This window comes from Rugamonas sp. FW305-51 (genome assembly GCF_058786935.1).
Genome location: NZ_JBYSZG010000021.1, coordinates 18740 through 74886, shown reverse-complemented (window position 1 = coordinate 74886; position 56147 = coordinate 18740). Strand labels below are relative to the sequence as shown.

The following is a 56147-nucleotide window of genomic DNA, read 5'->3' as shown; positions in this document are numbered from 1 at the left end:
TGGCCGGCAGCGGCGGCCTGGCCAGCCTGCTGGGGCGCCTGCCCGGTATCGGCGAGCGGGTGCGCATCTACGAGCTGTCGCGCCTGTACCTGACGCTGGGCATGCTGAGCGAAGGGGGCATTACCATCGTCCACGCCATCGAGACGGTGCAGGGCATGGTGTCGCCGTCCGTACGCACCGGCCTGCAGGGCGCGCGGGCCGCCATCGAGGCCGGCCTGCCGCTGTCGACGGCGTTCGAACGTAACGCCCTGACCACGCCGATCTCGCTGCGCATGCTGCGGGTGGGCGAGCGCACCGGCGACATGGGGCCCATGCTGACCCAGTCGGCCGCCTTCTACGACGGTGAGATCAGCCGCTGGATCGACCGCTTCACGCGCGCCTTCGAGCCGCTGCTGATGGCCGCCATCGGCCTGGTGGTGGGTGCCATCGTGGTGCTGCTGTACATGCCCATCTTCGATTTGGCGGGAGACATGTCGTGAGCGCGCTGCACCTGCCGGCCATCGACGCGGCCATGCTCACGCGCGCCCGCGCGCTGGCGCTGCAATCGAAACGCACCCTGGTCGAGGAACTGGAAGCGCTGTCGGGCATGGAGCCGCGGCTGGTGGTGCAGGCACTGGCCCAGCCGTTCGGACTGGAGGTGCTGGAGACGGCCGACATGCTGGCCATGACGCCGGCCTTCGACCTGCTGCCGCTGTCGCAGGCGCTGGCGCGCCACTGCGTGCTGCTGCGCGCGGCCGGCGGCGCCGTGACGGGCGTGATCGACAATCCGTTCGACCTGGACCTGCAGACCTGGCTGGGCACCCAGGCGCGCGCCACGCCCCATGCGCCGCTGGCCGTGCGGCTGGCGCTGCGGGCCGACATCGCGGCCTATCTGTCCAAGCAGGAGGAGTCGGCGCGCGCCACCGACACGCTGCTGCCGGGCGCCAGCGAAGGCCGGCGCGATGGCAAGACGGCCGCCGTGCTGTCGTTCGCCTCCGTCTCGGAAGGGGCCAGCCCCGCCGTGCGGCTGGTCAACTCCACGCTGTACGACGCGCTCAAGGCGGGCGCCTCCGACATCCACCTGGAGAGCACGGCCGGCGGGCTGGCCGTCAAGTACCGGGTGGACGGCGTGCTCGATCACGCCACCTCGGTCAACGGCATCGAAGTGGCCGAGCAGATCATCTCGCGCCTGAAGGTGCTGGCCGAACTCGATATCGCCGAGCGCCGCGTGCCGCAGGACGGCAGCTTCCGGGTCGAGGCGGGCGGACGCGAGATCGACCTGCGCGTCTCCATCATGCCCAGCATCCACGGCGAGGATGCCGTGATCCGTATTCTCGACAAGCGCGCCATGATCGAAGCCTACGGCTCGCTGACGCTGGAGGCGCTGGGCTTCGACGCGCCATCGCTGGCCACGCTGCGGGTGCTGGCGCAGGAAGCCTACGGCATGCTGCTGGTGACGGGCCCCACCGGTTCCGGCAAGACCACCACGCTGTACGCGGCGCTGACGGAAATTCACAACGGGCGCGAAAAGATCATCACCATCGAAGACCCGGTCGAATACCAGCTGCCCGGCATCCTGCAGATTCCCGTCAACGAGAAGAAGGGCCTGACCTTCGCCAAGGGCCTGCGCTCGATCCTGCGCCACGACCCGGACAAGATCATGGTGGGCGAGATCCGCGACCGCGAGACGGCCGAAATCGCCGTGCAGTCGGCGCTGACGGGCCACCTGGTGCTGACCACGGTGCACGCCAATAACGTGTTCGACGTGTTCGGCCGCTTCACCCACATGGGCATCGATCCCTACGCCTTCGTGTCGGCCCTGAACGGCATCTGGGCCCAGCGCCTGGTGCGCATCAACTGCCCGCACTGCGCCGCGCCCTACACGCCGGACGAGCAGGAACTGGCCAGCGTGGGCCTGGGCCGGGCCGACGCGCAGGACTACCGCTTCATGCAGGGCAAGGGTTGCGGCGACTGCCGCGGCACCGGCTACAAGGGCCGCCGTTCGATCGCCGAGATCCTGACCCTGAACGACGAGATCCGCGAGCTGATCGTCGACAAGCGGCCTATCCGCCAGATCAAGCAGGCGGCCCACGCCAACGGCACGCGCAGCCTGCGCCAGGCGGCGCTGGAACTGGTGCGGCGCGGCGGGACCACGCTGGCCGAAATCAAACGGGTGACCCTGCATGCGTAGACTACCGGGACAGGCATTGCGCATCGGCGTGTCGGGCAGCGCCGTCAGCCTGCTGCGCACCAGCCGCTGGCGCGCGGCCGGGCCGGCACTGACGGTGCTGGCCGAACACGCCTTCTCGCCGGCCGGCGAGCATCCGTTCGACGCCATCGGCAACGCGCTGCGCGCGCTGCTGGGCGAGCAGAAGCTGGCCGGCTGGCCGGCCAGCATCGTGCTCGACGACGAGCTCACGCGCCTGTGGCAGGTCACGCCGCCGGCCGGCGCGGCCCGCCTGGCCGACATCGAAGCGGCGGCCGGCCTGCGCTTTCACACCTTGTACGGCGAGCCGCCGGCGGGGTGGCGCATCGCCGCCGACTGGGACGCCAGCCATCCCTTCTTCGCCGCCGCCGTGCCGCGCGCGCTGTTGACGGTGCTGGAACTGGTGGCGCAGGAACATAAACTGGCCATCGTCGCCGTCACGCCCCATTTCGTGGCCGCCTGGAATCGCTGGCAGCGCGCGCTGGCGCCCGGCGCCTGGTTCGGTGCGCTGCACGACGGCTTGCTGACGGTGGCGGCGGTGGAGGGCAAGCGCCTGCGCGCCGTGCGCGCGCTGCCGGTGCCGGCCGGCGCCGACCATTACTGGCTGACCCAGGCCCTGACGCGCGAAGCGCTGCTGCACCAGCTCGACGCGCCGGCCCTGCTGCAGCTGTGCGGTCCCGCGCCGGCCCTGTGGACTGGCCCCGTGAGCAATCCGGCCCACATCCGCTGCAGCGCGCTCGACCTGGCGCAGCGCGCCGGCGAGGCGGCGTGGAGCAGCGCGGCCATGCTGGCCCGTTGCGGGAGCGCCGTATGAGGCCGTTGCGCATCGATTTCGCGCCACGCAGCTGGCGCCGCACCCTGTACCACCTGCATCCGGCCGTGCTGGCGGCGGGCGTGGCGGGGCTGCTGCTGTGCGCCGGCGCGGCGCTTGGCGGCTGGCATGTGGTGGAATTGCGCCGCGCGCGCGAGCAGGCCGTGCGCCAGCTGGAAGAGCGCCAGGCCGCGCAACGCGCCCGGCCGGTGGCCGTGACGGCCGCGCCGATCCCGGAAGCGCAGGCCAGCTTTGTCAACGGCGCCGTGATGCAGCTCAACCTGCCATGGCGCGAGCTGCAGGATGCGGTGGCCGCCGCCACGCCGCCCACGGTGGCGCTGCTGGCGCTGGAGCCCGATCCCCGCAAGCAGGTGCTCAAGCTCACGGCCGAGACGAAAAACAGCGACGACATGATCGCCTATGTCGAGCAGCTCAAGGAGCAGGAATTGTTCGACGGCGTGCTGTTGACCCGTCACGAAATCAATGAGCAGGACAGCAACCATCCGTTGCGCTTCCAGCTCGAAGCACACTGGGTGGCGCGGTGAACGGCGCGCACCTGTCGGCATTGTTGCTGCGCGCGCGCCTGGCGCTGGCGCGCGCCGGCGCGCCCGCGTGCGTGGCGGCGCTGCTGTGCGTGGCCGCTGTGGCCGGGTGGGCCTGGCTGCTGCCGCAGCGGGCCGCGCAGCAGGCGCAGGCGGCGCAACCGTTGCCGGCGCCGGTGGCGCTGGTGAGCGCGCCGCCGCCGCCCACGGCCGACGAGAACCTGGCCGCGTTCTACGACGTGCTGGGCGAGCAGCGTTATGCGGAACAGCAGGTCAAGCTGCTGTTCGGGCTGGCCGCCAAGGCCAACCTGGCGCTCAGCCAGGGCGAATACAAGTCGGCCTACGACAAGGCCAGCCGCGTCCACACTTACCAGATCGTACTGCCGGTGAAGGGGCCGTACGCGGCCATCTGGCAGTTCACGCTGCAGGCCCTGCGCGCCATGCCGTTCGCCGCGCTCGACGAGGTGGGCTTCCGGCGCGACGCCATCGCCGATCCGGCCGTCGAGGCGCGCATCCGCCTGACGCTGTACCTGAAAGATGCGCAGACGGTGGTGCAGCCATGAAGCCTTATCAGATCGCGCTGGCGCTGGCCCTGGTGGGCGCGGCCGGGCTGGCCCTGTTCGGCGACAAGACGCCGTCGTCGGACGTGGCCGAGGCGGTGGTGCGCCCGCGCGCCGGCGCCGTGGCCAACGGCGCGGGCAAGGGTACGGGCAAAGACAACGACAATGGCCGCGCCACCGGCACGGCCATCGGCGCAGGCACTGGCACTGGCACGGCTGGCGGCCTCGCGCCGGCCCGCATGCAACGGGCCGGATCGGGCGCCGCCGCGGCGGGCGCCAGCGGTCCCGCCATCCTGCGCCTGATACCGCGCGCGGAACTGGTGGGCGAGGCGGGCGATGCCCGCTTTGCGGCCGGCGAGGGCGTATTCCTGGGCCAGAACTGGACCCCGCCCGCGCCGCCGCCACCGCCACCGCCGCCGCCACCGCCACCTTCGGCGCCGCCGCTGCCGTTTACCTACATCGGCAAGGCTGCCGCCGACGGCGCGTGGGAAGTCTATCTGAGCCGCGCCGACAAGGTGTACGTGGTGCGCGCCAAGAGCGTGATCGACGGCGTCTACCGGGTGGACGCGATCGCGCCGCCGCTGATGTCCCTGACCTATCTGCCTATGAACCTGGTTCAACAGCTCAACATTGGAGTGCTCGACTGATGCCTAGTCACCCACAGAAGCGCGCCGGCCGGCGCGTGCTGACGCATATGACCCGCACCCTGGCGCTGCCCGCGCTGGCGCTGGCGCTGGGCGGATGCGCCGCGCAACTGGCTTACCGCGACGGCAGCGACCTGATCGCGCACGACCAGGTCGAGGCGGGGCTGCGCAAGTACCAGGAGGCCATGGCGGCCGAACCGGGCAACGCCAAATACCGTGCGGCCTATCTGCAGGCGCGCGACCGGGCCACCGTACGCTATCTGGAGCAGGCCGACAGGGCGCTGGCGGCCGGCCAGTATCCGGCCGCCGAACAGGGCTTCCAGCACGTGCTGGCGCTCGACATGGCCAATGAACGCGGCCGCGCCGGCCTGCGCGCGGTGGACGCGGCGCAGCGCCAGGACAAGCTGCTGGCCAGCGCGCGCGAGCACGCCGGCAAGGGCGAATACGAGCTGGCGGGCCAGCAGCTGAACGCCATCCTGACCGAGACCCCGACCCACGACGCGGCGCGCCAGCTGCTGCGCGAGGTGCAGGCCAAGGCCGCGCCGCCGGCGGCCGAGACGGGGCTGGCCAAGGCCTTCCGCCAGCCGATCTCGATCGAATTCCGCGACGCGCCCCTGAAGCAGGTGTTCGAGGTGATCGCGCGCCGCTCCGGCCTGAACTTCGTGTTCGACAAGGACGTCAAGACGGACCAGAAGGCGTCCATCTTCCTCAAGAACAGCACGGTGGAATCGGCCATCTACTTCCTGCTGATGACCAACCAGCTGGAACGCCAGGTCATGGACGGCAACACCATCCTGATCTATCCGAACGTGGCGGCCAAGCTGAAGGAATACCAGGAGATGGTGGTCAAGACCTTCTACCTGGCCAACGCCGAGGCCAAGCTGGTGGCCAACACGCTGAAAACCATCCTCAAGTCGCGCGACGTGGTGGTGGACGAAAAGCTGAACCTGCTGATCGTGCGCGACACGCCCGAGGCGATCCGCCTGGCCGAACGCCTGGTGGCGCTGCAGGACACGCCGGAAGCGGAAGTGATGCTGGAAGTGGAGATCCTCGAGATCAAGCGCACCCGCCTGATGGAGCTGGGTGTGACCTGGCCGGCCGGCGTCACGCTGACGCCGCTGTCGACCTCGGGCGGCACTGGTCTGACCATCCGCGACCTGAACAACCTGAACCAGCGCACCATCGGCATCGCCGGCGTGGGCGGTTCGCTCAACGCCACCATCAACGCCAGCAAGACGGACGGCGACGCCAACCTGCTGGCCAATCCGCGCATCCGCGTGCGCAACAAGGAAAAGGCCAAGATCGTCATCGGCGACAAGGTGCCCGTCATTACCACCACCATTTCGCCGGGCGCCGGCGGCTTTGCCACGGAGTCGGTCAGCTACGTGGACGTGGGCCTGACGTTGAACGCCGAGCCGACCATCTATCTCAACAACGAGGTGGGCATCCGCGTGCAGCTGGAGGTGAGCAACCTGGTCAACCAGATCCAGACCAAGTCCGGCACCACGGCCTACCAGATCGGCACGCGCCAGGCCTCCACCATGCTGCAATTGAAGGATGGCGAGAACCAGGTGCTGGCGGGGCTGATCAACAGCGAAGAGCGCAGCACGGGCAGCCACGTGCCCGGCATCGGCGACTTGCCGCTGCTGGGCCGCCTGTTCGGCAGCAACCGCGACGACAACCAGAAGACGGAGATCGTGCTGTCGATTACGCCGCACCTGATCCGCAATGTGCAGCGGCCGGAGGCGCAGCTGTCCGAGTTCTCGGCCGGCACGGAGGCCAACTTCCGCCGCCGTCCGGACCTGGCGGCCCGTCCGCCGGCCCAGCTGCCGGCAGCGCCGGGCGCCCGTCCGGCGCTGCCGGCGCCGCCGGCCGGTGGCGCCAGCGCCGCTACGCTGCAGCCGGCGCCGCAGCCGCAGTCCCCGCCGGAAGGCGCGCCCATGGTGTCGCCGCCGCCGTCAGCGGTGCAGCCAGGGCCGTTGCCGCCGTCGGCCGTGCAGCCGGTGCCGGTGGCCGTGCCCGTGGCCGTGCCGACGCCGGAGACGGCGCCCCCGGCCGAAGCGGCGCCCGCGCAGGGACAGTGATGGCATCCATGCGGCCCCTGCGCGCCGGCGGCTTTACGCTGATCGAGCTGCTGGTCACGCTGGCCATCCTTGGCCTGCTGGGCACACTCGTGATCCCGGCCGCCCAGGTGACGGTGCAGCGCCGCCAGGAGCAGGAATTGCGCTACGCGCTGCATGAAATCCGCCAGGCCATCGACGCCTACAAGCAGGCCTACGACGACGGCCGCATCGCCAAGACGCTGGCCTCGAACGGCTATCCGAAGACGCTGGAAGTGCTGGTGGACGGGGTGCCCGACCTGCGCAGCCCCAAGCGCAGCAAGATCTTTTTCCTGCGCCGCTTGCCGCGCGACCCGTTCAACCCGGAGCCGGGCGGCAGCGAATCGCAATCCTGGGGCAAGCGCAGCTACGCCAGCGAGGCCGAGGAGCCGAAGGAGGGCGAGGATGTCTACGACGTCTACAGCACCAGCGAGCGCGTCGGCCTGAACGGCATCCCCTACCGCAAGTGGTGACCTTGATGAAACGACAGCCAGGCGCCCGTGCCGTCGCGGGCTTTACCCTGATCGAATTGCTGGTGGTGCTGGGCATCGTGGCCTTGATGCTGACGCTGGCCGTGCCGCGCTATTTCCCCAGCATCGACAAGTCCAGGGAGATCGTGCTGGCCGATAACCTGCGCAATCTGCGCGGCGTGATCGACCAGTATTACGGCGACACGGGCCGCTACCCCGACTCGCTGGAGCAGCTGGTGGAGAAGAAATACCTGCGCGCGCTGCCGGTAGACCCCATCACGGACAGCACCAGCACCTGGATCGTGCTGCCGCCGGAAGACGGCAGCAAGGGCGGGGTCTACACCATCAAGAGCGGAGCGCCCGGCAATGACCGCAGCGGCAAGCCATACAGCGACTGGTAGGGCGGCCGCGGGACAGGGCGGCTTCACCTACCTGAGTGTGATCGTGCTGGTGGCCATCATCGGCCTGGTCACGGCCACCACGCTCAAGGTGGGCAGCGTGCTGCAGCGCAGCCGGGCCGAGCAGGAGCTGCTGATTATCGGCGCCGCCTTCAGCGACGCCCTGCAAAGCTATGCCAGCGCCACGCCCTCCGGCCAGCCGCCGCAGCCGGCCTCGCTCAAGGACTTGCTGAAGGACCCGCGCTTTCCCGGCACCCGCCGCCACCTGCGCAAGCTGTTCGTCGATCCCATGACGGGCAAGGCCGAATGGGGCCTGGTGCGCCTGGGCGACGCCGACGGCAAGAACGACGGCAAGGGCGGCATCGTGGCCGTCTACAGCCTGTCGGACGCGCGGCCGGTCAAGATAGGCAACTTCCCCGTCCGCTTCCAGTCCTTCGAAGGCAAGGCCCATATTTCGGAATGGAAATTTACGCTGACGGGCAAGCCTGCCTCGGTGGCGCCTGTGGCGCCGCTGCAACCATCGATTTCGCTCAAGCGCGACAATGCGCCGGCGGACGCTCCCGGCGCCATCCCGGCACCGTCCGCCGTGCCGGCCGCCGCCCCGGCGCTGCCCGTCCGCCCGGACAGCGAGGCCACGCCGGCGCTACCGGAACCGGCGCCAGTCCCGGCCGACACGGCGCCGCCAACGGCCGACCATCAATAGCGCTCACGTAGCAAGCGGACAAAATTCACCTATTGTCACAAAAGTAGTGTGCTACGGAAATGTTTTTCTTGTCATGTAAAACGTTATCAAAAAATAATCCAAAATGGAAAATTTACAATGCTAATTAGTGCAAATATGCTACTATTGCGCTCAGCGGTACCCCTTTAACCCACATTGGTTGGCGCAAGCGCAACCAAATTCATTTTTGAAGGATTTCCCTCATGAAATTGAAATTTCTCGTTGCCGGCCTGTTGGCCGCCGCGTCGTTCGCCGCTTCGGCAGCCGATCAATCCGTCGCACTGAACCTGACCGATGTCGTGTCGTTCAAAGCCACCAATCCCGTGCTCGATGGCGGCGACGACCTGATCAGCTTCAGCGGCCTGGCCGCTGGCGTGTACGACATTTCGATCACGCTGAGCTCGCAAGGCGTGACCTGGAACCAGGCCGCCACCAACCTGAACGGTGTGGTTGGCAGCTTCTCCGGCAACAAGCTGCAGTTTGCTGACTTCGAATACAACGGCGCGACCCCGTTCTCGCTGACCCTGGTCGGTACGAAAACGGCCGGCGCCACCAAGTTCGGCTACAGCGGCGACGTGTCGGTGTCGGCTGTCCCTGAGCCAGAAACCTATGGCATGCTGCTGGGCGGCTTGGCACTGATGGGCGTCGTTGCCCGCCGCAAGGCCAAGAAGTCGGCTTAATCTGCCGCGAGTATGAAAAAACCCGCCGCGTGCACCACGTGGCGGGTTTTTTTTCGTCCGTGCCAGCGGGGCCTTGCGCCGGTCAGCGCGTCGTGCGCTTGAAGTCGCGGAAACGGAAGCCCATGGCCAGCAAGGCGCCGAAATAGACGGCGCCGCTGACGGCGATCACAAGGAACAGGGCGCCGGCCCGCAGCAGCACCTGGTGCTGCATGCCCAGCCAGTCGACCAGGCTGGCGCTGTACCAGGCGGCCGCTCCCATGGCGGCGCAGGCCAGCACTACCCGCACGAAGAACCAGCCCCAGCCGGGCAGGGGGCGGTAGATGCCCCGCTTGCGCAAGCCCGTGTACAGGAAGCCGGCATTGACGCAGGCGCCCAGGCCGATCGACAGGGCCAGGCCGGCCACGGCGATGTAGGGCACGAACAGCAGGTTCATCAGCTGGGTCGCCACCAGCACGCCCAGCGCGATCTTGACGGGGGTGCGGATGTCCTGGCGCGCATAGAAGGCCGGCGCCAGCGTCTTGACGAGGATGATGCCGATCAGGCCGGCACTGTAGGCGATCAGCGGCTGGGCCGACATGGCGGCCGCGCGGTCGGTGAATTTTCCGTAGTGAAACAGCGTCGTGATCAACGGTTCGGCCAGGGTGGCCATGCCCACGGCCGCCGGCAGGGCCAGCAGGAACGTCAGGCGCAAGCCCCAGTCGAGCAGGTTGGAGTATTCCTCGGTGTCGCCGTCGGCGTTGGCCTTGGACAGGCTGGGCAGCAAGATGGTGCCCAGCGCCACGCCCAGCATGGCGGTGGGGAATTCCATCAGGCGGTCCGCGTAGGATAGCCAGGAAATGCTGCCCTCGGCCAGCCGGGAGGCGATGCTGGTGTTGATCATCAGGCTGATCTGGGCGGCCGACACGGCGAACACGGCCGGTCCCATCTTCTTCAGCACGCGGCGCACGCCCGGGTCGCCCAGGCCGGCGGCCGGGTTGAGCGACAGCCGCGGCAGCATGCCGATGCGGATCAGGGCCGGGATCTGGATGGCCACCTGCAGCACGCCGCCCACGAATACGGCGATGGCCATGGCATAGATGGGCTGGGCCAGGTGCGACTGCAGGAACAGCGAGGCGGCGATGAACGACAGGTTCAGCAGCACCGGCGTGAAGGCGGGGATCTTGAACACGCGCCAGGTGTTGAGGATGCCCCCGGCCAGCGCCACGAAGGACATGAAGCTAATATAAGGGAACATCAGGCGCGTCATCCAGACGGCCGCGTCGAAGGCGCCCGGCTCGGCGTGCAGGCCGGTGGCGATCAGGTAGACGAACAGGGGCGCGCCGACGATGCCGGCCGCGCTCACCAGCAAGGTGGCCCACACCAGCGTGTTGGCCACGTGGTCGGCCAGGGTCTTGCTCGCTTGCTGGCCGTGCTGGGTCTTGTACTCGGACAGGATGGGCACGAACGCTTGCGAGAAGGCGCCTTCGGCAAACAGGCGCCGCAGCAGGTTGGGGATACGGAAGGCGACGATGAAGGCGTCGGTGTAGGCGCCGGCGCCGAAGGCCCGGGCGAACAGGGTTTCGCGCAACAGGCCGGTGACACGGGAGAGCAGGGTCATGCTGGAGATGCCAGCCAGGGTTTTGAGCAAGTTCATGGGCCGAGATTATAACGGTAGCAACAGTGCCCACACGCACGTGTGGCGAGAATTTCTGGCCCCGTGCGCGCAGTTGGCTCTTGAGACATTGCAATATTCTGAATTTTTGAATTGCTCCGCTTGAAAAACATCGCTATAATCGAAGGCTGTACAGAATTCTGTTACGCAGACACTAATGTTTGGCAGGCAGTAGTTTGACTGACATGGTTCGGCAGCTGCACTGAACGCACCTGTTTGGCAAACAATAATGTTTGCAAACGCACTTTGACCCTGATTTAGGAAATTCCATGGCAAATACCGCACAAGCGCGCAAACGCGCTCGTCAAGCAGTTAAGCAAAACGCACACAACTCGTCCCAGCGTTCGACCTTGCGCACCGCTATCAAAGCAGTCCGTAAGGCGATCCAGGGCGGCGACAAAGCAGCTGCAACTGCTATCTTCCAGGCTTCCGTGTCGACCATCGACAGCATCGCCGACAAGAAGATCATCCACAAAAACAAGGCCGCTCGCCACAAGAGCCGTCTGGCAGCAGCCCTGAAGGCACTGTCCGCTTAATTTCCATTGCTTGCGGCTACGGCCGCGACAGGGAATACAGCAAGAACCCGCCTGACCTTCGGTCAGTGCGGGTTTTGTCGCTTGCGCCGCGTGTGCCGGCGCCGGGGTGGGGCGTGCCAGCGTTGCCTGGGCGATGGACGTAAAAAAAGGCAGGACGCGCCTGCCTTTTTGATATTGCCGGGAAAACTTACTTGGCTGGGGCCGAAGCTTCTGCGGAAGCGGAGGCGGAGGCAGCAGCTTTCTTGGCTTTCTTGGCTTTCTTCTTAGGAGCCGAAGCTTCTGCCGAAGCGGCTGGAGCCGATGCCGAAGCCATAGGAGCGGATGCCGATGCGGATGCCGACGCGGCTGGGGCAGCGGCGAAAGCGGAAGCGGCGAACAGGGATGCAACCAGAGCAGCGATGATTTTAGACATGTCAGTTCCTTTGGCAGTTAAAGAAAACAAGGATTCAAGTGAATCTGCCCCCTTTAACGTGGGCTGGAAATTGTCGGTTGACATGATTTTTCAAAAAAAATGCAAATTGGATGAAAAACTTTTGTTGCGCCGCAGCATTCCGCCTTCATGCGCTGGCCAGCCGCCATTCATTTGCCCAGTTCGGCCGGCGTCACGGCCCGCCATTCGCCCGGCATCAGCGGGTGGCTGGCCAGCGAGATGGCGCCGATGGCGCTGCGCACCAGGCGCAGCGTGGGCAGGCCGACGGCCGCTGTCATGCGCCGCACCTGGCGGTTCTTGCCTTCCTGCAGCGTGATGGCCAGCCAGCTGGTGGGCAGCCCGGCCCGCTGGCGGATGGGCGGGTTGCGCGGCCACAGCCATGCCGGCTCGGCGATGCGCACCGCCTTGCAAGGCTGGGTGGTGAAGTCGCCCAGGTCGATCGGCGCCTGCAGCCGGGCCAGTTGGTCCGCGTCGGGCACCCCGTCCACCTGCACCAGGTAAGTCTTGGGCTGCTTGTGGTCGGGGTGGGCGATGTCGTGCTGCAGCTTGCCGTCGTCGGTCAGCAGCAGCAAGCCTTCGCTGTCGGCGTCGAGCCGGCCGGCCGGGTAGATGTCGGGGATGTGCAGGTAGTCGGCCAGGGTGGGGCGGCCCGGCTGCGGGGAAAACTGGCACAGTACCTGGAACGGCTTGTTGAATAGTATTAAAGACATATTTATCAGTGGATCGATTGTGGTGTAGGCTAGGTAGCCTGGTTTATACGGACGCCGGCACCGGCGCCCAAAAAGCCGTAGCGCCTAGTAAAATACTCGTGCATAATGTGAAACGCCTGTCTTATGTCTTATAGAAGACCTAGGGCGAACGTAGTAAATTGGCAGCAAATTCAGATTGCAGATCATGCCCTGGAAGCGCAAGGACCTTGCCGCTTGCCGAGCGTCCACTTCGGAGAACACGATGTTTCAACATATCAAAGTACCTGCTGACGGCAAACAAATCACCGTCAACGCCGATTTTTCCCTGAATGTACCAGATAACCCTATCGTTCCCTATATCGAGGGTGATGGCACGGGCGTCGATATCAGCCCGGTGATGATCAAAGTGATCGACGCGGCCGTGGCCAAGGCTTACGGCGGCCAGCGCAAGATCAGCTGGATGGAAATCTACGCCGGCGAAAAGTCGACCACCGTGTACGGCCCCGACGTGTGGCTGCCGGAAGAGACGCTGCAAGTGCTGAAGGACTACGTGGTGTCGATCAAGGGTCCGCTGACGACCCCGGTCGGCGGCGGCATCCGTTCGCTCAACGTGGCCCTGCGCCAGCAGCTGGACCTGTACGTCTGCCTGCGCCCGGTGCGCTACTTCACGGGCGTGCCTTCGCCGGTGAAAGAGCCGGAGAAGACCGACATGGTCATCTTCCGCGAAAACTCGGAAGACATCTACGCCGGCATCGAATGGGCCGAAGGGTCGGACAGCGCCAAGAAACTGATCGACTTCCTGGTCAAGGAAATGGGCGTGACCAAGATCCGCTTCCCCGAAACGTCGGGCATCGGCATCAAGCCCGTGTCGCGCCAGGGTACCCAGCGCCTGGTGCGCAAGGCGATCCAGTACGCGATCGACAATGACAAGCCATCGGTGACCATCGTTCACAAAGGCAACATCATGAAATACACGGAAGGCGGTTTCCGCGACTGGGCTTACGAGCTGGCCCAGCAGGAATTCGGCGCCGAGCTGATCGACGGCGGCCCATGGTGCAAGTTCAAGAATCCCAAGACCGGCCGCGAGATCACGATCAAGGATTCCATCGCTGACGCATTCCTGCAACAGATCCTGCTGCGTCCGGCCGAGTACAGCGTGATCGCCACCCTGAACCTGAACGGCGACTACATCTCGGACGCGCTGGCGGCCCAGGTGGGCGGCATCGGCATTGCGCCGGGCGCCAACCTGTCGGACTCGGTGGCCATGTTCGAAGCCACCCACGGCACGGCACCCAAGTACGCGGGCAAGGATTACGTGAACCCCGGTTCGCTGATCCTGTCGGCGGAAATGATGTTGCGCCACATGGGCTGGACCGAGGCGGCCGACCTGGTGATCGACTCGATGCAGAAATCGATCGCTTCCAAGCGCGTTACCTACGACTTCGCCCGCCTGATGGAAGGCGCGACCCAGGTGTCGTGCTCCGGTTTCGGCGACGTGATGATCGAAAACATGTAATCGAGCTGGCCGGCGCCGCCCCGCGCGGCGTCCGCCACGGCCCCGTTCTCGCGAGAGGGCGGGGCTTTTTATTGTCAAAAAATGGGGACGTACCCCTTTTTTCTTTCCCCGTCCGTGACTTGGCAGCAACAGTTGTTGCTTACTCGGGACGAAAAAAAACCCCGCGGAGCGGGGTTTTCGACTTCCGTAGCGGCAGCTTACGCCGACTGGATGTTGGAAGCTTGCTTGCCTTTAGGGCCTTGCGTGACTTCGAACTGAACTTTTTGACCTTCTTTGAGGGTCTTGAAACCGTTCATGTTGATCGCGGAGAAGTGAGCGAACAAATCCTCACCGCCGTCATCTGGAGTGATGAAGCCAAAACCTTTGGAATCATTGAACCACTTAACAGTACCTGTTGCCATAAAAAGAACTTTCAAATAAAAACTGATCACACGAGCCATAAAAGCAAGAAGCTTTCTTGCCCCCTCCTCACGCCTCACTTCTTATCAACGTGTACATTTCTGCACGGAGTCGATAACGCATTGTTAGCGCGTGGATTTTTAAAGTCAAGCGCTTTCGTGGGTGTTTTGCTATTTTTCAGACAATTGGCACAAAAACAACTCTTGATTTTGCCGCCCCGGGCGCCATCTGCGCGGTGTTGAGAAAGCGCGTAAGATGGAAAACAATTGGATATGCGCTGAGAAATGCGCATTGCATCAACCCCGAAAGCATTAGAATATAAGCGTATGGCAACCAAGCATGACACTGAAACCCTGCTGGAGCGGCAAACGCTGAAGCCGCCACCGCTTTACCAGGTGGCGCTGCTCAACGATGACTACACGCCGATGGAATTCGTCGTCGCCATCATCCAGGAGTATTTCAACAAGGACAGGGAAACGGCCACACAGATCATGCTCAGCGTGCATCGCTATGGCAAGGGCGTGTGTGGCGTGTTTTCCAAGGATATAGCCTGTACCAAAGTGGAGTTCGTTTTAACGCATGCGCGCAAGGCAGGCCACCCCCTGCAGTGTGTGATGGAGGAAGTATGATCGCGCAGGAATTAGAAGTAAGTTTGCACATGGCGTTTGTCGAAGCCCGACAGGCACGGCACGAATTCATCACGGTCGAGCATCTGCTGCTGGCGCTGCTGGACAATCCGTCGGCCGCCGAAGTGTTGCGCGCCTGCGCCGTCAACATCGAGGACTTGCGCAAGACGCTGACCAACTTTATCGGCGATAACACGCCCACCGTGCCCGGCACGGGCGAGGTGGACACCCAGCCCACGCTGGGCTTCCAGCGTGTGATCCAGCGCGCCATCATGCACGTGCAGTCCGCTTCCAACGGCAAGAAGGAAGTGACGGGCGCCAACGTGCTGGTGGCCATCTTCGGCGAGAAGGACTCCCATGCCGTCTACTACCTGCACCAGCAGGGCGTGACGCGGCTGGACGTGGTCAATTTCATCTCGCACGGCGTGCGCAAGGACCAGTCGTCGGAAAGCGCCAAGGCGTCCGAAGGCGTGGAGGAGGGCGCCCCGTCCGATGGCCAGCAGAAGGAAAGCCCGCTCGACCAGTTCACCCAGAACCTCAACAAGGCCGCCGCCGAAGGCAAGATCGATCCCCTGATCGGGCGCGAGGACGAAGTCGACCGCGTGATCCAGGTGCTGTGCCGCCGCCGCAAGAACAACCCGCTGCTGGTGGGCGAGGCCGGGGTGGGCAAGACCGCCATCGCCGAAGGCCTGGCCTACCGCATCACCCAGAGCGACGTGCCGGAAATCCTGCAGCACGCCGTCGTCTACTCGCTCGACATGGGCGCGCTGCTGGCCGGCACCAAGTACCGGGGCGACTTCGAGCAACGCCTCAAGGCCGTGCTCAAGCAGCTCAAGGACAATCCGAACGGCATCCTGTTCATCGATGAAATCCACACCATCATCGGTGCCGGTTCCGCCTCCGGCGGCACGCTGGACGCGTCCAACCTGCTCAAGCCGGCGCTGGCCAACGGCCAGCTCAAGTGCATCGGCGCCACCACCTACACCGAGTTCCGCGGCGTGTTCGAGAAGGACCATGCGCTGAGCCGCCGCTTCCAGAAAGTGGACGTGAACGAGCCGACCGTCGAGCAGACGGTGCAGATCCTGCGCGGCCTCAAGTCGCGCTTCGAAGAGCACCACGGCGTCAAGTACTCGTCGTCGGCCCTGTCGACGGCGGCCGAGCTGGCGGCCCGTTTCATCAACGACCGCCACCTGCCCGACAAGGCCATCGACGTGATCGACGAGGCCGGTGCGGCCCAGCGCATCCTGCCCAAGTCCAAGCAGAAGAAGACCATCGGCAAGACCGAGATCGAGGACATCATCGCCAAGATCGCCCGCATCCCGCCGCAGACGGTCAACCAGGACGACCGCAGCAAGCTGCAGACCATCGATCGCGACTTGCGCAACGTCGTGTTCGGCCAGGATCCTGCCATCGAAGCGCTGGCCTCGGCCATCAAGATGGCCCGTGCCGGCCTGGGCAAGACCGACAAGCCGATCGGCTCCTTCCTGTTCTCCGGTCCCACCGGCGTGGGCAAGACGGAAGTGGCCAAGCAGCTGGCCTTCATCCTCGGCATCGAGCTGATCCGCTTCGACATGTCCGAGTACATGGAGCGCCATGCCGTGAGCCGCCTGATCGGCGCGCCGCCCGGCTATGTGGGCTTCGACCAGGGCGGCCTGCTGACGGAGGCGATCACCAAGAAGCCGCACGCCGTGCTGCTGCTGGACGAGATCGAGAAGGCGCACCCGGACATCTTCAACATCCTGCTGCAGGTGATGGACCATGGCACGCTGACCGACAACAACGGACGCAAGGCCGACTTCCGCAACGTGATCATCATCATGACCACCAACGCGGGCGCCGAGAGCTTGCAGAAGGCGTCGATCGGCTTCACCAGCTCCAAGCAGTCGGGCGACGAGATGGCCGACATCAAGCGCATGTTCACGCCGGAGTTCCGCAACCGGATCGACGCCACCATCAGCTTCCGTGCGCTGGACGAGGAAATCATCCTGCGCGTGGTCGACAAGTTCCTGATGCAGCTGGAAGAGCAGCTGCACGAGAAGAAGGTGGAAGCGATCTTCACGGAGAAGCTGCGCAAGTTCCTCTCGAAGAAAGGCTTCGACCCGCTGATGGGCGCGCGCCCCATGGCGCGCCTGATCCAGGACATGATACGCAAGGCGCTGGCCGACGAGCTGCTGTTTGGCCGTCTGGTGACCGGTGGCCGGGTGACGGTGGACCTGGACGAGAAAGACCAGGTCAAGCTGGAGTTCCCGGAATCGGACGCCGCGCCGACGCCGCCGCCGGAGACGGTGGAAGTGGAATAAGCGGCCCGCCGGCCGACAAAAAACCCGCATCGCTTGATGCGGGTTTTTTTATAGGTGCGGAACGTCGTTCAGGCGCCGGACAGGCCGCCGCCGATGGCTTTCAACTGCACTGCCCGCCGGCGTGACACTTCCACCGTGTGCCGGCCGGTCAGCGCGAGGTCCAGCCCGCCGCCGGCGTTGCTCGTCATGCGTTCGATGCAGCCGAGGTTGACGATGTGCTTGCGGCTGGCCCGGAAGAAAAGCTCGGGCGCCAGTCCCTGCTCCAGCTGGTTGAGCGAGCGCAGCATCAACGGTTGCTCGGTGCCGAAATACACGCGCGTGTAGTTGCCTTCCGATTCGAACAGGCGGATGTCCGCCAGGCTGACGAACCAGCAGCGCTCGCCATCCTTGATGAAGAGCTTGCCGGGCCCGCCGCGGCTGCGCGCGGGACGCAGCCCCAGCCGCTGCAGGGCCGCCGCCATCCGCGCCGGCGGGATGGGCTTTTGCAGATAGTCCAGCGCGTTGACCTCGAACGCGCGCAGTGCATAGTGGTCGAAGGCGGTGGTGAAGATGACCTCGGGCGCATGCGCCAGCGCGGCCAGCACGTCGAAGCCGCTGCCGTCGGGCAGTTGCACGTCGAGGAACACCAGATCGGGCTGCAGCGCCATGATCTGCCGCACGGCGTCGGCCGCGTTGACGGCCTCGCCGACGATGTCGATCTCGGGATGGCCCGCCAGCAGGCGGTGCAATTCCGCCCGGGCCAGGCGTTCGTCGTCCACCAGCAGGGCGCGCATCAGGCCGCCTCCGGCAGCGTCAGCGTGGCGCGCACCCAGCCGTGCTGCTCGCTCAGGGTCAGCGCCGCCGCCGCGCCCAGCGCCAGCGCCAGACGCTGGCGCGTGTTGCGCAGGCCCACGCGGGTCGTGTTCTGGCGCGCGACGATGGTGCCCTGGTTGGCGATCTCGATGCGCACGGCGCCACCGTGACGCCGCGCCTCGATGCGGATCTCGCTGCCGCTGGCGCTCGACTCGACGCCGTGCTTGACGGCGTTTTCCACCAGCGTTTGCAGCGCCATGGGCGGAATCGCCACCCGCTCAAGGCCAGGCTCCATGTGCACGCTGACCCGCAGGCGCTCTTCGAAGCGGATCTTTTCTATCGCCAGGTAACAGTGCACGGCGTCCAGTTCGCTGGCCAGCGCCACGGTCTCGGTCTGCTCCGACTGCAAGGCATAGCGCATCAGACTGGCCAACTGGTCGATCATGTGCGCGGCGGCGTTCGGATCCTCGTAGATCAGCGCGCGCACGCTGTTCATGCTGTTGAAGAAGAAGTGCGGATTGACCTGGGCCTGCAAGGCGCGCAATTCGGCGTCCTTGGCCAATACTTCCAGCCGCAGCGTTTCCGCTTCGAAGCGGCTGGCGCGGCGCAATGCCATGGCGGTGGCGTAGCAAACGTTCCAGCCCAGGTGCATGCCGGCCCAGAACAACAGCGCCTGCGGCAGCCAAGCCACCCCGTGGATATCGCCGAACGGGCGGAACACCACAAAGCCCAGGGTCTGGAGGGCCGTGCTGGCGGCGGCCAGTGTCGGCACGGCCGCCGCCATGGCCCGCCACGGCAATTGTCCGGCCGGCCAGCGTCGCTTGATCTGGCGGTGCCACAGGTCCGACAGTAGCCCGCCGGCCCCCGCGCCCCACCAGCACACGGCGATGAAGCGGACGTTGGCGCCGCCGCCCACGCCATAGGACATCAGGAACAGCGGCACGCAACACCAGCCGGCCAATTGCAGGGGCCAATACCAATGGATGCGGGCGAACAAGGGTGTTGTTTTATGCATCAGTTTAATTTTTTAGAAAGTCGTCGATGCGAGCATACATCCAGTCGGGATCGTCGTACATGATGAAATGGCGCGCCGTGTCCGCCAGCGCGATGCGCACGCCCGCCAGCGCCCGGTATTGCTGGCGATAATTCTGTTCGATGGCCTCGCGCGTGGCGTAGTCCCGGTAGGCGATCCAGCTGCCCAGCACCAGCGTGGGCGCCTGGATGCGGCCGATGTCCTGGCGCAGATCGTCCTGCAGCAGCTCGGCCATGGCGTTGGCCACGCTGGCGCGGTCAGAGCGCTGGCCCCAGCCGGCGGCGCGCTCGATGTCGGCCGGTTTGCTGATCATGGTGACCAGTACTTGCCGCTGACGGGCGAGGGCGCTGGCGCCATCCTGCTGCAGCATGCGGCTGCGGGTGCTGTCGGCGATTTCCTTGAGCTGGGCCGGGGTGGCGGAGGGGAGTTGCGCGGCGCCCAGCGCCGGCAGGGCGTCGACGATGACCAGCCGGCCGACTTGTTGCGGATGGTCGGCCGCCAGCTTGAGCGCCAGATAGCCGCCCAGGCTGTGGCCGATGACGAGCGGATGGTCCATGCCGAGCGCACTGATGTAGTCGCTCAGCTGCTGCTCGACGGCCGGCAGCAAGGGGGCATCGACCGGCGGCACCCCGGCGAATCCGGCCAGCGTCAACACGTGGCACTGGTGGTTGCCGCAATAGCGCGCGACCGTGCCGTTCCACACCTCGCCCGAACTGGCCAGGCCGGGGATCAGGATGATGGGCTGGCCGGCGCCGCTCACTTCGACCTGGAACGATGGGTGGCTGGCGGCGCGCACGGGCGCCTGTATCAGCAGCAGCGCGGCGGCACAGGCCAACAACTGGCGCAAGCGTTGAAACGTCATGGCATTCTCCTGGATGGCTGAAAACACCGATGCTAGCGATGCGCCGCCGGTCCGGCCATCGCGCCGGGATGGGTGGTCGCAAACCGGGATGACTGGTCAGAAGGCAGGGTAGGGGGATGCGCGGCGCCGCTTGCGCGATAACCTGGTCAAGTCCCGTATAGCTTGCGCCGTCGGCGGGCATGCAGCGGGAAACCGAACCACCGTCCCGGTAACAACGCCAGTGTGCCGGCGGTGCCCGCGGCGCTGGCCCAATGCGCTGCCGCACAGGCCGGATTCTGAACTTCGATGCCGGCTGTGCGCCAGTGCGGGGATGTTTGATGTCACCGCATAGGGCGGACGGCGAACGCCAGGCGGCGCTAGATGCTGGGGAAAGCGGTCTGGATGTGCAGCGGCGCCCACGCCGGCGCAGGCAGCACCTTGTGACGGTCTGATGCGTTTCAAATACTACGCTTTGAAGCAAACGGCGGCGCCACATTCGATCGTGGCAGACGGCTCCCGCCGCTGTAGCACTCGTTCGACTGATACAGCATGTGCTTGTACGCGGCGCCTTGTGTCTTGTCCCTCCCATGCAGCGCTTCTAGACTGGGGCCTTCTCCACGCTGCGACTGCATACCATGACCGACCTCCTGCCCCTGATGAGCTATTGCTTTGTGATGTCCGCCACGCCCGGGCCGAACAACGTCATGCTGGCCACCACCGGCGCCAATTTCGGCTATCGAAGTGCGCTGCCGGTTATCCTCGGCATCCAGGTCGGCATCTTTGTGCAGACCATGCTCATGTGCGTGGGGCTGGGTAGCGTGTTCGTCGCGTACCCGATGGCGCAGCAGGTGCTGCGGATCGCGGGCGCGCTGTACCTGATGTTGTTGGCCTGGAAGCTTACCGGTGCCTCGGTGGCGGCAGCCAGCGCACCGAAGGCCGTGACGTTTACGGAGGCGGCGCTGTTCCAGGCGCTGAACCCCAAGAGCTGGCTCAAGGCGATCACCATGGCATCGGTCTTCATGCCTTCGCAGGGCAACATGCTCGCCAGCGCGCTGCTGGTGTCCGTGATCGGCACCGTGGTGGGCATGCCGTGCAACGCCATGTGGGCGCTGTTCGGCGTCTCGATCCGCAGCGTGCTGAAAGCGTCCCGCAACCAGCGCATATTCAATCTGGCGATGGGGGCCATCCTGCTGGTCCTCGCCGTGATGTTTTTACGCTAGACTTCCACCATGTTCCCCATCGACCGCTCCTCACCCATCGCCCTGTTCAAGCAGATTGAGACCGCATTGCGCCAGCAGATCGCGCAACGCGTCCTGCCTGGCGGGGCCAAGCTGCCGTCGATCCGCCAGCTCGCCACGCAGCTCGCGGTCAGCACCAACACCGTGGTGGTGGCTTACGACAGGCTGGTGGCCGCAGGCGTCATCGATACGCACGGCACGGCGGGCTTCTTCGTCTGCGCACCCACTGACGCCAACCGCGCCATTCCCGACGAGGTGGCGCTGGAAGCGGGCCAGGAGCAGGAGCCGGTTTGGCTGATCCAGCAAGTGAACGACCAGCGGCCGGGCGTGCTGCTGGCCAGCAGCGGCGCCTTGCCGCCCACCTGGCTGCAGGACGCGCTGCCGGCGGCCGCCGTGCAACGCGGCCTGGCGCGCAGCGCGGCTGGCATGGCCTCGCGCTGTCCGCCGCAAGGGCTGGCCGAACTGCGCGAGCAGATCGCGCTGCTGTTGCGCGGCATCGGCATCGCCGCGGACGCCAGCCACATCCTCACCACGTTCGGCGGCACCCATGCGATCGATCTGATCTGCCGCACGTTTCTACAGCCCGGCGATACGGTGCTGGTGGAAGACCCCGGATACTTCCTGATGTTCGGCCGGCTGCGCCAGGACGGCGTGCGCCTGGTGCCCATCAAGCGCCGTCCCGATGGCCTCGACCTGGACGAACTGGACGCCGCCTGCCGCGCACACCGTCCGCGCCTGCTGTTCGTGCAGACGGCGTTGCACAATCCCACCGGCTGGAGCAGCAGCGCCGCCAACCTGCACAAGGTGCTGATCATGGCGCAGCAGTATGGCTTCCTGATCGCCGAAGACGACGTCCACGGCCATTTCCAGCAGGGCCACGGCGCGCGGCTGGCATCGCTGTCCGGACTGGACGGCGTGATCTACTACTCCAGCCTGTGCAAGGCGCTGAGCCCGGCCCTGCGCATGGGCTACCTGGCCGCGGCGCCCGCCCTGCTCAAGCTGCTGATGCGCACCAAGATCCACGCCATCATGACCTTGCCTGCGCTGAACGAATACGTTCTGCTGGAAGTGCTCAAGGCCGGCAACCTGCGCAAGCACCTGGAGCGGCTGCAACGCAAGATCATGGTGGCGCGCAACGCCAGCACGCAGCAACTGAGCGCGGCCGGCGTGCTGTTCGAGCAGCCCGGCGACGCAGGCATTTTCCTGTGGGGCACCATGCCCGAAGGGCTGGACGTGGACTTGCTGGTGCAGGACGCCTACCGCAACAAAATCCTGTTGATGCGTGGCGCCGCGTTCTCGGCCAACGACACGCCGGACCAGCACATCCGCTTCAACGTCGCCTTCAGCCAGCATCCGCGCGTGAGCGCCTACCTTGAAGAACGCCTGCGCGCGGTGGCTGGCGGGCGCGCAAGCCTGGCCCGCGCCAGCGGCGCCAGATCAACTTCACAGGGTGTCGAAGGCGCGTCGGGGGCAGATTGAGGAGCGCCGGGTTCAGGCGGCGGAATCGAGGTCGCTATCCCACCCTGGAAACATCAGCACGGTCGGATGGCAGCGCAGGGCACGCGCCAACAGCCTGGCGCGCTCTGCGCTCAGCCTGATGCGGTCGCGTTCGATTGCAGAAATGGCGGATGCCGGAATGCCTGTCATTCGCGCCAGCTCCGCCTGCGTCAGCTCCTGCAGCTCCCGCACGATGCGGACGGATTCGCCTATTGTCACATTGACGCGTTGCTTAGCGGGGCGGAAGTTCTTCATGATTGCCTTCGATAGTCGTGTGCGTTCACATGCATCACCTGGATCAAAAACAGGCTCTCCTGCACATGATAGATCACGCGCCATTGAAGGCCAAGCCGGGACGACCGATAGCCTTTCCAGATGCCGGACAATGCTTCATCGTGGAAGCCTTTGATAGAACGTAGCCCACGTGGACCAGATGCTGGCGCGATCTCTTGCCATTTCTGGTAGCGTTTCAGTACTTCAAGCGGCACGGCGGTAACCAATTGCTTTTCAACTCGGTGATGTTCAACGATGTTCCACATGCGTCATTATCGTGACGCAAAAGATCATATGCTTTGTCAGCTGGGCGTAATGCTGAGATGTGTCAAATGTCCCGCTGTCCGTACGCCGACTTTCCCCCACACACTTTGCTTGCTCGGTAAGACTTGAACTTACCCCACGCACAATTACTGAACACGAGATCGTATTTCGTGCGCCGATTCTCCCGTACGCCGATGTGCGAGCAACATGCTATGGCCTGTTTCCTGACAGCTTCGAGTTTTGCGGCTCTGGCCATGGCACTGAAAAGTTCCCATGCAACCTATCCTTTCTCCTGAACTACGCGGAAAACTGCCCATTAATTCCCTTGCGTGTCAAATACATCGGCATAGCGAAGTCGGAAAAGCGTGAAGCCCAAGATCGCCTCGGCGAAGGGCACAAGAAGTTACAGAAGTTACTGGCCGAACAAGGCCGACGGCAAAGCAGACAGACTATTTCTATTGTCCTTTATCGTCCGTCAGAGCTAGATCCTCCGATTTTGAAATTCGCCGATGTCATCGAGACCATCGAAGCCACAATGATTCAGTTCTTCAAGCCGACGCCTCTCAATGTAGAGCGTCTCAATTTTCCGCATGACTCCCCAGCGCTATTCGCGAAGATCAAAGAAATTGGTGTCAACGCTATTCTTACTGAGGTTGCGGCACCCGAGGGAACCGAGCTGTTCTCTGACTCAGTGCCACAGGCCAAAAAACACATTATTCAGGTCTTGCTTTAGCAGCGCCAATCTGCAACAAACCTTTCAGGCAATACGCCCCATGCGATCGCAGCGCAGCGCAGCTCGCGAGGGGGGAGTTACCGTAACATTTGAGAATTCCTTCGCCCTTTCAGTCGCAATGCTAAGAGATTCCTACTCTGGACGGCGTTCTTCCGGTTTGGGGCGGTAGCGGGCCAACTCCGGCTTTGGCTTATCTGCCTGCGTCAGTCAGGTCAGGTCAAGGCCAAGCTACTACAACTTAGCTAGTTTCTCATCCTTCCCCGCCACCTTCGGCGCGCAGCTTGCGCCACAGCGTGGTACGGCTGATGCCCAGGTATTCGGCGGCAGCATCGCGCCGGCCGCTGAAGCGGGCCAGCACGGCCGTCACCGATTCCGCCGGGGCGGGCGGCGCCGGGATGGGGGCAGATGCAGCAAGGGGCATGCCCAACGGCGCGGCCGGGCCAGCACCGGGCGGCGTGGCGTGCGGGGCGGCGCCATGAACCGGCATCAAGGCCGGATATGTAGCCGTCGGAGGAATGGCGCCATCCAGCCCGCCGCCTGTCGCCGCGCGCGGCAGCAGTTCCGGCGCCACGTTCAGCACGAAAGTCGGCGTCAGCGCCTGCAGCGGTTCGGCCGCCAGGAACAGGGCCAACCGCTCCGTCAGGTTGCGCAGTTCGCGCACATTGCCGGGCCAGTCGTAGCGCTGCAGCAGCGGCGCGCAGGCCATGACTTCGGCGTGCAGGTTCGGATGGGGCCGCGCACCCAGCGCCGCCAGCGCGTTCTTGAGCGACCATTCGGCCAGGCCGATCACGTCGTCCTGGCGCGCCCGCAGCGGCGGCAGCGACAGCCGCAGCACGGCCAGCCGGTAGAACAGGTCGGCCCGGAAGCGGCCTTCGCGCACGCGCTGTTCCAGGTCGCAGTGGGTGGCGCTGATGATGCGCACGTTGACGGCGATGGGGCGGGTGCCGCCCACCCGCACCACTTCGCGTTCCTCCAGCACCCGCAGCAGCCGCGTTTGCAGCGTGAGCGGCATCTCGCCTATCTCGTCGAGGAACAGGGTGCCGCGGTTGGCCGCCTCGAACAGGCCCGCATGGCCGCCCCGGCGCGCGCCCGTGAAGGCGCCTTCCTCGTGGCCGAACAGTTCCGACTCCAGCAGCGATTCGGCGATGGCGCCGCAGTTGACGGCCACGAACGGCCGGTTCTGGCCCAGGATGCGCGGGCTTTCGCGGTGGATGGCTTGCGCCACCAGTTCCTTGCCGCAGCCCGTCTCGCCCTGGATCAGCACCGTGGCCGGCGACTTCGCGTACAGCACCACGGACTGGCGCAACGCTTCCATGGCGGGCGAGTCGCCGCGCAGATCGTTCAGGCCATGCTTGGCGCGCAGCGTATCGGCCACCACCACGCGCCGGCTGCGGTTAACTTCGAGCTGGGTCAGGCGCGCCATCTCCAGCGCGTCGTCGAAGGCCTGGCGGATCGAGGCGGCCGAGTAGACGAACACGCCCGTCAGCCCCGCTTCCTCGGCCAGGTCCGTGATCAGGCCGGCGCCGACGATGGCCTGGATGCCGGCCGCCTTCAGTTCATTGATCTGGGCCCGTGCATCCTCCTCGGTGGCGTAGGTGCGCTGCACGATGGAGAAGCCGAAGGTGGCGGCAAATTCGGCCAGCTCCGGCATCGGGTCCTGGTAGGTGATGACGCCAATGCGGTCCGACACCCGGCGCGCCCGCGCCAGCGCCTGCATCACGTCGAAGCCGCTGGCCTTGGCGATCACCACCGGCACCGACAGCCGGCCCTTCAGATAGGCCGCGTTGGAGCCGGCCGCGATGACGGCGTCGCAGCGCTCGGTGGCCATCCGTTCGCGGATGTGGCGCGCCGCTTCGTCGAAGCCCAGGTTGATCGGTTCGATGGTGGCCAGCTCGTCGTATTCCAGCGTGATGTCGCGGAACAGGTCGTACAGGCGCGACACCGACACGGTCCAGATCACGGGCTTGTCGGTGTTGTCCAGGGGCAGGGGAGTGGAATGGCGCATGTTTCAATTGTACGCCACTACGTTTCAATGTTCCACTGCGAAACTTCGATGCAACATCGTTGCAACCTCGTTGCAACATCGGATACTTGCATGCTCAACAATTTTTCCTGCCTGTCATGCGCCAAGTGCTTGATTTTGCTGGGTTTGTCCACCGCCGCGGCGCGCCGGCACGCGCTGGCACGTCCCTTGCAATAAGTGACGCAACGCGCTACCGCGCAACCACCCACACGCACCAACGAAAGGTCTGACATGAGCCAATACTCCGCCGGCGCCGCATTCCGCAAAGCCGTACAAGAAGAATCCCCGCTGCAGGTGGTGGGCGCCATCAATGCCAACCACGCCCTGCTGGCCAAGCGCGCCGGTTTCAAGGCCATCTACCTGTCGGGCGGCGGCGTGGCCGCCGGTTCGCTGGGCTTGCCCGACCTGGGCATCTCGAACCTGGACGACGTGCTGACCGACGTGCGCCGCATCACCGACGTGTGCGACCTGCCGCTGCTGGTCGACGTCGACACCGGCTTCGGCTCGTCCGCCTTCAACGTGGCGCGCACCGTCAAGTCCATGATCAAGTTCGGCGCCGCCGCCATCCACATCGAAGACCAGGTCGGCGCCAAGCGTTGCGGCCACCGTCCGGGCAAGGAGATCGTCTCCAAGCAGGAGATGGTCGACCGCATCAAGGCCGCCGTCGATGCCCGCACCGACGAGAACTTCGTCATCATGGCGCGCACCGATGCGCTGGCCGTGGAAGGCCTGGAATCGGCCCTGGAGCGTGCCATCGCCTGCGTGGAAGCGGGCGCCGACATGATCTTCCCGGAAGCGATCACCGACCTGCCCATGTATTCCCAGTTCGCCAAGGCCGTCAAGGTGCCGGTGCTGGCCAACATCACCGAGTTCGGCGCCACCCCGCTGTACACGGTGGACGAGCTGCGCGGCGCCGACGTGGGCCTGGTGCTGTATCCGCTGTCGGCCTTCCGCGCCATGAACAAGGCGGCCGAAAACGTCTACGGCGCGATCCGCCGCGACGGCACCCAGAAGAACGTGGTCGACACCATGCAGACCCGCATGGAACTGTACGAGCGCATCAACTACCACAGCTTCGAGCAGAAGCTCGACGCGCTGTTCCAGGCGCAGAAGAAGTAATCGCAGGAACAACAGGCAAAGCCTTACACCGCAATCGCAAAATCGCAATCCCAAACATAGAACATCTGGAGAGATCAAATGAGTGCTGAACAAGTCGCCACCTTCAAGCCGAAGAAATCCGTTGCCCTGTCGGGCGTGACCGCCGGCAATACCGCGCTGTGCTCCGTCGGCAAGACCGGCAACGATTTGCACTACCGCGGTTACGACATCCTGGACGTGGCCAACACCTGCCAATTCGAGGAAATCGCCTACCTGCTGGTGCACGGCAAGCTGCCCACCGCCGCCGAACTGAAAGGCTACAAGAGCAAGCTCAAATCGCTGCGCGGCTTGCCGCAGTCGGTCAAGTCGGCGCTCGAAGCGCTGCCGGCATCGGCCCACCCGATGGACGTGATGCGCACCGGCGTGTCCGTGCTGGGCTGCACCCTGCCGGAAAAGGACGACCACAACGTGCCCGGCGCGCGCGACATCGCCGACCGTCTGATGGCATCGTTCGGCTCCATGCTGCTGTACTGGTACCACTTCAGCCATAACGGCAAGCGCATCGAAGTGGAAACGGACGACGACTCGATCGGCGGCCACTTCCTGCACCTGCTGCATGGCGAGAAGCCGTCCGAGTCGTGGGTCAAGGCGATGCACACCTCGCTGATCCTGTACGCCGAGCACGAGTTCAACGCATCCACCTTCACCGGCCGCGTCATCGCCGGCACGGGTTCGGACATCTACTCGGCCATCACCGGCGCCATCGGCGCGCTGCGCGGCCCCAAGCACGGCGGCGCCAACGAATTCGCCTTCGAGATCCAGAAGCGCTACGAGAACGCCGATGAGGCGGAAGCGGACATCCGCAACCGCGTGGCCAACAAGGAAGTGGTGATCGGTTTCGGCCACCCTGTGTACACCATCTCGGACCCGCGCAACGTGGTGATCAAGGAAGTGGCGCACAACCTGTCCAAGGAAGCCGGTTCGACCAAGATGTTCGACATCGCCGAGCGCCTGGAATCGGTCATGTGGGAAGTGAAGAAGATGTTCCCCAACCTGGACTGGTTCTCGGCCGTGTCGTACCATATGATGGGCGTGCCGACGGCCATGTTCACGCCGCTGTTCGTCATCTCGCGTACCTCCGGCTGGGCTGCCCACATCATCGAGCAGCGTATCGACAACAAGATCATCCGTCCGAGCGCCAACTATGTCGGTCCTGACGACCTGCAGTTCGTGCCTATCTCCGACCGCAAGTAATGGAAGCGAACATGAACACTCAATTTCGCAAGAACCTGCCGGGCACCAAGCTCGATTACTTCGACGCGCGTGCCGCCGTCGACGCGATCGAGCCCGGCGCCTACGACAAGCTGCCCTACACTTCGCGCGTGCTGGCGGAGAACCTGGTGCGCCGCTGTGACCCGGCCACGTTGAACGCCTCGCTGTCGCAGCTGATCGAGCGCAAGCGCGACCTCGACTTCCCGTGGTTCCCAGCGCGCGTGGTATGCCACGACATCCTGGGCCAGACCGCGCTGGTGGACCTGGCCGGCCTGCGCGACGCCATCGCCCTGCAAGGCGGCGACCCGGCCCAGGTCAATCCGGTGGTGCCGACCCAGCTGGTGGTGGACCACTCGCTGGCGGTGGAATGCGGCGGTTTCGATCCCGACGCCTTCACCAAGAACCGCGCCATCGAGGACCGCCGCAATGAAGACCGTTTCGACTTCATCAACTGGACCAAGAAGGCGTTCAAGAACGTCGACGTGATCCCGCCCGGTAACGGCATCCTGCACCAGATCAACCTGGAACGCATGTCGCCGGTGGTGCAGGTGAGCGACGGCGTGGCCTATCCGGACACGCTGGTGGGCACCGACTCGCACACCCCGATGGTCGACGCGCTGGGCGTGATCGCCGTCGGCGTGGGCGGCCTGGAAGCGGAAAGCGTGATGCTGGGCCGCGCCTCGTGGATGCGCCTGCCCGACATCATCGGCGTGGAGCTGAGCGGCAAGCCGCAACCCGGCATCACCGCCACCGACACGGTGCTGGCGCTGACCGAATTCCTGCGCAAGGAAAAAGTGGTGTCGTCCTACCTGGAGTTCTACGGCGAAGGCGCGTCCGCGCTGACGCTGGGCGACCGCGCCACCATCGCCAACATGGCGCCTGAATTCGGCGCCACCGCGGCCATGTTCTACATCGACGAGCAGACCATCAAGTACCTCAAGCTGACCGGCCGCGACGACGAACTGGTCAAGCTGGTGGAGCTGTATGCGAAGCAGACCGGCCTGTGGGGCGACACCCTGAAGGCGGCCGAATACGAGCGCGTGCTCAAGTTCGACCTGTCTACCGTGGTGCGCAACATCGCCGGCCCGTCCAACCCGCACAAGCGCGTGCCGACCTCCGAGCTGGCAGCGCGCGGCATCAGCGGCAAGGTGGAGAACGAGCCTGGCCTGATGCCCGACGGCGCCGTCATCATCGCCGCCATCACCAGCTGCACCAACACCAACAACCCGCGCAACATGATCGCCGCCGGCCTGCTGGCCCGCAACGCCAACGCGCGCGGCCTGACCCGCAAGCCATGGGTGAAAAGCTCGCTGGCGCCCGGCTCCAAGGCCGTGACGCTGTACCTGGAAGAAGCGAAGCTGATGGACGACCTGGAAAAGCTGGGCTTTGGTGTCGTGGCCTATGCCTGCACCACCTGCAACGGCATGTCCGGCGCGCTGGACCCGGTGATCCAGAAGGAAGTGGTGGAGCGCGACCTGTACGCCACCGCCGTCCTGTCGGGCAACCGCAACTTCGACGGCCGCATCCACCCCTACGCCAAGCAGGCCTTCCTCGCTTCGCCACCGCTGGTGGTGGCCTACGCCATTGCCGGTACCATCCGCTTCGACATCGAGAAGGATGTGCTGGGCATCGATGCCGACGGCAAGCCGGTCACGTTGAAGGACATCTGGCCGTCCGACGAGGAGATCGACGCGCTGGTCGAATCGAGCGTCAAGCCTGCGCTGTTCAACAAGGTCTACATCCCGATGTTCGCCAAGCAGGCCGACGACGGCATCAAGGTCAGCCCGCTGTACGACTGGCGTCCGCAGACCACCTACATCCGCCGTCCGCCGTACTGGGAAGGCGCGCTGGCAGGCGCGCGCACGCTGACGGGCATGCGTCCGCTGGCGGTGCTGGGCGATAACATCACCACCGACCACCTGTCGCCGTCGAACGCCATCATGCTCGACAGCGCGGCCGGTGAATACCTGGCCAAAATGGGCCTGCCGGAGGAAGACTTCAATTCCTACGCCACCCACCGCGGCGACCACCTGACGGCGCAGCGCGCCACCTTCGCCAATCCGACGCTCAAGAACGAGATGGTGCTGGAAGACGGCAAGGTCAAGGCAGGCTCGCTGGCCCGCATCGAGCCGGAAGGCAAAGTGACGCGCATGTGGGAAGCCATCGAGACCTACATGGAACGCAAGCAGCCGCTGATCGTGGTGGCCGGCGCCGACTATGGCCAGGGTTCTTCGCGCGACTGGGCCGCCAAGGGCGTGCGCCTGGCCGGCGTGGAAGCGATCGTGGCCGAAGGCTTCGAGCGCATCCACCGCACCAACCTGGTGGGCATGGGCGTGCTGCCGCTGGAGTTCCAGCCCGGCGTGAACCGCAACACGCTGCATATCGACGGCACCGAGACCTACGACGTGATTGGCGAGCGCACTCCGCGCGCCACGCTGACGCTGGTGATCAACCGCCGTAACGGCGAGCGGGTGGAAGTGCCTGTGATCTGCCGCCTCGATACGGCCGAAGAGGTTTCGATCTACGAAGCGGGCGGCGTGTTGCAGCGCTTCGCGCAGGACTTCCTGGAATCGTCCAAGGCCGCGTAATGCGCGGCCAGGGCTGATCGTTCGGCACGGCAGGCGGTACGGCGACGTACCGCCTGTCTTTTTTAGGAATACATCATCATGACCCACGTACCACAGATCAAAGTCCCCGCCACCTACATCCGTGGCGGCACCAGCAAGGGCGTGTTCTTCCGCTTGCAAGACCTGCCGGCCGCGGCGCAAGTGCCGGGCGCCGCGCGCGACGCGCTGCTGCTGCGCGTGATCGGCAGCCCCGACCCCTACGGCAAGCAGATTGACGGCATGGGCGGCGCCACCTCGAGCACCAGCAAGACCGTGATCCTGTCCAGGAGCAGCAAGCCCGATCACGACGTGGACTACCTGTTCGGCCAGGTCTCGATCGACAAGGCCTTCGTGGACTGGAGCGGCAACTGCGGCAACCTGTCGGCGGCCGTGGGCGCGTTCGCCATCAGCGGCGGCCTGGTCGACCCGGAGCGCATCCCGCAGGACGGCATGGCCACCGTGCGCGTGTGGCAGGCCAACATAGGCAAGACCATCATCGCCCACGTGCCCATCACGGGCGGCGCGGTGCAGGAGACGGGCGACTTCGAACTGGATGGCGTGACCTTCCCGGCGGCCGAAGTGCAGCTCGAATTCATGGACCCGGCGGCGGACGAAGAGGGCGGCGGCGGTTCCATGTTCCCGACCGGGAACCTGGTCGACGAGCTGGAAGTGCCCGGCGTGGGCACGCTCAAGGCCACCATGATCAATGCCGGCATCCCCACCATTTTCGTCAACGCGGAAGCCGTCGGCTACACCGGCACCGAACTGCAGGAAGCCATCAACGGCGACCCCAAGGCGCTGGCCATGTTCGAAACCATCCGTGCCCACGGCGCGCTGCGCATGGGCTTGATCAAGCACCTGGACGAAGCAGCCAAGCGCCAGCACACGCCCAAGGTAGCCTTTGTGGCCGCGCCCAAGGATTACGTATCGTCCAGCGGCAAGCAGGTCGGCGCCGCCGATGTGGACCTGCTGGTGCGCGCCCTGTCGATGGGCAAGCTGCACCACGCCATGATGGGCACGGCGGCCGTGGCCATCGGCACGGCGGCCGCCATTCCCGGCACGCTGGTGAACCAGGCGGCCGGCGGCGGCGCCCGCAACGCGGTGCGCTTCGGCCACCCGTCGGGCACCCTGCGCGTGGGCGCGGAAGCGAGCCAGGTCGACGGCGAGTGGAGCGTCACCAAGGCCATCATGAGCCGCAGCGCGCGCGTGCTGATGGAAGGCTGGGTGCGGGTGCCGGGCGACTGCTTCTAAGCACCTGCCCGCGCTGCACTGCACAACGGCGCCGCAACCGCGGCGCCGTTTTTTTCGTCCGTGCCTTTCCGTTTTCATCGTGCGCCAGCCATGTGCATTTTGCGTGTCATTCTGCTCATTTACGGCCTGGCCGTAAGCGAACGGTAAGCCAGCGGGTCTAATCTGGACTCAGCCTGAAATAAAGGCATGACAAAAAATGAAGGAGACTATGATGCACGACGATTTGGTTCAAAAGATAAAAGCGGATCCCGGCTACCAGAAGCTGGTGTCGGTCCGTTCCCGCTACGGCTGGACGCTGACCTGGATGATGATGGCGGTGTACTACGGTTTCATCCTGTTGATCGCCTTCGACAAGGAACTGCTGGCTACCCGCATGGGCGCCGGCGTGATGACCTGGGGCATGCCGATCGGTCTGTTCGTGATCGTGTTCACGGTGCTCATCACAGGCATCTACGTGCGTCGCGCCAACGGCGAGTTCGACGAACATACGGCGGCCATCCGCGCACGGGTGCAGTCATGATGACCACGAAACGCATGCTGGCCGCGCTGGCCCTGCTGGGCGTGGCCGGGGCCGCACTGGCCGCCGGCGCCGACCTGGGCCAGGCTGAGAAGCAGCCCACCAACTGGACCGCCATCCTGATGTTCGGCGCCTTCGTCATCTTCACGCTGTTCATCACCAAGTGGGCGGCGGCCAAGACCAAATCGGCCTCCGACTTCTACACGGCCGGCGGCGGCATCACCGGCTTCCAGAACGGCCTGGCCATCGCGGGCGACTACATGTCGGCCGCCTCCTTCCTCGGCATTTCCGCCGCCGTGTTCCTGAACGGCTACGATGGCCTGATCTACGCCATCGGCTTCCTGGTCGGCTGGCCCGTCATCACCTTCCTGATGGCCGAGCGCCTGCGCAACCTGGGCCGCTTCACCTTCGCCGACGTGGCGGCCTATCGCTTCAAGCAAAAGCCGATCCGCATCTTCTCCGCCTCCGGCACGCTGGTGGTGGTGCTGTTCTACCTGATCGCGCAGATGGTGGGCGCGGGCCAGCTGATCAAGCTGCTGTTCGGCCTGGAATACTGGATCGCCGTGGTGCTGGTCGGTACGCTGATGATGGTCTACGTGCTGTTCGGCGGCATGACGGCCACCACCTGGGTGCAGATCATCAAGGCGGTGATGCTGCTGGCAGGCGCCTCGTTCATGGCCTTCGTGGTGCTGGCGCAGTTCAACTTCAGCCCCGAGGCGCTGTTTGCCAAGTCGGTTGAAATTCACGCCAAGAAGGACGCCATCATGGGCCCCGGCACCTTCATCAAGGATCCGATTTCGGCCATCTCGTTCGGCATGGCGCTGATGTTCGGTACCGCCGGCCTGCCGCACATCCTGATGCGCTTCTTCACCGTGCCTAGCGCGAAGGAAGCACGCAAGTCGGTGTTCTGGGCTACCACCTGGATCGCTTACTTCTACATCCTGACCTTCATCATCGGCTTTGGCGCCATCGTCATGGTGTCGACCAACCCCGAGTTCAAGGATGCCGCCGGCAAGCTGTTGGGCGGGAACAACATGGCCGCTATCCACCTGGCCAAGGCCGTGGGCGGTAACGTCTTCCTCGGCTTCATCTCGGCCGTGGCCTTCGCCACCATCCTCGCTGTGGTGGCTGGCCTGACCCTGTCGGGCGCTTCGGCTGTGTCGCATGACCTGTATGCCACCGTCATCAAGAAGGGCCAGGTCACGAGCTGGGAAGAACTGCGCGTCTCGCGTGCCACCACCATCGTGCTCGGTATCATCGCCGTCGCGCTGGGCATCCTGTTCGAGAAGCAGAACATCGCCTTCATGGTGTCGCTGGCCTTCGCCATTGCCGCCTCGGCCAACTTCCCGGTGCTGTTCATGTCCGTGCTGTGGAAGGATTGCACCACCCGCGGCGCCACCATCGGCGGTTTCATGGGCCTGATCACGGCCGTGGGACTGACCGTGCTGTCGAAATCGGTGTGGGTTGACGTGCTCGGTCACAAGGACGCCTGGTTCCCTTACGCTTCGCCCGCCATCTTCTCGATGACGGCCGGCTTCGTGGGCATCTGGCTGTTCTCCATCCTCGACAGGAGCCCACGCGCCCGTATCGACCGCGCCGGCTTCGAAGCCCAGGAAATGCGTTCCGAGACCGGTATCGGCGCCTCGACCGCCGCAGCACACTAAGCAAGGGAGCTTTTCTCCGACAGCCCCGGCCCGCAAGGTCCGGGGCTGTTTTTTTTTGAAAATGGGGACGCAAAAATGGGGACGTACCCCTTTTTTCGAAATGGGGACGTACCCCTTTTTCTTCCTTGGGCGCCGCGTGCGGCTGCGGGCCCGGTGGTTCAGCCGGCGTTGGGCGCCGGCTCACAGCAGATCGACGGCCTGCTTCTCCCGCATCGAGCGCGCCATGGCCAGCCCGACCCGGGTCGCCTCGGTGGCGTCGTGCAGCTTGAGCGACAGCTTGCCCTGGCCCAGCGCCGCGTCCACGAATTCCTGGGCTTCGAGCAGGAAGGCATCGCTGAAGCGGCTGTAGAAGTCCGGCGTGCATTCGTGGCTGATGCCGTTGTGGTCGGCGATTTCCACCCGGTTCAGCTGCGCGCCGCCGCCGATGGTGAGCCGGCCCTTGGTGCCGAACACCTCGGTCAGCGTCTCGTGGCCGTGCGCCATCGTGCGCGAGGCCATGAAGCTGGCCATGCTGCCGTCGGCAAATTCGAGCGTGGCCAGGCCGTTGTCGACATCGCCGAATTCGCGCAGGCCGTGGTGGATCACGGTGGTGCCGGTGGCCGTCACGCGCGCGGGCGCGGGCGAGTCCAGCAGCCAGCGCGCCAGGTCGATGTCATGCACGCTGCAATCGAGGAAGATGCCGCCGCTGCTGGCGGCAAAGCGCACGAAGAAGCCGCCCGGGTCGTTCAGGTCCATGGTCTGTGAGCGCACCAGGTAGGGCTTGCCGATCATGCCGGAGCGGATCTTGCTGGCCGCGTCTCGGTAGCTGGCGTCGAAGCGGCGCACGAAGCCGATCATCACCTTCAGGTGCGGGTGGCGGGCCGCCTCGGCCTCCACCTTCAGGCAGTCTTCCAGGTCCAGCGACAGCGGTTTTTCGCAGAATACATGCTTGCCCGCCTGGAGCGCGGCGATGATCTGCTGCGCGTGCAGCGAAGTGGGGGTGACGAGGAACACGGCGTCCAGGCCGGGATGGGCCAGCAGCGCCGCGTAGTCGGCATAACAGTTGGCCACGCCCAGCGTCTTGCGGGCCCATTCCAGTTCCTGTTCGACGGGGCTGCAGGCCGCCACCAGCTGCGCGTTCGGCACCCGGTGGGCCAGGTTTTCGGCATGCCGCTGGCCCAGCCGCCCCAGTCCGGCGATACCGATTTTCAGTTTTTCCATGGCCGCCTCCTAGAGGTTGACGACGCATTTTTCGCGCCAGGAGGTGGTGGCCGCTTCGGCCAGTTCCAGCGCTTTCAGGCCGTCATGCACCGTGGTGCGCAGCGGCGTGCCGTTGATCATGGCGTCGAAGAAGTGGGCGATTTCGTCGGCGTAGGCGGCGCGGTAGCGTTCGAGGAAGAAGTGCTCCGGCTTGTCCTGGCTGACGTTGAGGGCCGTATGCGCCGTCACCTCCGTCGGCTTGTGGTTGCCTGCCTGGAGCATGCCGGCGCTGCCCAGGATCTCGAAGCGCTGGTCGTAGCCGTAGGCGGCGCGCCGGCTGGCGTTGATCTGGCACAGGCGCCCGCTACGGGTGCGGATGGTGACGACGGCGCTGTCAAGGTCGCCCGCTTCGCCGATGGCCGGATCGATCAGGCAGCTGCCGGTGGCGTACACGCTGGCCGCTTCGTCGTCCAGTATCCAGCGGCAGATGTCGAAGTCGTGGATCAGCATGTCCTTGAAGATGCCGCCCGAAACCTTGATGTAGCTGACGGGCGGGGCGCCCGGATCGCGGCTGGTCACGTTCAGCACTTCGGGCACGCCGATTTCGCCCGCCTGCAGGCGCGCCTTGACGGCGGCGAAGGTGGGATCGTAGCGGCGCTGGAAACCGATCATGCACAGCACGCCGGCCTGGCGGACGGCATCGGCCGCCGCGCGCGCCCGCGCCAGCGTCAGGTCGACCGGCTTTTCGCAGAAGATGGCCTTGCCGGCGGCGGCGGCGCGCACGATCAGGTCCGCATGGGTGTCGGTGCTGGACGCGATCAGCACGGCCTGCACGGCCGGATCGGCCAATGCCGCTTCCACGCTGGAGACGCTCGCGCCATGCAGCTGGGCCAGGGCCTGGGCCGACTCGGCGTGCACGTCCACTACATACTTCAAGCGCACGCCGGATTGGCGCGCCAGATTTGCTGCGTGAATCTTGCCGATGCGACCGGCGCCGAACAGTGCTGCCTCAATCATCATATCCTCCAGGGTCTTGGGTTTCTTCTATGTCCAACTCGAGTTTGTAGGCCAGTGCGATGAACAGTGCCTGGCACAGGCACAGGGTGCTGGTGAGCGAGCGGAAGGCGTACGCACTGCCCTCGGTCACGGTGAGCAGGGCGTCGGCCACGCGCGCCAGCGGCGCCAGCTTGCTGTCGGTGATCACCAGCAGCTTGGCGCGCTGGTGGTGGGCCACGCGGGCGCAATACTGGGTCTCCTGGCCGTACGGCGCGAAGCTGATGGCGATGACCACGTCGCGTTCTCGCACGCTGCGGATCTGCTGGCGGTACATGCCGCCCAGGCCATTGACCAGGTGTACGCGCTTGTTGGTGTTCTGCAGCGCGTAGGCGATGTAGGAAGCGACGGGAAAGGCGCGCCGCACGCCCACTACGTAGATGTTGTCGGCCTTTTGCAGCAGGGCCACGGCCGCCTCGAGCTGCGCGTCGTCCAGGCCTTCGGACAGTTCGCCCAGACCGGTGCGGCTGGCGTCGATGAATTCGCGCGTCATGTCGCCGATATCGAGCTGGTCGTCGCGCGAGGCGATCAGCTTGCGGATGCGCTGCTTGTAATTGGGCGCCGCGTTGGCCTGCTCCGTGTAGGCCTGGCGGAACACGTCCTGCATCTCGCTAAAGCCGGTAAAGCCGAAGCGCTGGGCGAAGCGGACGATGGCCGACGGCTGCACGTCGCAGGCGGCGGCGATGTCGCTGATCTTTTCCAGCATCAGGCTGGCCTTGTGCTGCTCTATGTATTTGGCGATCACTTTCAACTGGCGCGACAGCGATTCGTATTCGTCCGCTATCTGCTCCATCAAACTTTCTACCGAGGCTGGTTCGGCCATGTTGTGCTCCTTGTTCCGATGTGAGGAATTATAGAAGTCTTTCCAAGAAATGGAAACAAATTTCTATTTAAAAAAAAATTGAAAAATAAATTGCAAATGCGATGACGATGTTCTAAGCTTGACATCAATGCGAGCCATAACGCATTGAAGCAGCGACCTAAGGTAGTCCGAAAATCAGTCTGATAAAACGATAACGGAGACGACATCATGCAAGGTTTTAAACGCAGGACGGTATTGCAATGTGCAGCAGCGCTGGCACTGGTGCTGGCGGCGGGCGCCAGCCAGGCGGCCGGTGAAAAATTCGTGCTGGTCAGCCACGCGCCCGACTCGGACTCGTGGTGGAACACCATCAAGAACGCGGTCAAGGACGCCGGTGACGATTTCAACGTGACGGTCGACTACCGCAACCCGCCCAACGGCGACCTGGCCGACATGGCGCGCCTGATCGAGCAGGCGGCCGCCCGCAACTACGACGGCGTGGTGGCCAGCATCGCCGACTACAGCGTGCTGCAAAAGCCGCTCAAGCTGGTGGTGGCCAAGAAAATCCCGCTCATCACGATCAATTCGGGCACCTTGCAGCAGAGCGAACAGCTGGGCGCCCTGATGCACGTGGGCCAGCCCGAATATGAGGCCGGGCAGGGCGCGGGCGCCAAGGCCAAGGCGGCCGGCATCAAATCGTTCGTGTGCGTGAACCACTACGCCACCAATCCTTCCTCGTTCGAACGCTGCCGCGGCTTCGCCGACGCGCTGGGCGTGGACTACAAGGCTGCCACGCTCGATACCAACGGCATCGACCCCGGTGTCATCGAGAGCAAGGTCAGCGCCTACCTGCGCACCAATCCCGGCACCCAGGCCGTGCTGGCGCTGGGCCCCGATTCGGCCGTGCCGGCCATGCGCGCCGTCGAGAAGATGGGCTTGAAGGGCAAGATCTGGTTTGCCACCTTCGACCTGTCGGAAGACATCTCCAAGGGCATCAAGGATGGCAGCATCAAGTTCGCCATCGACCAGCAGCCCTACCTGCAAGGCTACCTGCCGGTGGCCGTGATGGCCATCATGAAGCAGGACAAGATCACCGACCTGGCCAAGGTCAAGGCCAAGCTGATGGCCAATCCCAAGTTCCAGGCGCGGCTGGCCGAATACGGGCTGTCGCCTTCCTACGGCGTGCGCCATATCGGCTCCGGACCGGGTTTTGTGACCCGCGACAATATCGCCAAGGTTGAAAAGTACGCGGGCCAGTATCGCTAAATTCACCGCCGGCGGCGCTGGCCTGAGCTGAGCAGCACAAGACAGCACAAGGGGCGGTCCCAGGGACCGGCCCTTGATCGGGCGGCGGCCGTTGTCCATCCCCATTGCGGACGGCGCGGCCATTTTCGCCGGCAGAGTCAAAAAAGGAAGAAGTCATGAGTGCGGCAAAATCAAGTGCGTCAAGTGCGGGGCCGGTGCTGTTTGCCGGCGCATCCGCGGCAGTTCCCCCCAGTTTTCCGCCGGCCCCACCCGGGCCGGCCACAGGCGCCGACGAGCGCGTGCAGCAAGTCGGCTGGATAGGCCGATTGTTCGGCCGTCCCGAGTTCGCCTCCATTTCCGGCGCCGTGCTGGTGTTTGTCTTCTTCGGCCTGACGGCCGGCGGTTCCGGCATGTTCAACCTCGATGGCGTGATCAACTGGTCGCAGGTGGCCGCCTATCTGGGCGTGATCGCCATCGGCGCCTGCCTGCTGATGATCGCCGGCGAGTTCGACCTGTCGATCGGTTCCATGATCGGCTTTGCCGGCATGATGATCGCCATCCCGTCAGTCTACTTCCACTGGCCGCTGTGGCTGGCCATCTGTTTCGCCTTCGCCGGTTCCATGGCGCTGGGCTGGCTCAACGGCTACCTGGTGATCAAGACCCGGCTGCCGTCGTTCATCGTCACGCTGGCCTTCCTGTTCATCCTGCGCGGGCTGACGCTGGCGCTGTCCATCATGTTCGCCAACCGTACCATCGTCAGCGGCGTGGGCGAGCTGGCCGCGCACGACTGGCTGGCCGGCCTGCTGTTCCAGGGCGACGTGGGCGTGGGCCTGTTCCGCTGGATGGCCAAGGCCGGCTGGATCGCCGTGCTCGATGGCGGCGAACCGCTGGTCAAGGGCATCCCCAAGGTGATCGTGTGGTGGGCGGCGCTGGCGCTGGGCGGCGGGTTCGTGCTGTCCCGTACCCGCTACGGCAACTGGATCTTCGCCGTGGGCGGCGACGCCAACGCGGCCAAGAACGTGGGCGTGCCGGTGCGGCTGGTCAAGACCTCGCTGTTCGTGTTCACCGCCTTCTGCGCCTGCCTGTTCGCCACGCTGCAAGTGTGCGACGTGGGTTCGGCGGCGGCCGACCGCGGCATGCAGAAGGAGTTCGAGGCCATCATCGCGGCCGTCATCGGCGGTTCGCTGCTGACGGGCGGCTACGGCTCGGTGGTCGGCGCCTGCTTCGGCGCGCTGATCTTCGGCGTGGTCCAGATCGGCATCACCTACACCAACATCAATTCGGACTGGTTCCGCGTGTTCCTCGGCGTGATGCTGCTGATCGCGGTGCTGTTCAACCGCTATGTGCGTAGCCGCGTGACGGAGGCGAGGTAAATCATGAGTGAATACATTCTTGCACTGGAAAACGTCAGCAAACGATTCGGCTCGGTGATCGCGCTGCAGAACGTGACCATGCGCCTCAGGCAGGGCGAAGTGCATTGCCTGCTGGGCGATAACGGGGCCGGTAAGTCCACCCTGATCAAGACCCTGGCCGGCGTGCACCAGCCGACCGACGGCCAGTATCTGGTCGATGGCGAGGCGGTCAGTTTCCAGTCGCCGCGCGAAGCGCTGGACGCCGGCGTGGCCACCGTCTACCAGGACCTGGCGCTGGTGCCGCTGCTGTCGGTGGCGCGCAATTTCTTCATGGGCCGCGAGCCGATGAAAAAGCTGTTCGGCGTGCTGCCCGTGATGGACATGGCCTACGCGGCCGAGACGGCGCGCGCCAAGCTGGCCGAGATGGGCATCATGGTGCGTGACCCGCACCAGGCCATCGGCACCATGTCCGGCGGCGAGAAGCAGTGCCTGGCCATTGCACGGGCCATCCATTTCGGGGCGCGGGTGCTGATCCTGGACGAGCCGACAGCGGCGCTGGGCGTGAAGCAGTCGTTCAACGTGCTCAAGCTGATCCACAAGGCGCGCGAGCGGGGCATCTCGGTGATCTTCATCACCCACAATGTGCACCATGCCTACCCGATCGGCGACTCGTTCACCCTGCTCAACCGGGGCAAGTCGCTGGGCACCTACACCAAGCAGACCGTGAGCAAGGACGAACTGCTGGACATGATGGCCGGCGGCGCCGAAATGCAGACACTGATGAGCGAACTCGATGGCGTGACCATTTGATGAAAGGCGCAACCATGAACAACCCCACCCAATTCGCGGCCAACCGCGCGCTCGACCTGATCTGCCTGGGCCGTCTGGCCGTCGACCTGTACGCCCAGCAGATAGGGGCCCGGCTGGAAGACGTGACCAGCTTCGCCAAATACCTGGGCGGGTCCTCGGCCAATATCGCGTTCGGCAGCGCGCGCCTGGGCTTGCGCTCGTCCATGCTGTCGCGCGTCGGCGACGACCACATGGGCCGCTTCCTGACCGAGACGCTGAGCCGGGAAGGCTGCGACATCAGCCACGTCTCGGTCGACCCCGAGCGCCTGACCGCGCTCGTCACCCTGGGCCTGAAGGACCGCGACACCTTCCCCCTGATCTTCTACCGGGAAAATTGCGCCGACATGGCGATCCGCCCCGAGGACGTGGACGAGGCCTACATCGCCTCCAGCCGCGCGCTGCTGATCACCGGCACCCACTTCTCGACGGCGGCCATGCACCAGGTCAGCAGCCTGGCGCTGGCCCAAGCGCGCCGCAACAACGTGCGCACCGTGCTCGATATCGATTACCGCCCCGTGCTGTGGGGCCTGTCGCCGCGGGCCGACGGCGCCACCCGCTTCGTGCCGGACGGCGGCGTGACGGCCCACCTGCAAGCCATCCTGCCCCAGTTCGACCTGGTGGTGGGTACCGAGGAGGAATTCATGATCGCCGGCGGCGGGGCCGACATCGTCGCTTCGCTGGCGGCGGTGCGGCGCGTCACGCCGGCCACGCTGGTGGTCAAGCGCGGCCCGCTGGGCTGCGCCGTGATCGCCGGCGCCATCCCGGCCACGCTGGACGAGGCCTTCAATTACCAGGGCGTGCAGGTGGAAGTGATGAACGTGCTGGGCGCCGGCGACGCCTTCCTGGCCGGCTTCCTCAAGGAGTGGCTGCACGGCGCCGATTACGCGGCCTGCTGCCGCAGCGCCAATGCCTGCGGCGCCCTGGTGGTGGCGCGCCATGCCTGCGCGCCCGCCATGCCCACGCCGGCCGAACTGGACTACTTCCTGGCCAATGCGGCGCAACTGCGCCGCCCCGGCCGCGACGCCACGCTGAACCGCCTGCACCGGGTAACGGCCCCGCGCCCCCGGTGGGACGAGCTGTGCGTGTTCGCCTTCGACCACCGCAACCAGTTCTTCGACATGGCCCAGCAACTGGGCGCGGACGAGCAACGCATCCCCGCGCTGAAAGGCTTGCTGCTGCAGGCGGTGCACGAAACCGGGCAGGCGCTGGGCCTGGACGGACGGGTCGGCGTGCTGATCGACGACCGCTACGGCGAGGACGCGCTCAACGCGGCCACGGGACGCGGCTGGTGGATAGGCCGCCCGGTCGAGCTGCCCGGTTCCAATCCCCTCGTGTTCGACTGGGGCCGTTCGATCGGCTCGCACCTGGTCAGCTGGCCTCGCGAGCACGTGATCAAATGCCTGGTGCAGCTGCACCCGGACGACCAGGTGGAAAACCGGCTGGAGCAGGAAGCCCAGGTCAAGGCCCTGTACGACGCGGCCCAGGTCAGCGGCCACGAACTGCTGCTGGAAGTGATCCCGCCCAAATCCATGCCCAGTGCGCCGGACACGGTGTACCGGGCCGTCAAGCGCCTGTACAACATCGGCGTCTATCCCGAGTGGTGGAAGCTCGAGCACATGGAGCCGGCCCAGTGGCGCGCGATCGACGCGCTGCTGCAGGAGCGCGATCCGTACTGCCGGGGCGTGGTGCTGCTGGGACTGCACGCTTCGATGGACGAACTGGCCGCCAGTTTCGAGGCCTCGCGCGCCAGCGCCACGTGCCGAGGCTTCATGGTCGGCCGCACCATCTTCCACACCCCAAGCAGCCGCTGGCTGGCCGGGGAGATCGACGACGGCCAGCTGATCGCCGAGATCCGCGCCAACTTCGAGTCCCTGATATGCATCTGGCGCCAGACCCGTCCGGCCGTGCTGGGAGAGGCGGCATGAGCGCCGCAGCTGGCCGCACCGTGCGCCTGACCATGGCCCAGGCGCTGGTGCGCTACCTGGCGGCCTTGCGGGTGGCGACGGAGACGGGCACGGAACCCCTGTTCGGCGGCGCCTTCGCCATCTTCGGCCATGGCAATGTGGCCGGGCTGGGCGAGGCCCTGTACCAGCAGCGCGCAACCTTCCCCACCTATCGCGCCCATAACGAACAGGGCATGGCCCATGCCGCCATCGCCTACGCCAAGGCCCATATGCGGCGCCGCATGATGGCCGTGACCACCTCCATCGGCCCCGGCGCCACCAACCTGTTGACGGCGGCCGCACTGGCCCACGTGAACCGGCTGCCGGTGCTGCTGCTGCCGGGTGACGTGTTCGTCTCGCGCGCGCCGGACCCGGTGCTGCAGCAGGTGGAGGATTTCACGGACGGCAGCGTGTCGGCCAACGACGCCTTCAAGCCGCTGTCGCGCTATTTCGACCGCATCGTCTATCCGGAGCAGTTGCTGACGGCGCTGCCGCGCGCGGTGGCCGTGCTGACGGACGCCGCCCAGTGCGGCCCGGTCACGCTGGCCCTGCCGCAGGATGTGCAGACCATGGCCTACGATTATCCGGAGGAGTTCTTCCAGCCGCCGCTGGTGCGCTTTCGCAGCGTCCAGCCGCAGGAGGAGGAACTGGCCGAGGCGGCCGCCTTGCTGGCCGGCGCACGCCAGCCCCTGATCGTGGCCGGCGGCGGCGTGCTGTATGGCCAGGCCGGTGCCGCGCTGCGCGCCTTCGCCGAACGCCACGGCGTCCCCGTGGCCGAGACCCAGGCCGGCAAGAGCGCGCTGCCCTGGGACCATCCCTTGCAGTTGGGCGCGATCGGCGTGACCGGTTCGCCGGCCGCCAACCTGATGGCGGCGCAGGCCGACCTGGTACTGGCCGTCGGCAGCCGCCTGCAGGACTTCACCACCGGTTCGCACACGCTGTTCGCCCAGGCCCAGCTGCTTAGCCTGAACGTGAATGCCTTCGACGGACTGAAACGGCGCGGTCTGAGTCTGCTGGCGGACGCCAGGCTGGGGCTGGAGCAGCTGTCGGCGCGGCTGGGCGACTGGCGTGCGGCCGAGGCCTGGACAGCGCGTGCGCAGTCACAGGCCGACGAGTGGCGCGCCACCGTCGGCGCCATCACCGCGCGGCGCGACGTGGCGCTGCCCTATGACGGCGAAGTGATCGGCGCCGTGCAGCGCTCGGCACCCGATTCGGCCGGCCGCGACATCGTCGTGTGCGCGGCCGGCACCTTGCCGGCGGAACTGCACAAGCTGTGGCGCACTTCCAGCCCCGGCGGCTACCACATGGAGTACGGCTATTCCTGCATGGGTTACGAGATCGCGGGCGGCCTGGGCGTGAAGATGGCCAGGCCGGACGCGGAAGTGGTGGTGATGGTGGGCGACGGCAGCTATCTGATGATGAACTCGGAACTGGCCACCTCCGTCATGCTGGGCAAGAAGCTGGTCGTGGTGGTGCTCGACAATCGGGGCTACGGCTGCATCAACCGCCTGCAGCAGGCCGTGGGCGGTGCGCCGTTCAACAACCTGTTCGACGATTGCCTGCAGGACGGCCCCGGCATGCCGCGCATCGACTTTGCCATGCACGCCCGCTCGCTGGGCGCCATGGCGGAAAACGTCAAGACCATCCCGGAACTGGAAGCGGCGCTGGCGCGGGCACGCGCGGCCGACCGCAGCTACCTGGTGTGCATAGACACCGACCCGTCCCGCACCACCAGCGAAGGCGGCTGCTGGTGGGAGGTGGCGGTGCCGGAAGTGTCGGAACGCGAACAGGTCAGGCAGGCGCGCCAGGCGTATGAACAGGACAAGCAAGCACAAAGGAACCAGCAATGAACCACACTGCCAACAAACCATTTCGCGTCAAGATAGGCATCAATCCGATTTCGTGGATGAACGACGACCTGCCGTCGCTGGGCGGGGAAACGCCGCTGGAGACGGCGCTCAGCGAAGGCGCTGAAATCGGCTACCGCGGCTTCGAGCTCGGGAACAAGTTCCCCAAGGAGCCGGCCGCGCTGGCCGCGGTGCTGGGCAAGTATGGCCTGGAGTGCATATCGGGCTGGTACTCGGGCCGGCTGGCCGATCCAGAGCGCTCGGTCGATCAGGAGATCGAGTCGGTGGCGGCGCATCTGCACCTGCTGGCGGAAAACGGCGCCACCGTGATGGTCTACGGTGAAGTGGCCGACGCCATCCAGGGCCGCCCGCAGCCGCTGTACCAACGGCCGCGCTTTACCAGCATGGCGCAGTGGCAGGCCTATGCCGACAAGATGACCGCTTTCGCCCGCCACACGCTGGCTCACGGCGTGCGCCTGTCCTATCACCATCACATGGGCGCCTACGTCGAATCGCCGGCCGATGTCGACATGCTGATGGCGCTGACGGGCCCGGAACTGGGCCTGCTGTTCGACAGCGGCCACATGACCTTCGGCGGTGGCGATGCGGTGGCCGTGCTGGAAAAGCACATCAAGCGCGTGTCGCACGTGCATTGCAAGGACGTGCGTCCGGCCGTGACGAAGATGGCCCGCAACGGCAACTGGAGCTTCCTGCAGGCGGTGCTCAACGGCGCCTTCAGCGTGCCCGGCGACGGCTGCATCGACTTTGCCGGCGTGCTGCGGCTGCTGTACCGGAACGATTACGAAGGCTGGCTGGTGGTGGAGGCCGAGCAGGACCCAGCCGTGGCGCCCAGCTACCAGTACGCCCAGATGGGCTACCGCCACCTGGAACGGCTGGTGCGTGAGACGGAACTGGCCGGGCGGGAGGCGGCATGAACCTGCTGGTCAAGGGCAAGCGCAGCGGCCAGGAGATCGTGCGGGTGACGCCGGAATCGGCCGGCTGGAAGCACGTGGGCTTTTCCGCCCATCGGCTTGAATGCGGCGAGCAGCTGGAATTCCACAGCGGCGCGCGCGAATACTGCATCGTCGTGCTGTGCGGCGTGGTGACCATCGCCACCGGCGGCCGGGAATGGCAGGACGTGGGCCAGCGCGCCAGCGTGTTCGACGACATGGCGCCCTATGCGCTGTATGTGCCGGGCGGGCAGGGCGTGAGCATTGTCGCCACTGTGGACGCGGAGGTGGCCTTGTGCAGCGCCCCCGCCCGTACCGAACGGCCGGTACGCCTGATCGAACCGGCCAGCATGCAGCGCACGGTGCGCGGCAGCGGCGCCAATACGCGCTATGTGTGCGACATCTTGCCGCAGTCGGAGGAGGCGGACGGCCTGCTGGTGGTGGAGGTGCGCACGCCGGGCGGCCATTCGTCCAGCTATCCGCCCCACAAGCACGACTGCGACGACCTGCCCAGCGAAAGCGCGCTGGAGGAAACCTATTACCACCGCCTCAATCCGTCCCAGGGTTTTGCGTTCCAGCGCGTGTACACGGACGACCGCTCGCTGGACCAGTCCATGGCGGTGGAAAACCACGACGTGGTGATGGTGCCGCGCGGCTATCACCCGGTGGTGGTGCCTTACGGGTACGACTCCTACTATCTGAACGTGATGGCGGGGGACCGGCGGGTCTGGCAGTTCAAGAACGACCCCCAGCACGAATGGATGCTGAAGCCACCCTGATCCAGCACCGCTGACACTCCCGACAACTTACCGGCAATGCCGGCGCCCGGTCGCGGTCTCCCCGCGCCCGCTGGCCCTTTATCGCCTGCGCCTTGCGCCCTAGGTCCTGCGTCCGGCCACCATGGCCGCCGCAGGCAAACAATTCACACGGAAGGATTCGCCATGAACACGCAAACCATACACATCGACCACTACATCGCCGGGCGCCGCCAGGCCTCCGAATCGGGCCGGACCAGCCCCGTCTTCAATCCCGCCACGGGCGCCGTCAGCGCGCAGGTGGCCCTGGCCGACAGGCGCGAACTGGATGCGGCCGTGGCGGCCGCGCAGGCCGCGTTCCCGGCCTGGTCGGCCACCTCGCCGCTGCGGCGGGCGCGCGTCATGTTCAAGTTCAAGGAGCTGATGGAGCAGCACGCCGACCAGCTGGCCGCCATGATCACGGCCGAACACGGCAAGGTCTTCACGGATGCGCGGGGCGAGGTCACGCGCGGCATCGAGGTGGTGGAATTCGCCTGCGGCATACCGCAAATGCTCAAGGGCGAGTACACCGAACAGGTGGGCGGCGGCATCGACGCCTGGACCATGCGCCAGGCACTGGGCGTGTGCGTGGGGATCACGCCCTTCAACTTCCCGGCCATGGTGCCGCTGTGGATGTTCCCGATGGCTATCGCCTGCGGCAATACCTTCGTGCTCAAGCCGTCCGAGCGCGATCCGTCTGCCAGCCTGCTGATGGCGCGCCTGCTGACCGAGGCCGGCCTGCCCGACGGCGTCTTCAACGTGCTGCAGGGCGACAAGGACGCGGTGGAAGGCCTGCTCGACCATCCCGATGTGCGGGCCGTGAGCTTCGTCGGTTCGACCCCGATCGCGCAAGCCATCTACACCCGCGGTTGCGCCGCCGGCAAACGGGTGCAGGCGCTGGGCGGCGCCAAGAATCACATGGTGGTAATGCCAGACGCCGACCTGGCGCAAACGGTGGACGCCCTGATGGGCGCGGCCTACGGCTCGGCCGGCGAGCGCTGCATGGCGATCTCCGTGGTGGTGGCCGTGGGCGAGGTGGGCGACCGGCTGGTCGAGGCGCTGCGTCCGCGCATCCGCGCGCTCAAGGTCACGCAGGGCATGGACCTGGCGGCCGAGATGGGACCGGTGGTGACCCAGGCGCACAAGGACAAGATCGTCGGCTACATCGAGAGCGGTGTGGCGGCCGGCGCCAAGCTGGCCGTCGATGGCCGCGACCTGGTCGTGCCTGGCCACGAGCAGGGCTTCTTCCTGGGCGGCAGCCTGTTCGACCATGTGTCGCCGCAGATGGACATCTATCGCGAAGAGATCTTCGGCCCCGTGCTGTGCATCGTCCGGGTGCCCGATTTCGCGGCTGCGCTGGCGCTGGTGAACAGCCATGAATACGGCAACGGCACGGCCATCTACACCCGCGACGGCGGCACCGCACGCGAGTACACGCAGCGCGTGCAGGTGGGCATGGTGGGCGTAAACGTACCCATTCCGGTGCCCATGGCCTTCCACAGTTTCGGCGGCTGGAAGCGCAGCCTGTTCGGCGACCACCATGCGCACGGTCCGGAATCGGTGCGCTTCTACACCAAGCAGAAGGCGGTGACGCAGCGCTGGCCGGCGGCCACCGCCGGCGGCGCGGAGTTCGCGATGCCGACGATGAAGTAGGGGATGAAGTAGCCAGTGAATGCAGTAGCCAGTGGTGGGCAGCACCACATCATTTTAATAACAACGAGGAGACGTAACACATGGACAAGCGTATTTTGAAGGTACTGCCGCTGGCAATTACCGTGGCGCTGGCCGCCGGCGCGGCCCGCGCCGACGCCGGGCACGATGAGGAAGGCTTCCACGGTTATCTGCGCGCCGGCATGGGCACCAGCTCCAGCCACGGGCCGCAGAACTGCTACAGCCTGGGCGGCAATACGATGAAGTACCGCCTTGGCAACGAGTGCGACGCCTACTTTGAAGGCGGCTACACCAAGGAGTTCGCCAAGACGCCCGACGGTGTGAGCTTCGTCGGCACGCTGTGGGCCAACGAGTGGAACTCCGGCTCCGATTTCGGCGATGCCAAGCTGGGTCTGGCCAAGGCCTACGTGGAGGCGAAGAACATCGACTTCCTCAACGGCGGCGTGGCCTGGATCGGCAAGCGCTACTACTACCGTCCCGACATCCACATGCTGGACCTGCAGTACATCAACCTGAACGGCACCGGCGGCGGCATCGACGGCGTCAAGGCCGGTCCCGGCAAATTCAGCTACGCCATGTTCAAGGACAACGACAGCAACACGGTCGATCCCGCCACGGGCCGGGTCAGCAACACCACGGCCGCGCTGCGGCAGAACCTGATCTACGAGGGCTTGCCCGTCAACCCGGGCGGAGCGCTCGACATCGCCGCCTCCATCATCACGGCCCAGGGCGAGGGCAAGCACAATGGCTGGCAGATCACGGTGCTGCACAAGCAGGACAAGGTGCTGGGCGGCGCCAACACCTTCGGGGTGCAGTATGGCGTGGGGCCGGGCACGGGCATCGGCGTGGGCAACGACCGCATCGGCGCGTCCGGCAGCACGGCGCTGGGCACGGACGTGACGCGCACCCGCGTCTTCAACGACCTGGTGATGCAGCCAACGCCGGAGTTCAGCATGGAGTTCGTGGCCCTGACCCAGCGCGACAAGTCGGACGCGGGCGGTTCGAGCAACTGGACCACGCTGGGCGCGCGCCCCGTGTACGCCCTGTCGGAACACTTCAAGCTGCAGATGGAAGTGGGCGCGCACCGCGTCACCCAGCCCAACGGCGGCGATGCGCTGCGGCTGACGACGGTCACCTTCGCTCCCACCATCACGGCCGGCAAGGGCTACTGGTCGCGTCCGGAATTGCGCGCCTTCGTCACCTATGGCAAGTGGAACGACCCGGCGCGGGCCGCGCTCAACGCCAGCAACAATGCCGGGCCCGCGTTCGGCACCGGCACCAGCGGCACCTCGGCAGGATTGCAGGTGGAGGCCTGGTTCTGACCAGGCGAGGGAGGCGAGGGCGCGATGGTGTCCCCGGTTGTATCGTTTAAGGCACAGGCGCAGTCCCCGCTGTGATTACTCCGTCAGCCCCGGCCCGCAAGGCCCGGGGCTGTTTTTCTTATAACTACCCCATGCGGGCAGGCGACGAATAGAGGAGGGCGTCGGCTTGCCATATAGCAAATGCCTGCATTGTGGTTTATGATCTGGGCATGACGCTGCCGGCGCGAAGGCAGCGTTTTTTACATGGGGCCCCGGTATACATGAACCGCGATTCGACCAACCCTGACTTCGTAGCCGATGCCTTGCAGCTGATCGGCGTGCCGGCCTGCGCCTGCAACGAGGCGGGCGTGGTGCTGGCGGCGAACGAAGAATTGCAGGCCCTGCTGGGGCGCGATCCCGGCGGCGCGCCGGTGGCCGAACTGTTCGCGCGCCATGTGCGGGCCGACAGCGGCGCCCAGCTCGACGCGGCCCTGGGCGCGGCGGGCGGCCGCCAGTGGGACAGTTGCCTGAGCTGCGCCGGCGGCCAGTACATCGCCGTACGGGCCTGGGCCAAGCCGCTGCCGCCCGGCGCCGGCGGCGCCACCATCGTGTTCCAGGACGTGAGCGCCGTGCAGCGCGACCACAAGGCGCTGCGCAAGACGCTGCTCGAACAGCAGGCCATCCTCGACAACGCGGCCGTCGGCATCCTGTTCAGCAAGGCCAGCGTGATCCAGGAATGCAATATCCGCTGCGCCGACATGCTGGGCTACGCCCGTCACGAGCTGGAAGGGATGGGTACGCTGGCGGTCCATGCGTCCGAGCAGGCCCACTTGGGCCTGGGACGTGAAGCGGGGCCGCCGTTGCGGCGCGGCGAGTCCTTCATGACGGAAATGCAGCTGCGCCGCAAGGACGGCAGCCTGTTCTGGGCCCGATTGTTCGGGCGCGCCGTCGATCCCTACGACACGGACGACGGCACGGTCTGGATCATCGAGGACATCGACGAGCACCGCAGCGACGAGGAAAAACTGCGCCGCGCGCTGCTCGAGATGCAGGCGATCATGGACAGCGCACCGCTGGCCATCGGCTTCCAGCGCGACGACCGCGTGCTGCGCTACAACCAGCGCTTCGGCGAATTCTTCGGCTTCGAGGGCGAGAGCGGCGTAGGCCGGCCCACGTCGGAACTGTATCCCTCGCCTGAGGCGTTCGAGGCGGTCGTGAAGAAGGCCCGTCCGCTGCTGGCGCGCGGCAAACCGTTCCAGGCCGAGATGGAAATGCGGCGCCAGGACGGTTCCACCTTCTGGGCCCACGCCTTCGGCTACGTGATCAATCCGGGCCGCACCCAGCAGGACTCGATCTGGATCTTCGACGACCGCAGCGCCCAGAAGAAGGCCGAGGAGGACACCAGGCAGCTGCTGCTGGAGCAGAAGGCGATCCTGGACAATGCCTCGGTCGGCATCCTGTTCTCCAGGGCCCAGCACATGCTCAGCTGTAATCCGCGCTTGGCCGAGATGTTCGGCTACGCGCGCGAGGAGCTGACAGGGCGCCCCGCGGCCACCGTGTTCCCTTCGCAGCAAGCATACGAGCGCTTCGGCCAGGAGGCTGGGCCGCTGCTGGGCGCCGGCCTGCCGTTCGAGCGCGACGAATACCAGTTCCGGCGCAAGGATGGCACGCTGTTCTGGTGCCGGGTGCGCGCCAAGGCGGTCGATGCGGAGCACAGCGACGGCGGCACGATCTGGATCCTGGAGGATGTGAGCGAGAGCCGCGAGACCAAGATGGAGATCGAGGCCATCATGACCAACGCCTCGATGAGCATCCTGTTCACCAAGAACCGCGCCCTCACGCGCTACAACCGGGGCTTTGCCGACATGTTCGGCTACCACGGCGACGAAGCCCTGGGCTTGCCGGGCCGGGCCCTCTATCCGTCGCAGCAGGCCTACGACCAGCTGGGCGCGGCCGCCTCGCCGCTGCTGTCGGTGGGCAAGCCGTTCCAGACCGAAGTGGAGATGCAGCGCAAGGACGGCAGCCTGCTGTGGGCGCAGCTGATCGGCTACGTGGTCAATCCGGCCGAGCCCAGCCAGGGCACGATCTGGATCATCGAAGACCGCAGCGAGCAGCGCCAGGCCGAGGAATCGCTGCGCAACGCGCTGCTGGAAAACCAGGCCATCCTCGACAGCGCCGTGCTGGGCATCTCCGTCGTCGAGCATGGCCACAACCTGCGCTGCAACAGCAAGATGGAAGAGCTGTTCGGCTACCCGCCGGGCGGCATGAACGGGCTGTCGGTGCAAGCGTTCTATGCCGACAAGGCGGCCTGGCAGCGGGCCCGGGCCGAGACGATCGACGATTTCCAGGCCGGGCGCGTCAACATGTCCGAATACCAGCTGGTGCGCCAGGATGGCAGCACGTTCTGGGCCCGGCTGTCGGGCCGGCCGTTCGATCTGAACAACCCGCGCGGGCGCTCCGTGTGGCTGGTAGACGACATCACGGCCCGGCGCGAGGCGGCCGAAGCGGTGAGCCGCGCGCGCGACGAGCTCGAAGTGCGGGTGCTGGAACGCACGGCAGAGCTGGCCGGCGCCAACGCCCTGCTGCAAGGCGAGATCGTCGAGCGGCGCCAGGCCGAGGCGCGCGTGCACCACATGGCCTACCACGACAGCCTGACGGGCCTGCCCAACCGCGCCCTGCTGGCCGACCGGCTGGACCGGGCCATGCTGGCGGCCCAGCGCTCCGAGCGCAAGCTGGCCGTCATGTTCATCGACCTGGACCGCTTCAAGACCATCAACGACTCGCTCGGCCACATGACGGGCGACCAGCTGCTCAAGGAAGTGGCCGGCCGGCTGTGCCGCGCCGTGCGCGCCAGCGACACCGTGGCCCGGCTGGGCGGCGACGAATTCGTGGTGCTGGTGCCGGGCATCCGCAACATCGACGAATCGGTGCACGTGGCCGAGAAGATCATCGAGGCGCTGTCGGCCGCCTTCCCGCTGGAAGGGCGCAACCTGCACATCACGCCCTCGATCGGCATCTGCGTCTATCCGGACGATGGCGGCGACGTCGAGACGCTGATGCGCCACGCCGACGCGGCCATGTACCACGCCAAGGCCAGCGGCCGTAACAATTACCAGTTCTTCACCCAGACCATGAACCTGGCGGCGGCCCGCCACTTCGAGCTCGAAAGCAGCCTGCGCGACGCGCTGGCGCAGGACCAGTTCGAGCTGCACTACCAGCCCATCATGGACATCGGCACGCGCCGCCTGCATGCGATGGAGGTGCTGTTGCGCTGGCGCCGCGCGGATGGCGAGCTGGTGATGCCGGACCACTTCATCCCCATCATCGAGGAGAACGGCCTGATCGTGCCGATCGGCGAATGGGTGATACGCACGGCCTGCCGGCAAAGCATGGAGTGGCAGCGCCAGGGCTTGCTGCCGGTGCCGCTGGCCGTCAACCTGTCACCGCGCCAGTTCATGCACCGCGGCCTGATCGAATCGATACGCGCCATCCTGGACGAGACGGGCATCGAGCCCGGCCTGCTCGAATTCGAGATCACGGAAACGGCGCTGATGCAGCATGGCGAACAGACGCTCGACATCCTGGGCCAGATCAACGCCATGGGCATCCGGCTCTCGATCGACGATTTCGGCACCGGCTATTCCAGCCTGGCCTATCTCAAGCGCTTCCCCGTCAAGAAGATCAAGATCGACCGCGCCTTCATCAAGGACCTGGAGCAGAGCGCCGAGGACAACGCCATCGTGGACGCCATCATCGCCCTGTCGCACAGCCTGCAGCTGTCGGTGGTGGCGGAAGGGGTGGAGACGGAAGGGCAGTACACGCTGCTGCAGCGCAGCGGCTGCCAGTATGCCCAGGGTTATCTGTTCTCGCAGCCGGTGCCCCATACGCGGGCCCAGCTGCTGCTGCCGCACGCCTGAGCGCGCGGCGGTCACCCGGACGTTCAGGCGATGGTGGCGATCACGGGCGCGTGGTCGGACGGTTGTTCCCACTTGCGCGGCTCGCGGTCGATCACGCAGGCGCTGCAGCGCGCCGTCAGGGCCGGCGACAGCAGGATGTGGTCGATGCGCAGGCCCTTGTTGAGGCGGAAGCCCAGCTGGCGGTAATCCCACCAGCTGAACGACTTGTCGGCCTGCTCGAACAGGCGGAACGCATCCTTGAGGCCCAGGTCGTTCAGGCGCAGCAGCGCGGCCCGTTCCCGGTCCGACACCAGCACCTGGCCGGCCCAGGCCACCGGGTCGTGCACGTCGCGGTCTTCCGGGGCGATGTTGTAGTCGCCCATCACGGCCAGTTGCGGATGCTGCTGCGCTTCCTCGCGCAGCCAGTCGTGGAACGCTTCCAGCCAGCCCAGCTTGTAGCCGTACTTGTCCGAGTCCACGCTCTGGCCGTTGGGGACGTAGGCGCACACGACGCGCACGCCATCGATGGTGGCGGCCAGGATGCGCTGCTGGACATCGTCGTAGCGCGGATTGTTCTTGACCACGTCCGTGATCGGCAGGCGCGACAGGATGGCCACGCCGTTGTAAGTCTTCTGGCCCGAGTACACCACCTGATAGCCGGCCGCCTCGATGGCGACGGCGGGGAACTTGTCGTCCGTCAGCTTGGTCTCCTGCAGGCACAGCACGTCGACGGGGTTGGCTTCCAGCCATTTCAGCACGTGGGGCAGGCGGACGTTGAGCGAGTTCACATTCCAGGTGGCTAGCTTCATGGTATCGGGGTTTCCTTGCAAGTTCATTGGGGGCGTAAGGCCCGGCGTGGGCGCATCTTACCGCAAGCGGGGACGGCGCGCTGTAGCTGCGACGGTCGTGGCCGCTGGCGCACGGCGGTGCGCAGGCGTGTGGCACGGAACGGGCAGGTGTGGGATGATATTTATCAACAAATTGCACAACTGTCGTGTTTTACAAAAAAACATCAAAAACCTTTGTATTTGGAGCCTCCGAGGTTCTAGAATGTTGCAAAATCGGGCGATAGCAAAAATAATTGCCGATAATGCTTCACTGTTATCAAAATAGTACTAGAATCTATTAACAGTGCGGCCAAACAGCAATATACTGAGACCACCAGCGTTAAAAACTTTTGTTTCCATGTGGCAATCAAAACTGTTGCAAAATAGCGTACACTCTATGTTGTGGTACGTTAATAAATGGTACTATTTGGAAATATTTGTCGTTTAACAGTGAACTATGCGCGAAGCATTTGTAAAGGAAAAAAATGCGTACTGCATTTGAAGCATGGGCGCAGCGCGATGGCCATATTGTCCGCCGGCGCGAAGACAAGCCAGACGAGTATCTGGTATTCGAAACCCAACGTCGCTGGGTCATCTGGCAGGCGGCGCTCGAGCACGGCAAAACGCCGGGCGGGCGCAAGACGGCTGCGCAAAAGGCAGCCGCCGGCGAGAAGGCGGTGGTCAACGCCCGCTCCGCCGTGCAGCGGGCCCCGTCCATCAATTCGGACGAGGCCACGGTGCGCACCCAGGTGCTCAACGAGGTGCTCGATGCGTTCTCCACCCTCGGTGGCGAGCGCGGCATGGAGGACATCCTCAAGGTAATCCAGAGCCTGAAGCAGAAACAGCAGCAGAGAGAAGTGGCCGAGGAGCGTGTGGCCGTCAAGAAGCACGACTGACGGCCATGCGCTTCCGCCATTACAAAGGGGGCGTCTACGAGCTCGTTAGCGAGGCGACCCTGGAATCGGACCTGACGCCCATGATCGTCTATCGTGCGGCCGACGGTTCGGTGTGGGTACGGCCCAAGGACGTGTTCTTTCAGCTCATCGAAGTGGACGGCGTCATGGTGCAGCGCTTTGCGCCCATTAACTGAGCGCATGGGCCGCTACGCCCGGCCGCTGGCCCTGGCCCTGGCCCTGCTGTGCGGGGCCTGCGCCGCTGCCCGGGCCGAAAACATCGGTTCGGTCGACACGGCCTTCCAGCTGCTGGGGCCGGATCACAAGGTGGTGGTCGAAGTGTTCGACGACCCCCGCGTGAACGGCGTCAGCTGCTATCTGTCGCGCGCCAGGACGGGCGGCTTCAAGGGCGCCATCGGCCTGGCCGAAGACAAGGCCGAATCGTCCGTCGCCTGCCGCCAGGTGGGCGAGCTCCGTTTCAACGGCGTGCTGCCGCAGCAGGAGGAAGTGTTCTCCGAGCGCGCTTCCGTCTTTTTCAAGCATGTGCGCGTGGTGCGCATGGTGGACGTCAAGCGCAATGCCCTGGTCTACCTGGTCTACTCCGATCGCCTGATCGACGGCAGCCCGAAAAACAGCGTGACGGCGGTGCCCGTTCCTGCCAATATGCCAGTGCCCATCCGGCGCAAATAATTCCCTGTCGCGGGCGCCTGCCCGCACTGCTCGAGGCTTACCATGTACCGACTCGCCGCCTGCGCAACCGTGGCCTTGCTGGCCGGCTGCGCCACCCTGACCGAATCGACCCAGCAGGACGTGCTGGTGCAGACCATCCTGGACAACCATGAACTGGCCGGCGTCGGCTGCGTGCTCTACAACGATGTGGGCAAGTGGTTCGTCACCACGCCGGCGCGCCTGACCATCCGCAAGAGCGCGGGTGCGCTGCGCATCGACTGCCGCAAGGACGGCGGCGACTGGGCCTATGAAAAAGTGGAATCGAAAGTCAATGCCACCCTGTGGGGCAATGTGGTGCTGACGGCGGGCGCCGGTTATTTTGTCGACCGTAACACGGGCGCCGGTTTCGACTATCCGTCCACGCTGACGGTGACCATGCACAAGGGCGAAACGGGGGAGGGGACAGCGCCGCCGCCGGCTGGCGTGACGCTGTTCTGACGACCGCGGCGGACCGGCC

52 protein-coding genes (1 of these 52 cut by a window edge) are annotated in these 56147 nt (G+C 65.5%); 38 read left to right on the top strand and 14 right to left on the bottom strand.

Annotation, left to right across the window (positions count from 1 at the left end; translation table 11 throughout):
* The 11 genes from AC3WOS_RS15950 to AC3WOS_RS15900 form a co-directional block, all read left to right on the top strand.
* Positions 1 to 479: the 3' end of a type II secretion system F family protein gene (locus AC3WOS_RS15950; RefSeq protein WP_492717001.1), read on the top strand. It extends 706 nt beyond the left edge of the window; the window shows 479 of its 1185 coding nt (coding positions 707-1185); its start codon lies beyond the left edge, outside the window; it ends in the stop codon at positions 477 to 479.
* A 32-nt stretch (positions 480 to 511) separates the two neighbouring features.
* A complete protein-coding gene (locus tag AC3WOS_RS15945) occupies positions 512 to 2170 on the top strand; it encodes a GspE/PulE family protein (RefSeq protein ID WP_492717017.1) in 1659 nt (552 codons plus the stop codon).
* Entirely contained in the window at positions 2163 to 2999 is an 837-nt protein-coding gene (locus AC3WOS_RS15940; protein WP_492717000.1) for a hypothetical protein, read from the top strand. Before AC3WOS_RS15945 ends, AC3WOS_RS15940 begins: the two co-directional genes overlap by 8 nt.
* Positions 2996 to 3541, top strand: a complete 546-nt coding sequence (locus tag AC3WOS_RS15935) for a hypothetical protein (protein ID WP_492716999.1) — start codon at positions 2996 to 2998, stop codon at positions 3539 to 3541. The genes AC3WOS_RS15940 and AC3WOS_RS15935 overlap by 4 nt, the downstream gene beginning before the upstream one ends.
* Positions 3538 to 4101, top strand: a complete 564-nt coding sequence (locus AC3WOS_RS15930; protein WP_492716998.1) for a hypothetical protein — start codon at positions 3538 to 3540, stop codon at positions 4099 to 4101. The genes AC3WOS_RS15935 and AC3WOS_RS15930 overlap by 4 nt, the downstream gene beginning before the upstream one ends.
* A complete protein-coding gene (locus AC3WOS_RS15925) occupies positions 4098 to 4745 on the top strand; it encodes a hypothetical protein (protein WP_492716997.1) in 648 nt (215 codons plus the stop codon). Before AC3WOS_RS15930 ends, AC3WOS_RS15925 begins: the two co-directional genes overlap by 4 nt.
* The gene (locus AC3WOS_RS15920; RefSeq protein ID WP_492716996.1) at positions 4745 to 6826 is read left to right on the top strand and encodes a secretin GspD/PilQ domain-containing protein; all 2082 of its coding nucleotides are present in this window, start codon (positions 4745 to 4747) and stop codon (positions 6824 to 6826) included. The genes AC3WOS_RS15925 and AC3WOS_RS15920 overlap by 1 nt, the downstream gene beginning before the upstream one ends.
* Positions 6826 to 7314: a type II secretion system protein gene (locus tag AC3WOS_RS15915; protein ID WP_492716995.1), complete on the top strand. Its 489-nt coding sequence runs from the start codon at positions 6826 to 6828 to the stop codon at positions 7312 to 7314. The genes AC3WOS_RS15920 and AC3WOS_RS15915 overlap by 1 nt, the downstream gene beginning before the upstream one ends.
* A 5-nt stretch (positions 7315 to 7319) precedes the next feature.
* Entirely contained in the window at positions 7320 to 7712 is a 393-nt protein-coding gene (locus AC3WOS_RS15910) for a type II secretion system protein (RefSeq protein ID WP_492716994.1), read from the top strand.
* Positions 7678 to 8412, top strand: coding sequence for a type II secretion system protein (locus AC3WOS_RS15905; protein WP_492716993.1), 735 nt, complete (start codon positions 7678 to 7680; stop codon positions 8410 to 8412). Before AC3WOS_RS15910 ends, AC3WOS_RS15905 begins: the two co-directional genes overlap by 35 nt.
* 221 nt (positions 8413 to 8633) lie before the next feature.
* Positions 8634 to 9110: an FxDxF family PEP-CTERM protein gene (locus tag AC3WOS_RS15900; protein WP_492716992.1), complete on the top strand. Its 477-nt coding sequence runs from the start codon at positions 8634 to 8636 to the stop codon at positions 9108 to 9110.
* Positions 9111 to 9192: 82 nt separating this feature from the next.
* Here AC3WOS_RS15900 and murJ read toward each other — a convergent pair whose 3' ends face one another.
* Complete coding sequence (murJ, locus tag AC3WOS_RS15895; protein ID WP_492716991.1) at positions 9193 to 10743, bottom strand: murein biosynthesis integral membrane protein MurJ; 1551 nt, start codon at positions 10741 to 10743, stop codon at positions 9193 to 9195.
* A gap of 287 nt (positions 10744 to 11030) precedes the next feature.
* Here murJ and rpsT point away from each other — a divergent pair, with 287 nt between their 5' ends.
* Complete coding sequence (rpsT, locus tag AC3WOS_RS15890) at positions 11031 to 11297, top strand: 30S ribosomal protein S20 (protein ID WP_182161499.1); 267 nt, start codon at positions 11031 to 11033, stop codon at positions 11295 to 11297.
* Positions 11298 to 11484: 187 nt separating this feature from the next.
* Here rpsT and AC3WOS_RS15885 read toward each other — a convergent pair whose 3' ends face one another.
* Positions 11485 to 11793, bottom strand: a complete 309-nt coding sequence (locus AC3WOS_RS15885; protein ID WP_492716990.1) for a hypothetical protein — start codon at positions 11791 to 11793, stop codon at positions 11485 to 11487.
* A gap of 83 nt (positions 11794 to 11876) precedes the next feature.
* Entirely contained in the window at positions 11877 to 12437 is a 561-nt protein-coding gene (locus AC3WOS_RS15880) for a pseudouridine synthase (protein WP_492716989.1), read from the bottom strand.
* Positions 12438 to 12678: 241 nt separating this feature from the next.
* Here AC3WOS_RS15880 and icd point away from each other — a divergent pair, with 241 nt between their 5' ends.
* On the top strand, positions 12679 to 13932 hold the full coding sequence (gene icd / locus AC3WOS_RS15875; RefSeq protein WP_492716988.1) for an NADP-dependent isocitrate dehydrogenase: 1254 nt from the start codon (positions 12679 to 12681) through the stop codon (positions 13930 to 13932).
* A 197-nt stretch (positions 13933 to 14129) separates the two neighbouring features.
* Here the strand turns inward: icd and cspE are convergent, their stop codons facing one another.
* Positions 14130 to 14333 (bottom strand): transcription antiterminator/RNA stability regulator CspE, encoded by a 204-nt coding sequence (gene cspE / locus AC3WOS_RS15870; protein WP_008446468.1) that lies wholly within the window; start codon positions 14331 to 14333, stop codon positions 14130 to 14132.
* Positions 14334 to 14657: 324 nt separating this feature from the next.
* Here cspE and clpS point away from each other — a divergent pair, with 324 nt between their 5' ends.
* On the top strand, positions 14658 to 14960 hold the full coding sequence (gene clpS / locus AC3WOS_RS15865) for an ATP-dependent Clp protease adapter ClpS (protein WP_008446470.1): 303 nt from the start codon (positions 14658 to 14660) through the stop codon (positions 14958 to 14960).
* Positions 14957 to 17257: an ATP-dependent Clp protease ATP-binding subunit ClpA gene (clpA, locus tag AC3WOS_RS15860; protein WP_492716987.1), complete on the top strand. Its 2301-nt coding sequence runs from the start codon at positions 14957 to 14959 to the stop codon at positions 17255 to 17257. The genes clpS and clpA overlap by 4 nt, the downstream gene beginning before the upstream one ends.
* Positions 17258 to 17325: 68 nt before the next feature.
* On the opposite strand, the gene AC3WOS_RS15855 is transcribed toward clpA, so the two are convergent.
* Genes AC3WOS_RS15855 through AC3WOS_RS15845 form a run of 3 tightly spaced genes read right to left on the bottom strand, consistent with a single transcriptional unit; the run spans position 17326 to position 19944 of the window.
* On the bottom strand, positions 17326 to 18030 hold the full coding sequence (locus AC3WOS_RS15855) for a LytR/AlgR family response regulator transcription factor (RefSeq protein WP_492716986.1): 705 nt from the start codon (positions 18028 to 18030) through the stop codon (positions 17326 to 17328).
* The gene (locus AC3WOS_RS15850; RefSeq protein ID WP_492716985.1) at positions 18030 to 19064 is read right to left on the bottom strand and encodes a sensor histidine kinase; all 1035 of its coding nucleotides are present in this window, start codon (positions 19062 to 19064) and stop codon (positions 18030 to 18032) included. The genes AC3WOS_RS15855 and AC3WOS_RS15850 overlap by 1 nt, the downstream gene beginning before the upstream one ends.
* Positions 19065 to 19068: 4 nt before the next feature.
* Positions 19069 to 19944, bottom strand: a complete 876-nt coding sequence (locus tag AC3WOS_RS15845; RefSeq protein WP_492716984.1) for an alpha/beta fold hydrolase — start codon at positions 19942 to 19944, stop codon at positions 19069 to 19071.
* A gap of 614 nt (positions 19945 to 20558) precedes the next feature.
* Between AC3WOS_RS15845 and AC3WOS_RS15840 the strand changes: the two genes are divergently transcribed.
* Positions 20559 to 21143 carry a LysE family translocator gene (locus AC3WOS_RS15840; protein WP_492716983.1) on the top strand — a complete coding sequence of 195 codons (585 nt, stop codon included), beginning with the start codon at positions 20559 to 20561 and terminating at the stop codon, positions 21141 to 21143.
* 9 nt (positions 21144 to 21152) lie between these two features.
* Positions 21153 to 22640: an aminotransferase-like domain-containing protein gene (locus tag AC3WOS_RS15835; RefSeq protein ID WP_492716982.1), complete on the top strand. Its 1488-nt coding sequence runs from the start codon at positions 21153 to 21155 to the stop codon at positions 22638 to 22640.
* Between the two features lie 12 nt (positions 22641 to 22652).
* Here the strand turns inward: AC3WOS_RS15835 and AC3WOS_RS15830 are convergent, their stop codons facing one another.
* Positions 22653 to 22913, bottom strand: a complete 261-nt coding sequence (locus AC3WOS_RS15830; RefSeq protein WP_492716981.1) for a helix-turn-helix domain-containing protein — start codon at positions 22911 to 22913, stop codon at positions 22653 to 22655.
* Complete coding sequence (locus tag AC3WOS_RS15825; protein ID WP_492716980.1) at positions 22910 to 23197, bottom strand: type II toxin-antitoxin system mRNA interferase toxin, RelE/StbE family; 288 nt, start codon at positions 23195 to 23197, stop codon at positions 22910 to 22912. Before AC3WOS_RS15825 ends, AC3WOS_RS15830 begins: the two co-directional genes overlap by 4 nt.
* A gap of 323 nt (positions 23198 to 23520) precedes the next feature.
* On the opposite strand from AC3WOS_RS15825, the gene AC3WOS_RS15820 reads away from it, so the two are divergent.
* The gene (locus tag AC3WOS_RS15820) at positions 23521 to 23928 is read left to right on the top strand and encodes a hypothetical protein (protein WP_492716979.1); all 408 of its coding nucleotides are present in this window, start codon (positions 23521 to 23523) and stop codon (positions 23926 to 23928) included.
* Between the two features lie 250 nt (positions 23929 to 24178).
* On the opposite strand, the gene prpR is transcribed toward AC3WOS_RS15820, so the two are convergent.
* Positions 24179 to 25933 (bottom strand): propionate catabolism operon regulatory protein PrpR, encoded by a 1755-nt coding sequence (gene prpR / locus AC3WOS_RS15815; RefSeq protein ID WP_492716978.1) that lies wholly within the window; start codon positions 25931 to 25933, stop codon positions 24179 to 24181.
* Positions 25934 to 26182: 249 nt separating this feature from the next.
* Between prpR and prpB the strand changes: the two genes are divergently transcribed.
* The 6 genes from prpB to AC3WOS_RS15785 all read left to right on the top strand — a co-directional run bounded on the left by prpB (position 26183) and on the right by AC3WOS_RS15785 (position 34359).
* Positions 26183 to 27070 carry a methylisocitrate lyase gene (prpB, locus tag AC3WOS_RS15810; RefSeq protein WP_492716977.1) on the top strand — a complete coding sequence of 296 codons (888 nt, stop codon included), beginning with the start codon at positions 26183 to 26185 and terminating at the stop codon, positions 27068 to 27070.
* 78 nt (positions 27071 to 27148) lie between these two features.
* Positions 27149 to 28303 carry a bifunctional 2-methylcitrate synthase/citrate synthase gene (gene prpC, locus AC3WOS_RS15805; protein WP_492716976.1) on the top strand — a complete coding sequence of 385 codons (1155 nt, stop codon included), beginning with the start codon at positions 27149 to 27151 and terminating at the stop codon, positions 28301 to 28303.
* 11 nt (positions 28304 to 28314) lie between these two features.
* Positions 28315 to 30909 carry a Fe/S-dependent 2-methylisocitrate dehydratase AcnD gene (gene acnD / locus AC3WOS_RS15800; RefSeq protein WP_492716975.1) on the top strand — a complete coding sequence of 865 codons (2595 nt, stop codon included), beginning with the start codon at positions 28315 to 28317 and terminating at the stop codon, positions 30907 to 30909.
* A gap of 78 nt (positions 30910 to 30987) precedes the next feature.
* On the top strand, positions 30988 to 32178 hold the full coding sequence (gene prpF / locus AC3WOS_RS15795) for a 2-methylaconitate cis-trans isomerase PrpF (RefSeq protein WP_492716974.1): 1191 nt from the start codon (positions 30988 to 30990) through the stop codon (positions 32176 to 32178).
* Between the two features lie 211 nt (positions 32179 to 32389).
* Positions 32390 to 32698, top strand: coding sequence for a DUF485 domain-containing protein (locus AC3WOS_RS15790; RefSeq protein ID WP_492716973.1), 309 nt, complete (start codon positions 32390 to 32392; stop codon positions 32696 to 32698).
* Positions 32695 to 34359 carry a cation acetate symporter gene (locus tag AC3WOS_RS15785; protein ID WP_492716972.1) on the top strand — a complete coding sequence of 555 codons (1665 nt, stop codon included), beginning with the start codon at positions 32695 to 32697 and terminating at the stop codon, positions 34357 to 34359. Before AC3WOS_RS15790 ends, AC3WOS_RS15785 begins: the two co-directional genes overlap by 4 nt.
* A 180-nt stretch (positions 34360 to 34539) precedes the next feature.
* Here AC3WOS_RS15785 and AC3WOS_RS15780 read toward each other — a convergent pair whose 3' ends face one another.
* From AC3WOS_RS15780 to AC3WOS_RS15770, 3 genes are read right to left on the bottom strand one after another with little or no spacing between them, the layout of a single operon-like run.
* Complete coding sequence (locus tag AC3WOS_RS15780; RefSeq protein ID WP_492716971.1) at positions 34540 to 35559, bottom strand: Gfo/Idh/MocA family oxidoreductase; 1020 nt, start codon at positions 35557 to 35559, stop codon at positions 34540 to 34542.
* A 9-nt stretch (positions 35560 to 35568) separates the two neighbouring features.
* Entirely contained in the window at positions 35569 to 36555 is a 987-nt protein-coding gene (gene iolG / locus AC3WOS_RS15775; RefSeq protein ID WP_492716970.1) for an inositol 2-dehydrogenase, read from the bottom strand.
* Positions 36548 to 37414, bottom strand: a complete 867-nt coding sequence (locus tag AC3WOS_RS15770; protein ID WP_492716969.1) for a MurR/RpiR family transcriptional regulator — start codon at positions 37412 to 37414, stop codon at positions 36548 to 36550. Before AC3WOS_RS15770 ends, iolG begins: the two co-directional genes overlap by 8 nt.
* A gap of 207 nt (positions 37415 to 37621) precedes the next feature.
* Here AC3WOS_RS15770 and AC3WOS_RS15765 point away from each other — a divergent pair, with 207 nt between their 5' ends.
* From AC3WOS_RS15765 to AC3WOS_RS15720, 10 genes are all read left to right on the top strand, one after another.
* A complete protein-coding gene (locus AC3WOS_RS15765) occupies positions 37622 to 38659 on the top strand; it encodes a sugar ABC transporter substrate-binding protein (protein ID WP_492716968.1) in 1038 nt (345 codons plus the stop codon).
* Between the two features lie 155 nt (positions 38660 to 38814).
* Positions 38815 to 40011, top strand: coding sequence for an ABC transporter permease (locus AC3WOS_RS15760; RefSeq protein ID WP_492716967.1), 1197 nt, complete (start codon positions 38815 to 38817; stop codon positions 40009 to 40011).
* Between the two features lie 3 nt (positions 40012 to 40014).
* Positions 40015 to 40800, top strand: coding sequence for an ATP-binding cassette domain-containing protein (locus AC3WOS_RS15755; protein WP_492716966.1), 786 nt, complete (start codon positions 40015 to 40017; stop codon positions 40798 to 40800).
* Between the two features lie 14 nt (positions 40801 to 40814).
* Positions 40815 to 42764 (top strand): bifunctional 5-dehydro-2-deoxygluconokinase/5-dehydro-2-deoxyphosphogluconate aldolase, encoded by a 1950-nt coding sequence (locus AC3WOS_RS15750; RefSeq protein ID WP_492716965.1) that lies wholly within the window; start codon positions 40815 to 40817, stop codon positions 42762 to 42764.
* On the top strand, positions 42761 to 44632 hold the full coding sequence (iolD, locus tag AC3WOS_RS15745; protein ID WP_492716964.1) for a 3D-(3,5/4)-trihydroxycyclohexane-1,2-dione acylhydrolase (decyclizing): 1872 nt from the start codon (positions 42761 to 42763) through the stop codon (positions 44630 to 44632). The genes AC3WOS_RS15750 and iolD overlap by 4 nt, the downstream gene beginning before the upstream one ends.
* Positions 44629 to 45564, top strand: a complete 936-nt coding sequence (gene iolE, locus AC3WOS_RS15740; protein ID WP_492716963.1) for a myo-inosose-2 dehydratase — start codon at positions 44629 to 44631, stop codon at positions 45562 to 45564. The genes iolD and iolE overlap by 4 nt, the downstream gene beginning before the upstream one ends.
* Positions 45561 to 46358: a 5-deoxy-glucuronate isomerase gene (iolB, locus tag AC3WOS_RS15735; RefSeq protein ID WP_492716962.1), complete on the top strand. Its 798-nt coding sequence runs from the start codon at positions 45561 to 45563 to the stop codon at positions 46356 to 46358. The genes iolE and iolB overlap by 4 nt, the downstream gene beginning before the upstream one ends.
* A gap of 162 nt (positions 46359 to 46520) precedes the next feature.
* The gene (locus AC3WOS_RS15730; protein ID WP_492716961.1) at positions 46521 to 48026 is read left to right on the top strand and encodes a CoA-acylating methylmalonate-semialdehyde dehydrogenase; all 1506 of its coding nucleotides are present in this window, start codon (positions 46521 to 46523) and stop codon (positions 48024 to 48026) included.
* Between the two features lie 80 nt (positions 48027 to 48106).
* A complete protein-coding gene (locus tag AC3WOS_RS15725) occupies positions 48107 to 49366 on the top strand; it encodes a maltoporin (RefSeq protein ID WP_492716960.1) in 1260 nt (419 codons plus the stop codon).
* A 260-nt stretch (positions 49367 to 49626) separates the two neighbouring features.
* Positions 49627 to 53262, top strand: coding sequence for a sensor domain-containing protein (locus AC3WOS_RS15720; RefSeq protein ID WP_492716959.1), 3636 nt, complete (start codon positions 49627 to 49629; stop codon positions 53260 to 53262).
* 23 nt (positions 53263 to 53285) lie between these two features.
* Here AC3WOS_RS15720 and xth read toward each other — a convergent pair whose 3' ends face one another.
* Positions 53286 to 54050: an exodeoxyribonuclease III gene (xth, locus tag AC3WOS_RS15715; protein WP_492716958.1), complete on the bottom strand. Its 765-nt coding sequence runs from the start codon at positions 54048 to 54050 to the stop codon at positions 53286 to 53288.
* Between the two features lie 503 nt (positions 54051 to 54553).
* On the opposite strand from xth, the gene AC3WOS_RS15710 reads away from it, so the two are divergent.
* The 4 genes from AC3WOS_RS15710 to AC3WOS_RS15695 are packed head-to-tail and all read left to right on the top strand — an operon-like array spanning position 54554 to position 56128.
* Entirely contained in the window at positions 54554 to 54964 is a 411-nt protein-coding gene (locus AC3WOS_RS15710) for a phiTE_015 family protein (protein ID WP_492716957.1), read from the top strand.
* A gap of 5 nt (positions 54965 to 54969) precedes the next feature.
* On the top strand, positions 54970 to 55158 hold the full coding sequence (locus AC3WOS_RS15705; RefSeq protein ID WP_492716956.1) for a DUF1653 domain-containing protein: 189 nt from the start codon (positions 54970 to 54972) through the stop codon (positions 55156 to 55158).
* A gap of 4 nt (positions 55159 to 55162) precedes the next feature.
* Complete coding sequence (locus tag AC3WOS_RS15700; RefSeq protein WP_492717016.1) at positions 55163 to 55651, top strand: CreA family protein; 489 nt, start codon at positions 55163 to 55165, stop codon at positions 55649 to 55651.
* Positions 55652 to 55693: 42 nt separating this feature from the next.
* On the top strand, positions 55694 to 56128 hold the full coding sequence (locus AC3WOS_RS15695; RefSeq protein ID WP_492716955.1) for a hypothetical protein: 435 nt from the start codon (positions 55694 to 55696) through the stop codon (positions 56126 to 56128).
* Positions 56129 to 56147: the final 19 nt, after the last annotated feature.

Bases quoted from the DNA above. Each gene is read 5' to 3' on its own strand.
- AC3WOS_RS15945 (WP_492717017.1), top strand. From the start codon at position 512: ATGCTCACGCGCGCCCGCGCGCTGGCGCTGCAATCGAAACGCACCCTG.
- AC3WOS_RS15940 (WP_492717000.1), top strand. From the start codon at position 2,163: ATGCGTAGACTACCGGGACAGGCATTGCGCATCGGCGTGTCGGGCAGC.
- AC3WOS_RS15935 (WP_492716999.1), top strand. From the start codon at position 2,996: ATGAGGCCGTTGCGCATCGATTTCGCGCCACGCAGCTGGCGCCGCACC.
- AC3WOS_RS15925 (WP_492716997.1), top strand. From the start codon at position 4,098: ATGAAGCCTTATCAGATCGCGCTGGCGCTGGCCCTGGTGGGCGCGGCC.
- AC3WOS_RS15920 (WP_492716996.1), top strand. From the start codon at position 4,745: ATGCCTAGTCACCCACAGAAGCGCGCCGGCCGGCGCGTGCTGACGCAT.
- AC3WOS_RS15915 (WP_492716995.1), top strand. From the start codon at position 6,826: ATGGCATCCATGCGGCCCCTGCGCGCCGGCGGCTTTACGCTGATCGAG.
- AC3WOS_RS15910 (WP_492716994.1), top strand. From the start codon at position 7,320: ATGAAACGACAGCCAGGCGCCCGTGCCGTCGCGGGCTTTACCCTGATC.
- AC3WOS_RS15905 (WP_492716993.1), top strand. From the start codon at position 7,678: ATGACCGCAGCGGCAAGCCATACAGCGACTGGTAGGGCGGCCGCGGGA.
- AC3WOS_RS15900 (WP_492716992.1), top strand. From the start codon at position 8,634: ATGAAATTGAAATTTCTCGTTGCCGGCCTGTTGGCCGCCGCGTCGTTC.
- murJ (WP_492716991.1), bottom strand. From the start codon at position 10,743: ATGAACTTGCTCAAAACCCTGGCTGGCATCTCCAGCATGACCCTGCTC.
- rpsT (WP_182161499.1), top strand. From the start codon at position 11,031: ATGGCAAATACCGCACAAGCGCGCAAACGCGCTCGTCAAGCAGTTAAG.
- AC3WOS_RS15885 (WP_492716990.1), bottom strand. From the start codon at position 11,793: ATGTCAACCGACAATTTCCAGCCCACGTTAAAGGGGGCAGATTCACTT.
- AC3WOS_RS15880 (WP_492716989.1), bottom strand. From the start codon at position 12,437: ATGTCTTTAATACTATTCAACAAGCCGTTCCAGGTACTGTGCCAGTTT.
- icd (WP_492716988.1), top strand. From the start codon at position 12,679: ATGTTTCAACATATCAAAGTACCTGCTGACGGCAAACAAATCACCGTC.
- cspE (WP_008446468.1), bottom strand. From the start codon at position 14,333: ATGGCAACAGGTACTGTTAAGTGGTTCAATGATTCCAAAGGTTTTGGC.
- clpS (WP_008446470.1), top strand. From the start codon at position 14,658: ATGGCAACCAAGCATGACACTGAAACCCTGCTGGAGCGGCAAACGCTG.
- clpA (WP_492716987.1), top strand. From the start codon at position 14,957: ATGATCGCGCAGGAATTAGAAGTAAGTTTGCACATGGCGTTTGTCGAA.
- AC3WOS_RS15855 (WP_492716986.1), bottom strand. From the start codon at position 18,030: ATGCGCGCCCTGCTGGTGGACGACGAACGCCTGGCCCGGGCGGAATTG.
- AC3WOS_RS15850 (WP_492716985.1), bottom strand. From the start codon at position 19,064: ATGCATAAAACAACACCCTTGTTCGCCCGCATCCATTGGTATTGGCCC.
- AC3WOS_RS15845 (WP_492716984.1), bottom strand. From the start codon at position 19,944: ATGACGTTTCAACGCTTGCGCCAGTTGTTGGCCTGTGCCGCCGCGCTG.
- AC3WOS_RS15840 (WP_492716983.1), top strand. From the start codon at position 20,559: ATGACCGACCTCCTGCCCCTGATGAGCTATTGCTTTGTGATGTCCGCC.
- AC3WOS_RS15835 (WP_492716982.1), top strand. From the start codon at position 21,153: ATGTTCCCCATCGACCGCTCCTCACCCATCGCCCTGTTCAAGCAGATT.
- AC3WOS_RS15830 (WP_492716981.1), bottom strand. From the start codon at position 22,913: ATGAAGAACTTCCGCCCCGCTAAGCAACGCGTCAATGTGACAATAGGC.
- AC3WOS_RS15825 (WP_492716980.1), bottom strand. From the start codon at position 23,197: ATGTGGAACATCGTTGAACATCACCGAGTTGAAAAGCAATTGGTTACC.
- prpR (WP_492716978.1), bottom strand. From the start codon at position 25,933: ATGCGCCATTCCACTCCCCTGCCCCTGGACAACACCGACAAGCCCGTG.
- prpB (WP_492716977.1), top strand. From the start codon at position 26,183: ATGAGCCAATACTCCGCCGGCGCCGCATTCCGCAAAGCCGTACAAGAA.
- prpC (WP_492716976.1), top strand. From the start codon at position 27,149: ATGAGTGCTGAACAAGTCGCCACCTTCAAGCCGAAGAAATCCGTTGCC.
- acnD (WP_492716975.1), top strand. From the start codon at position 28,315: ATGAACACTCAATTTCGCAAGAACCTGCCGGGCACCAAGCTCGATTAC.
- prpF (WP_492716974.1), top strand. From the start codon at position 30,988: ATGACCCACGTACCACAGATCAAAGTCCCCGCCACCTACATCCGTGGC.
- AC3WOS_RS15790 (WP_492716973.1), top strand. From the start codon at position 32,390: ATGCACGACGATTTGGTTCAAAAGATAAAAGCGGATCCCGGCTACCAG.
- AC3WOS_RS15785 (WP_492716972.1), top strand. From the start codon at position 32,695: ATGATGACCACGAAACGCATGCTGGCCGCGCTGGCCCTGCTGGGCGTG.
- AC3WOS_RS15780 (WP_492716971.1), bottom strand. From the start codon at position 35,559: ATGGAAAAACTGAAAATCGGTATCGCCGGACTGGGGCGGCTGGGCCAG.
- iolG (WP_492716970.1), bottom strand. From the start codon at position 36,555: ATGATTGAGGCAGCACTGTTCGGCGCCGGTCGCATCGGCAAGATTCAC.
- AC3WOS_RS15770 (WP_492716969.1), bottom strand. From the start codon at position 37,414: ATGGCCGAACCAGCCTCGGTAGAAAGTTTGATGGAGCAGATAGCGGAC.
- AC3WOS_RS15765 (WP_492716968.1), top strand. From the start codon at position 37,622: ATGCAAGGTTTTAAACGCAGGACGGTATTGCAATGTGCAGCAGCGCTG.
- AC3WOS_RS15760 (WP_492716967.1), top strand. From the start codon at position 38,815: ATGAGTGCGGCAAAATCAAGTGCGTCAAGTGCGGGGCCGGTGCTGTTT.
- AC3WOS_RS15755 (WP_492716966.1), top strand. From the start codon at position 40,015: ATGAGTGAATACATTCTTGCACTGGAAAACGTCAGCAAACGATTCGGC.
- AC3WOS_RS15750 (WP_492716965.1), top strand. From the start codon at position 40,815: ATGAACAACCCCACCCAATTCGCGGCCAACCGCGCGCTCGACCTGATC.
- iolD (WP_492716964.1), top strand. From the start codon at position 42,761: ATGAGCGCCGCAGCTGGCCGCACCGTGCGCCTGACCATGGCCCAGGCG.
- iolE (WP_492716963.1), top strand. From the start codon at position 44,629: ATGAACCACACTGCCAACAAACCATTTCGCGTCAAGATAGGCATCAAT.
- iolB (WP_492716962.1), top strand. From the start codon at position 45,561: ATGAACCTGCTGGTCAAGGGCAAGCGCAGCGGCCAGGAGATCGTGCGG.
- AC3WOS_RS15730 (WP_492716961.1), top strand. From the start codon at position 46,521: ATGAACACGCAAACCATACACATCGACCACTACATCGCCGGGCGCCGC.
- AC3WOS_RS15725 (WP_492716960.1), top strand. From the start codon at position 48,107: ATGGACAAGCGTATTTTGAAGGTACTGCCGCTGGCAATTACCGTGGCG.
- AC3WOS_RS15720 (WP_492716959.1), top strand. From the start codon at position 49,627: ATGAACCGCGATTCGACCAACCCTGACTTCGTAGCCGATGCCTTGCAG.
- xth (WP_492716958.1), bottom strand. From the start codon at position 54,050: ATGAAGCTAGCCACCTGGAATGTGAACTCGCTCAACGTCCGCCTGCCC.
- AC3WOS_RS15710 (WP_492716957.1), top strand. From the start codon at position 54,554: ATGCGTACTGCATTTGAAGCATGGGCGCAGCGCGATGGCCATATTGTC.
- AC3WOS_RS15705 (WP_492716956.1), top strand. From the start codon at position 54,970: ATGCGCTTCCGCCATTACAAAGGGGGCGTCTACGAGCTCGTTAGCGAG.
- AC3WOS_RS15700 (WP_492717016.1), top strand. From the start codon at position 55,163: ATGGGCCGCTACGCCCGGCCGCTGGCCCTGGCCCTGGCCCTGCTGTGC.
- AC3WOS_RS15695 (WP_492716955.1), top strand. From the start codon at position 55,694: ATGTACCGACTCGCCGCCTGCGCAACCGTGGCCTTGCTGGCCGGCTGC.